This is a genomic window from Myxococcus hansupus (assembly GCF_000280925.3).
GTDB lineage: Bacteria > Myxococcota > Myxococcia > Myxococcales > Myxococcaceae > Myxococcus > Myxococcus hansupus.
On sequence record NZ_CP012109.1, the window covers coordinates 4,247,541 to 4,305,211 of the forward strand.

A 57,671-nucleotide genomic window follows, 5' to 3' on the forward strand; every position below is an offset into this window, starting at 1 on the left:
ATCTTCGAATGGAACAAGAGCGTGTGGGAGCACTCGCTCGACAAGGGATTGCGACTGCTCCGGCTGGGCGTGGAGACCCACCTCATCACCAGTCACTTCGCCCTGCCGCTGCTCATCCGTCGGCCGGGGGGACTCGTCATCGAAGTCACCGACGGCACCGCCGAGTACAACGCGGCGAAGTACCGCATCTCCGCGTTCTACGACCTCGCGAAGAACTCGCTCCTCCGTCTGGCTTGGAGTCAGGGCCAGGAGTTGAAACCCCATGGCGGCACCGCCGTCGCGCTGACGCCGGGCTGGATGCGCTCCGAAGGCATGCTGGAGCACTTCGGCGTCACCGAAGACAACTGGCGCGACGCCACGGCGAAGGAGCCCCACTTCGTCATCTCGGAGTCACCGGCCTACGTGGGCCGCGCTGTCGCCGCGCTCGCCGCGGACCCGGAGCGGGCACGGTGGAACGGGCAGTCCCTCTCCAGCGGACAACTGGCCCGCGTGTACGGCTTCACCGACGTGGACGGCAGTCAGCCCGATGCCTGGCGCTACGTGCCCGAGGTCCAGGACGCCGGGAAGCCCGCGGACGCGACTGGTTACCGGTAGACACTCCCCAAGTGGGTCTTTGATGACCGCACCTCAGGTGCTATGGGAATTCTCGCAATACATGTTTTAGCGGCGACCCTTGGCCGCATCACACCCCTGCGAGGAGACATCTTTGAGGCACCTGAGAACCGCAGTTCCCGTGGCACTGGTGGGTTGGCTGGCGGCGTGCGGCGGACCGGTGGAGGAGACCCGTGAGGTCGCCACCACCGAGTCCGCGCTCAACTGCGCATCGCTGAGCCGGGAGGTCCACCACCGCATCCGTCCCGCCAACGGTGACAGCCTCTACACGCTCAACGCGAACGAGGCCGCCAACGCCGCCACCACCTGGGGCTACACGGACAACCGGGGCGTGGCGTTTCGCGCCGCGGCCGCCACGGGGACGGGGCTGTCGCCCGTCTACCGCATCTACAGCCCCAGCCGCACGGAGCACTTCTGGACCATCGATGAGGCCGAGCGGAACGACCTCATGCAGAACGGCGGCTACACGACGGACGAGAACGTCGGCTTCTACGCGTCGAAGACGCCCGCGGCGTGTCTCGTCCCCGTGTACCGCTTCTCCAACACCGCGCTGCGCAAGCACCGCTTCGCCATCACCGAGGCCCAGCGCAACGAGCTCACCGCCGCGGGCTGGGTGAGCCAGGGCATCAAGTTCTACGCGGCGCCGGAGTCCACCCCACCAGTCGACACGAAGTTCACCTTCGCCGTCATCCCGGACACGCAGAACGAGGTCCTCACCACGCCCGCCACGCGGCTCAGCCACCGGTTGCAGTGGCTGGTGGACAACCGGAGCGCGCTGGACCTGCGCTTCGTGCTGCACACGGGTGACGTGGTGAACTGGGACACGCCGGACCACATCCAATACGTGCGCGCCAGCGTGTCCACGGAGATTCTGGACGCCGCCGGCATCCCCTACGTCTACGCCATTGGCAATCACGACACGGCGGCCGTGTGCCCCGGCGGCAGCGCGTGCCCCGGCAACGTCAACGCCAACCTGCGCGACACGAGCACCTTCAACGCGCACATCCCGCTCACGCGCTTCACCGCGCTGGCCGGGGTGTATGAGGCGGGGAAGATCGACAACTCCTACCACACGTTCTCCGAGGGCGGCCTGGAGTGGCTGGTGCTGAACCTGGAGCTGTGGGCGCGCACGGGCGCCGTCGACTGGGCCAAGACGGTGCTGGCGCAGCACCCCCGGCACAACGTCATCATCAACACCCACTCCCACCTGACGGGCGGCGGCACCATCGAGCCGCGCAACGGCGGCTACGGCAACAACAGCCCGCAGTACGTGTTCGACCAGCTCATCAAGCAGTACGCCAACGTCCGCTTCGTCTTCTCGGGCCACACGGGCAACGCCGCGTACCTGGCGAGCACCGGCGTCCACGGGAACACGATTCACCAGATCCTGACGGCGTACCACGAGAACACGTCGAACCTGACGCGCCTGGTGGAGGTGGACACCGCCGCCAACACCTTCTCCACCCGCGTCTATTCGCCCATGACGAACGCGGAGAAGCAGGACGGCTCCAAATTCACGATCAGTAACGTGAGCTGGGTCCGCTGATGCCGTAGGGTAGGCGGGCCGTGACGTCCACGCCCGCCTCCCCTCTTGTCATCTCCCGTGATCGCGTCCGCGCCATTGACTGGCTGCGGGGCATCGCGGTGCTGTTCATGGTCCAGACGCACACCCTGGCCTTGCTGACGCCGGAGCTGCGCCAGTCGGAATGGGTGGCGCGGCTGCTGCGCGTCGACGGGCTGGTGGCCCCCGCGTTCATCTTCTCCGCCGGCTTCGCCACCGCGTTGATGATGGTGCGCAGCGCCGCGAGCGGCACGGTGCGCACCCGCGTCCACCGCAACCTCCGCCGCGCCGGCGAGGTGCTCGCGGTGGCCACGCTGGTCAACTGGGCCTGGTTCCCGCTGCTGCGTGAGCCGGTGTGGATCCTCCGCATGGACATCCTCCAGTGCGTGGGCCTCTGCCTGCTCATCGTCCTGCCCGTGGCGGCGCTCCTCTCCGCGCGCCCGCGCATCTTGAGCACCGGCGCGTTCATCCTGGCCATGCTCACCTTCGCCGTGTCGCCCCTTGGCGAGCAGGTGGACGGCCCCTGGGCGACGCTGACGGAGAAGTCCACCTTCGCCCCCTTCCCGCTCCTGCCCTGGCTGGGTTACGCGTGGCTCGGCGTCTTCGCGGGGACGGTGGCGGGCGCCTGGGGCCGCGCCGGACTCATCAAGGCGCTGCTGGTGCTCATGGGCCTGGGCTTCACGGGCGCGGTGCTCGGAGACTTCCTCTACGGCCTCTATCCACCCCACCGCTTCTTCGTGGCCAACCCGTCCAACGCGGCGGCGCGCTTCGGCTGGGTGAGCACCGTGCTGCTCGCCCTGACGTGGCTGGAGGCCCGGATGCCCGCGGACGCGGCACCGTCCCGGCTGCGGCGCTTCGTGGAGGTGTTCGGCACCTCGTCGCTGTCCGCGTACTTCTTCCACGAGATGCTGCTGTTCTATCGGCTCGGCGGCGTCTTCTCGTTCCAACGCTTCTTCGGCGACCGCAGCGGCTGGCTCCAGTACTGGGTGCTGACCGCCGTCATCATCGGCCTCACCTTCGTCCTGTGCGTGGCCGTGGACCGGCTGGAGCGCGTGGTGCGGCCCGCGCTCCGAAGCCTCGCCGAACGCGTCTTCCGGCAGGGACAGCACGCCCCCGCCGGACCTTGACGCCCACGGGCTTCAGTGGCCCGCGGCGGCGAGCGTCTCGAAGGCGGCGATGACCTCCTTCGGCGCCTGCACCAGCTCGATGAGCACGCCTTCCCCGCCGTAGGGGAACTGCTCGCTGCCCTTGGGGTGGACGAAGCAGATGTCGTGGCCCGCGGCGCCCTTGCGGATGCCGCCCGGCGCGAAGCGGAGCCCCTGGGACTCCAGCCACTGGACGGCGGTGGGCAGGTCGTCCACCCAGAGGCCCACGTGGTTGAGCGGCGTCTCGTGGACGCGCGGCTTCTTCTCCGGATCCACCGGCTGCATCAGGTCCACCTCCACCTTGAAGGGACCCGCGCCCGCGGTGACGATGTCCTCGTCCACGTTCTCGCGTTCGCTGCGGTAGGTGCCGTGGGGCGTCAAGCCCAGCAGGTCAACCCAGAGCTTGCGGAGCGGCGCCTTGTCCGCGCCCCCAATGGCGATCTGCTGGATACCCAGAACTCGAAATGGCCTGGCGGTCTGCATGGGCCGGCACCCTGTCAGACGGCCCTGCGCCAGACAAGGACAGCCGGCGCGGGTGTTCGCCGGAAAATTCATCGCCGTAGACCCATTTTCCAAGGCCGTGCGTTTTCAAGCGGCGACCCACTCAATTCTCGACCTTGGAGACCGAATGTCCGCCTTCTCGCTGAAGCGCCAGTTGACCGCCTGGGGCAGTGCCCTGCTCGTCGTTGGAAGCATGCCCGCCTGCGTGAGCCGCAGCCCGACGCACGAGGAGCGCGCCGTCGCCGCCGCCCCGGCGCAACAGGCCACGCGCGACATGCCCAGCGGCAACGAGGGCAAGCCCGCGGAGGTGCCCGCCGCCGAGCCCCTCTCCGTTGAAGAAGACCGGAGCGCGCCCTCTTCCGGCGCCCCCGTGGCGACGGGAGCCCCGCCCCCGCCCCCCGCGCCGGCCATGGTCGCGGAGCGGTACAAGGCGCCCTCGGCGGCGAAGAAGTCCATGGCCGTGGGCAAGCTGGAGATGGAGCACGCCGCGCGCGGGCCCTCGCCCTCCAAGCCGATGCCCCGCGATGACAGCGCGTCGGTGGCGCGGAACGACACCGGCGGCAACTCCTTCACGACGTGGAAGGCCCACGGCTTCGTCGACACGGCGAAGGACGCGCTCTCCACCTTCGCCGCGGACGTGGACACGGCGTCGTACACCGTCTCGCGCCGCTACCTCAATCAGGGCCGCCTCCCGCCGACGTCCGCCGTCCGCGTGGAGGAGTTCGTCAACTACTTCAAGTTCCGCTACGCGCCTCCGGAGAAGGGGGCCTTCAGCGTGCACCTGGAGGGCGCGCCCTCGCCGTTCAGCGACAAGCGCCACTTCCTGCGCGTGGGCGTGCAGGGCAAGGTCGTCTCCCGCTCGGAGCGCAAGCCCGCGCACCTGGTGTTCCTCATCGACACCAGCGGCTCCATGCACTCGGAGGACAAGCTGCCGCTGGCGAAGGAGGCCATCAAGATCGCCGTCAAGAACCTCAACGAGAACGACACCGTCGCCATCGTCACCTACGCGGGCAGCACCCGGGACGTGCTGGCGCCCACGCCCGCCACCGACGTGAAGAGCATCCACGCCGCGCTCGACGCGCTCCAGGCGGGCGGCGGGACGGCGATGGGCTCCGGCATGGAGCTGGCCTACCGCCACGCGGTGAAGAAGGCGTCCGGAAGCGTGGTGTCCCGCGTGGTCGTCCTCACCGACGGAGATGCCAACATCGGCCAGAACATCAGCGCGGACTCCATGCTGGAGACCATCCGCAAGTACACGGCCGAAGGCGTGACGCTCACCTCCGTGGGCTTCGGCATGGGCAACTACCGCGATGACCTGATGGAGAAGCTGGCCGACAAGGGCAACGGCAACTGCTTCTACGTGGACAGCCTCCGCGAGGCGCGCAAGGTCTTCGAGACGCAGCTCACCGGCACGCTCGAGGTCATCGCCAAGGACGTGAAGTTCCAGGTCGAGTTCAACCCCGCCTCCGTCAAGCGCTACCGCCTGGTCGGCTACGAGAACCGCGACGTCGCGGATGCGGATTTCCGCAACGACAAGGTGGACGCGGGTGAGATTGGCGCGGGCCACAACGTCACCGCGCTGTACGAGGTGGACCTGACGGACTCCGCCACCGAGCCCCTGGCCACCGTGCGCGTGCGCGCCAAGGCCCCCAACGGCACCGAGGCCTCCGAGCAGGCCTTCCCCTTCCAGCGCGACATGATGCGCGCGTCGCTGGAGAAGGCGTCGCCGGACTTCCGCTTCGCCCTCGCCGTGGCCGCCACCGCGGACATCCTGCGCGAGAGCCCCGCTTCGGAAGGCTGGAGCCTCGCCACGGCGGAGAAGCTGGCCCAGGGCGCCACGGACGGCAACGCGGACCGCGTCGAGTTCGTGAACCTGGTCGGCCAGGCCCGCGCGCTCAAGGGCGCCTCCGCCCGGGGCCGCTGAACACCTGCCCTCCAGGGCCCGGCCTCGCGCCGGGCCAACCGGGTATGCTGAGCGGCCATGCACCCTCTCCGCTCGCAGTCCCGACGTTTCCTCCTCCCGGCCGCCGCGGTCATCCTCGCCTGCGGCGCTTGCAGTGAAGACCCGTCCGGCGGCGGTGTTCCGCTGGGCGAGGAGCAGCGCGGCATCGCCACCTTCTACGATGCCAACGGCTCCGGGAATTGCAGCTACGCCCCCACCGGGGACTTGATGGTGGCCGCCATGAACACGCCGCAGTACGCCAACAGCGCGGCGTGTGGGCAGTGCGTGGACATCACCGGCCCCCAGGGTTCCGTCCGCGTGCGAATCGTCGACCGCTGCCCCGAATGCGCGGCCGGTCACCTGGACCTGAGCCGCGAAGCCTTCGCCCGTATCGCGGAGATGCGGCTCGGCCGGGTGGACATCACCTGGACGCCCGTGTCCTGCGACGTGGCCGGCAACATCGAGTACCACTTCAAGGACGGCAGCAACCCCTGGTGGACCGCCATCCAGGTGCGCAACCACCGCCTGCCCATCCAGAAGCTGGAGTGGCGCCGGGGCACCGGGGGTTGGCAGGAGGTGCGCCGCGAGAGCTACAACTACTTCGTCAACGACAGCGGCATGGGCGACGGGCCCTTCGACATCCGCGTCACCGCCCCCGACGGCCAGCAGTTGGAGGACACGCTGACCCGAGTCCTCGACGACGGCAGCGTCGAGGGCTCAGGCCAGTTCCGCTGACACGCGGCGCTGCTCAGCGCCGCAGCATGGAGCGCAGCAGCTCCAGGGCCTCGGTGACGTTCTGCCAGACCTGGAGCGACTTCACGCCCTCGCCCTCGCCCTGAATGGCGCGGCGCGAGGCGCGCTCCAGCGGGAGCAGCACACCCTCCACCAGCTCGATCTGCCGGCTCAGCTCCGCCGGAGACGGGCCGTTGACGGCGGTCCGCTGAAGCGCCTCGGCCGGGACGCTGGCCGACACGTTCACCGGCCGCTCCGCCAGCGCGGTGATGGCGCGGGAGAGCTGCTCCATGTACGGGCCGAAGTCCTGGGGCGGCGTGGGCGTGGGCGCCGCCATCCGCACCGTGGGCGCATCGGGCTGCTCCGCCTGCGCCGCCGCCTGGGCCGCCACCCGCTCCGTGAGGGCCTTGAGCAGGTGCGCCAGGTGCTTGAGGTACGGCGTGAAGTCCGGCCCCGCGGGGGCGGGCGCGGGCGCCACCACAGGCGCCGGCCTGGACTTCGCGGCGTCGCGACCCGCCTGCGCCACCTCCAGCACGGCCTCGCGCAGGGACTCCAGGCGGGGCAGCACCTCCACCACCACGCCCGGCGCCTCCTCGCGGGTGTTGCTGGCGGAGACGTGCGTGGCGGCCTGCACCACCGCGTCGCGGACGGCGCCGAGCTGCTCCTCGATGCCGCTGAGCTGACCGGTGACGCGCGCCACCGGGTCGTCGTCCTTGCCGCCCATGCGCTTCACGCGCGCGAAGCCCTGCTTGATCTCCTCCCAGCGCTTCGCCTTCTCCGGCGACAGCCGGCCGCGCATCTCCGCCAGCTTGAGCAGGTTCTGCTCGGCCGCCGTCGTCAGCGTCTGCGACTCGCCCTGGTAGTGGTCGTCGATGAGCCGCTCGAGCTCGTCGTCCGTCATGGCCGCGACGATCTTCTCCGTGAGCTTGCTCATGTTGCGGTAGCTGCCCTGCAACTTGAACGCGGGCTCGGTCCGGAAGCGCTCGTCCTGCGCCGCCGAGGCGATGTACTGGAGGTTGACCTTCAGCAGCACCGACTGCGCGCGGAACATGCGCTGGAACACGGCGATGATTTCCTGGAGCTCCGCCGCCGCGTAGCCGTGCTTCAGCTCGCCCGTCTGGATCTCCTCCCCCTGCGCCATGCGGATGAGGCGGTGCGTGTCCGCCGGATCCCGCGTGGCCAGCGGCGCCGTCACCGGGTTCGACGTGAGCGCGTTCTCCAAGTAGCTGAGCGCGAACAGGTGCTCCTTGCCGTCGAGGATGTCACCCAGGTTGTAGGTGTCCGCGCGGTTGGCGAGCATGTCCGGGATGCGGAAGCGGTCACCCGTCTCTGTGTACGGGTTGCCGGCCATGACCACGCAGAACTTCTTGCCGCGCAAATCATAGGTGCGCGTGCGGCCATTCCACACGCCCTCGACGCGGCGCTGACCGTCGCACAACGAGATGAACTTCTGGAGCAGCTCCGGGTCCGTGTGCTGGATGTCGTCGAGGTAGAGCATCACGTTGTTGCCCATCTCGAAGGACAGGTTGATGCGCTCCACCTCCTGCCGCGCCGTGGCGTTGGGCGCCTCGGCCGGGTCCAACGACTTCACGGAGTGACCCAACGCGGGGCCATTCACCTTCACGAAGGTGAGCCCGAGCCGGCTGGCGACGTACTCCATCAACGTCGTCTTGCCGTAGCCCGGAGGCGACATGAGCAGCAGCATGCCCATGCGATCCGTCCGCTTGCCCTCACCCGCCGCGCCGAGCTGCTTCGCCAGGTTCGCGCCGATGAGCGGCAGGTACACCTCGTCGATGAGCCGGTTGCGCACGAACGAGGACAGGACCTTCGGCGTCAGCTCGTCCAGGCGCAGCTTGCGGCGCTCACGCTCCAGCAAATCCCGCTGCATCGCGCGGTAGGCCTGGTACCGCGGCACGCGCACCTGCCGGAACTCACCCAGGCGCGCCAGGAACTCGTCCAGGCGCAGCGACAGCTTCCGGTCGTGGATGCGCGAGTGATTGCCCAGGAGCCCCGACACCTCGGTGGCCGTCAGCGCGCCCGCGGACTCGCGGTCCAGCTTGGTGCCGGTAAGCAGCAGGACGGAGGTCTCCAGCGCCACGTGGGCGGCCTCGCCCGGCCCGCCCTCGCGCTGCGCCAGGTAGCCGTCCAGCCACACCCGGGCGAGCTCCAGCCGCGCGCCCAGGTCCTTCTCCAGGCCCCGCAGGTCGTCCTCGAACGCGGAGCGCGTCCCATGGCGGTCGAGCTCGTGGAGGAACGCTTCCTTCAGCGACATCGCCTCGCCGCTGGTGGTGAAGCGCGGGTGCTCCGCGCCCAGCTCCTCGACGAGGTACCGGCCCGCCTGCCGCGCCTCCGCGGGAGAGTGCGCCAGGCCATGCGCGGTGAGGAACGCGCCCACGCGGTCCCCCAGCGCCTCGCCCACCTCGGCCAGGCTCCCGCCCGAGGCGAACGTCGTGCGCAGCCGCGCGAGGCTGCGCGCCCGGCGCTGGAACACCGTCTTGCTGGCCTCGTCGGCGTCGAAGGCCCAGAACAGCGCGGCCCAGGCACGCGGCACCGGCGCGAAGCGCAGCAGGCCCGCGCCCTGGTGCAGCCCGAGCAGCTTCTCCAGGATGGAGGCGGTGTCCGAGTCGTGGACGCCGCGCTCGTAGCCCTCATCGAAGCGGTCCGCCGCGTAGGCGCGCACCGTCTCCAGCAGCGCGCCGCCCAGCAGCGCCTCGTGGAGCGAGTCCAGGGACTGCCCCTGCTTGCCATCCTCGGCGTCCGCCAGGAGGCACCCCGCCAGGTACTCGGAGCGGTAGACGCCGGGCGACTCGGAGACGAGGTGCTGCTCCCAGAGCTCGCGGAACTTCAGCAGCTCCGGGTCATCCACCTTCTGCGCGTAGTCGGACCCAGTGAGCTGGAGGTACAGCTCGCCCTCGCGAGGCAGCAGCGTGAGGTCCAGCGGCTGCGTGCTGACGTTGAACCGGTACGCGCCCAGCTTGATGAGGTTTTCGCCGTCCGCGAAGAGGTCCTGCCGGTCTCGCAGGGCACGCAGCGCGTCCTGCTTCGCGGACTTCACGCGCGACTGCACCTCGTCCGCGCGGACGCTGTCCTGCAGCTCCATCAACTGGTCAGCGAGCTGACGCAGCTTGAGGATCATCGCGTCGGAGGCGAAGTAGCCGTTGAGCTCGTCGTCCGTCTTGAAGGCCTTCGCCCGGCGCTGCACGCCCTGGAGGATGCGCTCGGCGGCGCCGAACAGGCTCAGCGCGCGGCGCTGCCGCTCGTCCACCAGCGACTGCTTGCGCGCACCGAAGGCCTCCAGCAGCTCTTCGCGTTTCTGGGTGATCTGCTCCAGGAACTCGTCGAACTCGCCGAAGCGGCCTTCCAGCTCCTCCAACTGGACGGTGAGGCGGGACATCGCCTCGTCGCAGCGCTCCGGGCTGTCCGCCTGGGACAGCGAGCTTTCGATGCTCTGCCCCAGCAGCTTGAACTGGGCGCCGAACTCCGCGCGCTTCTCGCGGCCGGACAGCTCCTTGCGCTTGGCCGCGAGGCTGGCGCGCACCCGGTTGAGCCGGCTGAACAGCTCGGAGATGCCCTCCAGGATTTTGGCCCGGGCCAGCGGGTCACCCACCTGGAGTCCGCCGACGACCTCGCCCAGGACCTCCAGGCCGTGGGCCGTCTTGTCCACGTCCTCGCCCAGGGGCGCCAGCTCCATGGTGGTCTGCACCGGCTCCAGCGTCGCCAGCAGCTCATCCAGGCGCCCGGCCAGCGGCGCCAGCGCCTCGCCCGTCTGGAGGAACTCCACACAGGCCGTGCTGACCCGGTCGGACGCCTCCACCACGGCGGACTCCAGGGCGTCCACGCGCCCCAGGTCCATGTACCGGATGTCCTTCAACGTAATCAGGTGCCCGCGCTGCTTGCGGAGGTCCGCCAGCGCCTGCATGAAGGCTTCCGCGTGGGACAGGTTCTCCGGCTGGACGCGCACCAGCAGCGTCCCCTGCTCCGCCTCCGCCGCCGCGAGCGCCTCGGTGGCGCGCTTGCGCATCGCGACCACCTTCTCGAACTCATCGATGATGAGCTCGGCGGTGCGCCGCAAGGTCTCCACCGGTTCCTGGAGACCCGTCTCCTCGTGGCTCAGCCAGTAGTACGCATCCAGCGCGCGGGTGGACGCGCCCACGAGGTCCTCGTAGGTGCGCCGCGTGGGCTTGTCCGACTTCGCGATGCGCTGAATCGTGAGCGCGTCCGAGATGCCGCGCACCAGCTCCGCGTTGCCCACCTTGCCCAGGTAGCCCGGGGCTGGCGGCGTGGCCGCCGCGTGCTCGGCGGAGACGAAGGGCGTCTGCCACACCTGCATCGGGTGGACGCGCGTGGGTTCGTCCGACGTGGAGCGGAAGATGACCAACTGGCCGTCGGCGAACAGGCTCATACCGTGGGCGACCAGGGGGTTCTGCACCTCCTTGCGCACCAGGTTGTAGGGGAACAGGACGTAGCAGCCGTCCGTCCGCCGGTGGAAGATGTAGAGCACGTCCTCGCCGTTGGGCGAACGGATGGCGCGCTTGAACTCCATGCCCTCCGAGGCCGCGGCGCCGTCGAAGACCTTGAAGTCCCCCGTCTGGAGGTAATAGCCGCCCGGGAAGACGATGCCCTGGTCCTCGGGCAGCCGCACGCAGGCCTGGCCAATGGCGTCGATGCGCACCACGTGCTGCGTGCGCGAGTTGAAGACGAGGTAGCGGTGCGCCCGCTCGCGGAACGGAAGCACCCGCAGCAGGATGAGCGTGCCCACCTGGGACCAGGCGAACTCGGCGTCGTCCAGCGACTGGTCCGGGTCGTCCACGGGCTCGTTGTAGATGCCCATGCCGGTGGAGGTGTTGTCCTCCACCTTGATGGTGAGGTCGCCCTTCACCGTCTCCACGAACACCTGGTCCAACACGTTGACGTGCGGGTGCTGACCGGTGACGTAGTTGTCCCGCGTGGCCACCGTCCACTCGAAGTCGTGCGACGGCGGGAAGACGTGGTCGCGCTCACCCTGGCTGTCCAGGTAGGTGGCGCGGCCCTCCAGGTCCAGGCTGAACCGGAAGACCTTGATGTCGCGCATCGTCTGGCCCGTCTGGAAGATGGCCAGCAAGCGCGAATCCAGCTTGCGGATTTGAAGGAGCTTCGCGTCCTTGTAGTACTTGTACAGCTCCCCGAAGTCCTTCACGAAGCGCGGGTCCGCCAGGAACCCGCCGGCCTCGGACTCAGGCACGGTGGAGAAGTCGTACCCGTCGGCCGTCTTCTCGAACTTGTGCAGGGAGAAGACGTCGGCCACCGACGTCTCCCGCTTCAAGCCGATGAAGACGTTGTAGCCGAAGAGCAGGTACTTGCCGACGCTGGCGATGTCGCACGGGACGCAGTTGTTCTCGGTGCGCACCCGCTCGTTGCCGATGACGGACAGCTCCGTCCCGCCGAAGAGCGCCTTGCGCCGCCCGTTGAGGTCATTCGCCTTCGCGCCCAGCGCGTCCGCCTGCGCCATGAGCCGCGCGCGGATGACCTCGTAGCTGCCGCCTTCCAGCGCCGCCTCGCCCACGGGCGCCGCGCCCTTGCCACCGTCAGTTGCCATGAGTGTTCACCGGAAAAGCGAAGACCCCCACCCCCGCACCCTCCCGACAGGAGGGGCGCCACCCCGGAGGGGGCCCGGAGTGAGGGTCGTCTTACGGCCGTGCCACCGCCGCCAGTTCACGGCGGTGGCCCTTTGGGACTGTCAGCCCTGCGTGCTGTCCGTCGAGCCGGGCTTCAGCTCGTTCACCAGCGCCTTGAGGCCCGCGCCGGTCGCGGCGACGGGGCTGGCCGCCATCTTGTGCAGCAGCGCGGCCACCGCCAGGTTCTGCGCGTCGTTGCTCAGGCCCGGCTTGGAGAGGATCTCCTTCAGGTCGGCCGGCAGGTCCTTCTCGCCGTTGATGTAGCCGCCCAGCGCCTTCTGCAGCGCCTCGCCGTGGTCCAGCGCGCCGTCCACCGCGGTGCCGAACGACACCGCCTTGACGAAGCGCTCGAAGAACTGGCCGTCGCCGCCCACGATGTTGAACTTCGCGTTGGCGAACGCCTTGGACAGCACCTCGGCCTGCGCGTGCGCGATGTCCTTCTTCGCGCGGATGGCCTCCAGCTCCACGTCGCGCTCCTTGTTGAGCTTGAGGCGGAACTCCTCGTGCTCGCGGCCAACGCCGTCCATCAGCTTCATGGACGCGGCCTTCTCGGCCAGACCGCGGGCCTCGGCCAGCAGCTTCTCCTGGATGGCAGCGGCCTCGGCGAGCTGCTTCTCGCGCGTGGCAATGGCCTCCGCCTCGCCGCGCTTCTGGATGGCGCTGGCTTCCGCCTCCAGGACGCGCGCGTGGGCCAGACCCTTCTCCTGCTCACCCGCCGCCTCGGCCAGCAGCTTCTCGCGGACGATGTTCGCCTGCGCCGCGCCCTGCTTCTCGATGGCGCCCGCCTCGGCCTCCTTCACGCGGACGTTGACCATGCCGAGCTTCTCCTGCGCCTGCGCGTCGGCCTCCTTCACGCGGACCTCGGCCAGACCCTCGGCGGCGGCCTCGGCCTGGATGCCCTCGGCCAGACGGACCTTCGCCTTCGCCGTCTTGTCCGCGGCCTCCAGCTCGGCCTCGGCCAGTGTCAGCTTCTCCTTCGCGGTGAACTTGGCCACCTCGTTGGAGGCCTCGGCCGCCTTGATGTCCTTGACCAGCTTCTCCTGCGCCTGCGCCTCGGCGGTGATGAGCAGCGCGTCCTTGCGGCGGGTGGCCTCGGCCTTCACGCGCAGGTCCTTGATGCGCTCCTCCTCCTCCGCCACCGTCTTCTCCACGGCGATGCGGGCGCGGACCACGTCGGCGATGAGCTTCTTCTCGCCCTCGAGCGCCTTCTCCTTGGCGATGCGCTGCAGCTCCGTCTCACGCTCGCGGTTGATGGCTTCCAGGGCGCGGTCCTTCTCCACGCGCTCGGTCTCCACGCCCACCACGCGCTCGCGGTTCTTCTGCGCGACCTCGATCTGCCGGGACTTGTTCTGCTCGTTGATGTTGATTTCTTCCTCGGCCTTGATGCGCGCCAACTGGGCCTTGGCGTACTCCTCCTGCTTCACGCGCTCGGCCTCGGCCGTCTCGCGGGCCTGGATGCTGTCGATCTCCCGCTTCTGCTTGGCGGCGGCCTCTTCACGCTGGCGCTCGAGGGCGAAGATGGCCTCATCCGCCTCGACGTTGCGCTTGGTGACGGCCATGCGCTCGTCCTGGCGCAGCTCGTTGGTGAAGACGTTCTGCTTCGTCGTCAGCTCGGTGATCTTCCGGATGCCCTGGGCGTCCAGGATGTTGTCCTTGTCGAGCATCTCGACCGGGGTCTGCTCCAGGAAGTCGATGGCGCAGTCCTCCAGCATGTACCCGCTGAGGTCCCGACCGATGACGTTGACGACCTGGTCCTTGATCTCCTCGCGCTTGGTGTAGAGCTCCTCGAAGTCGAAGCTCTTGCCCACCGTCTTGAGGGCCTCGGAGAACTTGGCCTCGAAGAGGTTCTCCAGCGTCTCCTGGTCGGAGGCGCGCGCGCAGCCGATGGTCTGCGCCACCTTCAGCACGTCCTCGCGCGTCTTGTTCACGCGGACGAAGAAGGTGACCTTGATGTCACCCCGGATGTTGTCCTTGCAGATGAGGCCTTCCTTGCCACGGCGGTCGATTTCCACCGTCTTCAAGGAGATGTCCATCACCTCGGCGCGGTTGATGATGGGGAACACCACCGCGCCGGTGAAGGTAACGACCGGTTCGTTCTTCAGCGTGTTGACGATGAGCACCTTCCCCTGGTCCACCTGCCGGTACAGCCGGACGATGGTGAGGAGGATGCCGCCAAGAAGGATGATGCCACCGATGCCGGCAGCGACCGCGGTAATGGGGTCCATGGCCATTTCCTGATTGATGATGACAGCGGGCCTTGTATCAGGCGCCGGAGGTCCCCCGCAAAAGCCCACCGGCGTCGAATGTGACGGCCGCCCCCTCGGCGCGACCGGGAAAAAATCAGCCTCGTGCCTTCACGCGAGCCAAGGCCGCGGCGCGGGCCGGATCCTGGAGCTGTGCCTGCTCCTCCGGCAGCAGCCAGTCGACTGGCTCCACTTCATACACACGCCGTTCGGCGTCGTACGCGAGGATCAGCGCTGGCTGGCCCCGCTTGAGTTCGTTGGGCTTCGCGCAGACGACGTTGAGGATGACACCCGCGCCGCCGTCCTCGAAGGTCGCATGGCCCGTCCTGGCCGTCACGCTGCCACTGGAGATGGTACACACGCGGCCCATCAGCGAGTCACGCCCCGGCGCGCGCTTGGCCACGAACACCGGCCGCAGCGGCCGCACCGCGAAGCCCGCTGTCACCGTGCCCGCCGCGAAGCACGCGAGCCCCAGCCCGCTGTTCAGCAACCACGAGGGGAGCACCCCGCCCAGGGCCTCATTCAGCGGCTGCGCGCTCATGACCGACAGGAACCAGGCGATGAACACCACGAAGCTCACGGAGACGGTGATGGGGATTCCCGCGAAGCCCATGGCCGCGAGGATGCCTCCACCGTCGACGTCGAAGTCCGCATCCGAACCCGCCAGCGCCTTCGCACTGCCCAAGGCCTTGCCGGCGCCCTCGACGCTGATGTCGCCGTCGAGGCTCACGTCGGCATCGAACACGTCGATGCCCACCGCGCCCACGATGACGAACAGCCAGTACGTCATCACCACGCCCAGGACGATGGTGAAGATGGCGGTCGGGAAGGCCAGGATGGTGTCGAGAAAGGCGTTCATGCGGCTCGGCTCGCACTCTAAGCGATTGTCATTCCCATCGAAAACGCGGCCGGGCGCTTTTTCGCTCGAAACAGGGGCAGGCGGCCAGACGGCACCTGCCTTGCCGCTCGCCCCGTCCCTGCCCACAACAGGAGGACCCGCTCACATGAGGTGCGCGGGGTTTCCCGTACCGGGCCCATGACCGTGCTCGCCGAGCCTTCCGCGCGACCCCCTCACCAGCAAGCCACCGCCCGCCGCCCCGCCCGCGGAGAGACACAGCGCGAGCGGCTCCAGCGAGAAGGCATCCGCCGCAGGGGCACCCCGGTGAGAGGCTTTCGGTACGTCCACGCGAACGGCAAGTCAGTGCCCCGGGCGGAGCGCGAGCGAATCAGCGCACTGCGCCTTCCTCCGGCCTGGGCCCACGTGGCCATTGCCCCCTCCTCCAAGGCGAAGCTTCAGGCAGTGGGCCAGGACGCAGCAGGGCGATGGCAGTACCGCTATCACCCGGACCACACCGTCGAGCGCGACGTGGAGAAGTTCCAGCGAATCGTCGGCTTCGCCCGCGCCCTGCCCCGGATGCGCCACCGAGTGAATGCGGACCTCCGCAAGCAGGGCCTCGGGCGCGACAAGGTGATGGCGGCCATGCTCCGCATCCTCGGCACGTGCTTCATCCGTCCGGGCAGCCAGCGGTACGCGGACACCAACGGCAGCTTTGGACTCGCCACCCTTCGGCGGCGCCATGTCCGCGTGGCCGGTGACACGGTGTACTTCGACTTCCCGGGCAAGAGTGGCAAACAGCAACGCCGACAGCTCAGGGACCGGCGGGTGGCGAACGTCATCCGCCGCCTGCTGACCGTCCCAGGTCGTGACGTCTTCAAGTTCGTCCTGGATGACGGCGCCGTGGTGGACGTGCGGCGCCGCCACATCAACGCGTACATCCAGGAGGTGATGGGCGAGAAGTACAGCGCCAAGGACTTCCGCACCTGGGCCGGCACGCTCATCTGCGCATGCGCCCTGGCCCGTGCGCGAAAGCGTGTCCACGCGACGGGAGGCACGGACGGGCGCGTGAAGCCCACGGTGCTCAAGAAGACGATGGTGGCCGCGGTGAAGGAGGCCGCCGAACACCTGGGCAACACACCCGCGGTGGCCCGGTCCTCGTACATCTACCCGTCGGTCCTGGCCCTGTTCGAACGGGGCCAGGTCGTGGACACCTGGTTCGAATCCGTGGACGAGCTGGCGGAGGCGAAGTGCGGGAGCCTGCACTGCTCGGAGAAGGCCCTGCTCGACCTGCTCGACACCACCCGGAAGCGTCGCCGGAAGCGGGCGCGCACGCACTGACGCGCGCCCGTTCCCTGGCGGCGCGAGACTCAGGCCACCACGGCCTCGACGACGCTGGGCGGCATCGTCGTCGGATGGACGTTGGCCAGCTTCATGCCCGCCTTCTCCAGCAGCTCGGCATACTCCGCGTGCGTGCGCTCGCGCCCACCGACGACGACGAGCATGGCCATGTCATACAGGTTGCCGAAGTGATTGACGTTGTCGCCCGGGAGCACCGTCTCCACGATGAGCAGCCGCGAATCGGGGCGCATGGAGGCGCGGATGTTCTGGAGGATGCGCAGGCTGCGCTCGTCATCCCAGTCGTGGAGGATCTGCGAGAGGATATAGGTGTCGTAGCCTTCGGGGATGCGGACGAAGAAGTCTCCCTCGAGGACCTCGCAGCGCTCCGCCAATGACTGCTCAGCCAACCGCTGACGCGTCTCGATTGCGACGTGAGGCATTTCGAAGACAGCGCCGCGAACACCCGGGTTCGCCTGGAGGATGTGCGCCAGCAACATGCCCGTGCCGCCGCCCACGTCGCAGATACTCCGCGTCCTGGAGAAGTCGTATGCATTCACCACGGCGGGGGCGTTGAGCGTCTGGTACGCAGCCATGCTGTTGTTGAAGATGGCGGCGACATCCGCGTGCGTGCGCATGTAGTCGAAGAACGACGTCCCCATGAACTTCTCGAGCGACGGCTGCCCCGTCTTCAGCGAGTTGGCCAGGTCCCCCCAGGCCTGCCACGACAGGAGGAGGCCGTGCGCGCGGAGCGAGCCGTACACGGACCCGGGGTTGTCCTCGCGCAGCATCTCGCCCATCTCCGTGAGCCCCCAGCGCTGGTTGGACTCGTCCTTCACCAGGACGCCCAGCCCGCTGAGCAGGCGCAACATCCGGCGCAGCGACGGAGCATGCGTCCCACTGGCCTCGGCCAGCTCCTCGGCCGTCTTGGGCACATCACCAATGATGTCCGCAATCCCCAGCTCCGCCATGATTTGGAGGCATCGGGAGACCCAGAAGCCATAGACCATCTGTGTCATTTGGATGGCCGCGGGCGGAGGCGCGTGAGAGTCTCGAGGTTGCTGGCTCATGTGTCCGTCTCCAAGGTGTTGGGATGCTACGGCAAGGCTACAACCCGTAAGGTAGGCTGTAAAACTAATACGAGTTTCTCAGTTATTCTTGAGTCCGAGTCTCCGACACGTGCGCGCCTACGTCACCTGCCGAGAAGCACTGCCCCGCAGCGCGGTCCATGAATTGAGGACCGCCCTGCTCGGCTCGCGGTTCGTGGCCCGAAGCCCGTTGATGGGAACCTTCCAGGCCAGCCGGGGGTTCGCCATCATCTTCACGCACGAGGGCCGTACCACCCTGGAGGCTCGCTTCCCGTTCCTGGTGCCCTACCTGACTCGCGTGCTGGCTCCCGCCAGCGCCAGGGGCCTCCTTCCCTGGCACGAGCGACTCTGGGGCGCACGGAAGCAGCGGCCCGTCCCCAACGCATTCTATCTCAACTTGCTGCTGCTGGATGCGGGACGTGGCGTGGGCCGTCACATCGACGCAACGCTCCAGGACCCCAGCGGCGTTCCGGATGCGACGCCCCAGCACGTCAGCGTGCTCTACCTCCGGGTCCCCGAACACGTGCGGGGTGGCGAGCTGTGCCTGCATCACCAGGACACCCCCGTGGGTGAAGTTCGCCCCCGTGAGGGGTTGCTCGTGCACTTCCGTGGCGATTTGCAACACGAGGTGCGGCCCTTCGTTGGCGGCGCCGAAGGTGCGAGCCGCGTGAGCCTGGTGTGTGAGCAGTACGTGTTCGCGCCGGAGGCGCTCGCGCGCATCCCCTCGTTTCGCATCCAATCGAAGGCGGGCTTCGCCGCCTACCTGGATGACCAGCGCAACCGCCCGGATGGAGGCTCCGCCGGGACATTGGAATAGGCTTCATTCCCGAACACAGGAGGCCCCGTGGCCGTCGATCCCCGAAGCACCGACGTCGAGCGCTTCATCCAGGAGGACCCGGGAGGTCCGGTGGTCATCCTGAACCTGGTGCGTTTCAAGGAAGGTGGCCGCGCCTCGTATGAGGCCTACGCCAACGCCGTCATGCCCTTCATCCTCAAGGTCGGCGCCCAGCCGCTCTATGCCGGTGATGGCTCGACGGCCCTCGTCGCCGAACCGGGCCAGACATGGGACGCGGTGCTGCTGGTCCGCTACCCCAGCCGCGCGGCCTTCCTGCAGATGGTGGCGGACCCGGAGTACCAGCACATCTCGCACCTGCGCACGGAGGCCCTGCAGGAGGCGGTGCTCCAAGCCACCACCCCCTGGGCCAGCTCCCCGGAGTCTTGAGTCACCGCGCCCCGAGGTCCGCCGTCGCCGCGAACGTGGGGGGACGGCGGTGCTTCGAGGCCTGCTCGTAGGCATAGGCCAGCTTCAGCAGCACGGGCTCGCTCCAGGCCCGGCCGATGAAGGACAGCCCCACCGGGAGCCCGCGCACATAGCCCGCGGGCACGGTGATGGAGGGGTAGCCGGCCACCGCCGCGGGGGTGGAGCTGCTGCCCAGCCAGTGGTCGCCGTTGATCAGGTCGACGAGCCCCGGGGGCGCCTCGGTCGGCGCCACGAGCGCATCCAGGCGGTGCTTCTTCATCACCGCGTCCAGCCCCTGCGCGCGCGACAAGCGGCGGCAATCCTGGAGCGCCTTCACGTAGGTCTTGTCGGTGAGCGGCCCCTTGGCTTGCGCCTGGTGGAGCAGCTCCTGTCCGAAGAACGGCAGCTCGTCCGCGGCGTGCTCTTCGTTGAAGCGGATGAGCTCCGCGATCGTCCGTGGCGCCCTCCCCTCGCCCAGGGACGCGAGGTAGGCCTCCAGGCCCGCCTTGAACTCGTAGAGGAGCACCTCGAACTCGGGGGCCTGCAGCTTGTCGGCCTGGGGGATGGGCGCGGGGTCCACGAGGATGGCGCCTCGCGACTTCATCAGCGCCAGCGCCTCCTCCATCCGCGCATCCGTCGCCGCGTGGTAGCCATAGAAGCGCTCCCGGGGCACGCCGATGCGCGCGCCCTTCAACCCGTCCACGTCCAGGGCGCGGGTGTAGTCCGCGTGGGCCTTGCCGCGGCTGGCCGCCGTCGCCGGGTCCGCGGGGTCCACGCCCGCGAGCACGCTCAGCAGCACCGCCGCGTCCGCCACGGTGCGAGCCATGGGACCGGCGGTGTCCTGGCTGTGGGCAATTGGAATGATGCCGGAGCGGCTCACCAGCCCCACCGTGGGCTTGAGCCCGACGAGCGACGCGGCCGCCGAGGGCGAAATGATGGAGCCATCCGTCTCCGTGCCCACCGACACCGCGCAGAAATTGGCGGCGGTCGCGGTCCCCGCGCCCGAGCTGGAGCCCGAGGGCGTCCGATCCCTCGCATACGGGTTGCGCGTCTGTCCGCCGCGCGCGCTCCAGCCACTGGTGGAGCGCGTGGAGCGGAAGTTGGCCCACTCGCTCAGGTTCGTCTTGCCCAGGATGACAGCGCCCGCGGCCCGCAGCCGCTCCACGAGGAAGGCGTCCCGCGCGGGCTTCGCGCCCACCAGCGCGAGTGAGCCCGCCGTCGTCTCCATCTTGTCCGCGGTCCCGATGTTGTCCTTGAGCAGCACGGGGATGCCGTGCAACGGGCCCCGCGCCCCCTTCTCACGGCGCTCCTGGTCCAGCGCGGCGGCCAGCGCCAACGCGTCCGGATTCAGCTCGATGACGGAGCGCAGCGGCAGGGGCCCCACGGTGTCCAGCGCGGCGATGCGCGCGAGATAACGCTCGGTGAGGCCCTGCGCGGTGTACTCGCCCGACGCCAGGGCGGCCTGGAGCTCGGCGACCGTCTTCTCCTCCATCTCGAAGGGCTTCGCGGCCGGTGGCGCCTCCTTCCCCGGAGCGCCGGCGGCGAAGGCACGGCCACGGGCGTCCAGGGAGACGAGCGCCGTGGCGACGGCGGTACCACCTAGAAGCGCGCGGCGGCTGAGGCCCGCGGGGGAGTCAGGAGGGGAATCGGGTTTCTTCATGGTCGCCGTGCACTACAGCAGCCGCGCACGAAGGGTCGCAACCCCAACGGGGCTTCGTTAGCGTGACGACCCGCTATGGCTTCCCACATCACCCTCCTGGCCGGTCCCGATGCGCTCCAACTCCTTCGCGAACGGGGCCTGCGCGGCGAGGACGTCGACGTCGTGCCCGGTGCCTCTGGTGGCCCCAAATGGCTGGTGCTGGCGGGGCTCGACCGGGCCCTCTTCGGCGGCCTGTTCCAGAACCGGACGCGCCCCCTGCACCTGATTGGCAGCTCCATTGGCAGTTGGCGGCTGGCCTGCCTGTCCCAGAAGGACCCGGTGCTCGCGCTGCGCCGCTTCGAGGCGGCCTACATCGACCAGCGTTATCCGCCCAAGCCGTCACCGGCGCAGGTCACCGAGCAGTGCGAGCGCATCCTGGACGCGCTCCTGGGCGACGAGGGCGAAGCGGACATCCTTCAACACCCCTGGGCCCGGCTCCACGTCATCACCGCCCTGTGCCGCGGCATGGCGGGCCTGGAGGACACGCGAGCGCAGTTGCTGGGGTTCCTGCTGTGCGGACTGGGCAACCTGGTGAGCCGCCGGACGCTGGGGCTCCACCTGGAGCGCGTCGTCTTCCACGCGGCCGGAGAAACCAGCCCCTTCGCCGGCCTGAAAGACCTGCCCTCCACCCACGTGCCGCTGACGCGGGAGAATCTCCGGCTGGCGCTGCTCGCGTCCGGCTCCATTCCCATGGTGCTCAGGGGCGTGAGAATCCCCGGCGCGCCCGCGGGCGTCTTCCGTGACGGCGGCATCGTCGACTACCACCTGGACCTGGACTTCGGCTCCGGGAGCGGCCTGGTGCTGTACCCGCACTTCTATCCGTATGTGGTGCCGGGCTGGTTCGACAAGGCGCTGCGCTGGCGGCACACCCGGCCCGGCAACTTCCGCAGGGCGCTGCTCATCGCCCCGTCCCCGGAGCTGGTGGCCCGGCTCCCGGGAGGACGGATTCCGGACCAGGGCGACTTCGAACAGTTGAAGGACGTGGAGCGCATGCGCGCCTGGAACCAGGTGGTCGCCGAGAGCGAGCGCATGGGCGACGAGTTCCTGGAGTTGATGGCCACCGGCCGCATCGCCGACCACGTCCGGCCGCTCTGACGCCGCCTCGCGGCCCGCTCTAAAAAGACAGCGGCCGGCCCCTGAATCCAGGAGCCGGCCGCCAGGAACTTCCTTCAGTCAGCTTCCCGAGACGCCCGAACCTTCACCGCATCCGGGCCCCACGGTGCCCTCCCCCCACCCGATGGCAGGAGGAGGACCCGCCCGTCTTAGTTCTGACGACGGCGGCGCAGCAGGCCGAGCAGCGCCAGGCCGATCATGCCGGCCGGAGCGCCCGCGCCCGTCGCGGAGCAGCCGCCACCCTCGTCCTCGCCGTTGCGGGCGGAGAACTGAACGGTGGTGGTGTGCTCGGCGCCGTGCGCGTCCGTGACCGTCAGGCGGAAGGAGAAGTTCTCCGTCTTGCCCTTCAGGTCAGGCAGGTTGGCAACCGCAACGGCCTGGTCGGCGCCGCTGATGGTGGCCGTCGGACCGGCGGTCTGCGTCCAGCGGTAGGTCAGCGCGTCGCCGTTGGCGTCGCTGGAAGCCGAGCCGTCGAGCGTGGCCGACGTCTGGTTGCCAGAGACCACCGCGCGAGCCGCCGCCACGGGGGCGACGTTCTCCTCGGTGACGATGACGGTGGTCACGGCCTGAACCGTGGCCGTGCCGTCGGTGACCAGCAGCAGGAAGGACAGCGCCTCGGTGGTGGCCGGCGCCGTGAACGTCGGCGTCAGCGAGGAGGCGTCAGACAGCTCAACGGCGGGGCCGCCGATCTGCGTCCAGGTGCTGATGAGTGCATCGCCATCCGCGTCGGTCGCCGTGCCGTTGAGGGTCACGGTGGAGCCGGCGGTAACGGTGGCAGGAGCACCCGCGCTCACGACCGGAGCGGTGTTGCCCGGAGCCGTGCCCGGGTCCGCCGCCACGATGATGCGCACGACGTCGCTGACCGTCGAGTTGCCGTCGCTGACCGTCAGGAGGAAGGCCAGCGTGTCGCCGTTGGCCGTACCCGGCGCGACGAACGTGGTGGACAGCGAGGAAGCATCAGACAGCGACACCGGGGTGCCACCAATCTGCTGCCACGAGTAGGTGAGCGGGTCACCCTCGGCATCGCTCGCCGAGCCGCTGAGCGTGACAATGTCGCCGGCGCTCGCCGTGCCATCCACACCCGCGTTCACGGTCGGAGGCGTGTTGGTCGGATCACCACCGCCACCGCCGGAGATGATGGTCACCGCGACCGCCTTGGAGGCAGAGGCCGTGCCGTCAGACGCCGTCACGGTGAACTCGTACGAGCCCGCGGCAGGCGTGGCGAAGGTGATGGAGGCCGTGTCCGCACCGTTGATGCTGACCGGCGCGCCAGCCGACTGCGCCCAGCTATAGGTCAGCGCGTCACCGTCCGGGTCCAGGGCGGACGCGGACACCGTGACAACACCCGCCGCGAAGGCCACGGAGGTATCCGTGACAACGGGCGCGCGGTTCACGTTGGTGATCGTCACCGTGACGGTGTCGTTCGCGCTGGCAACGCCATCGCTGACCGTCAGACGGAAGACGAGCTGCTCATCCAGGGTGACCTCGGGCGCGACGAACGTGGCCGTCGGCGAGGTGTAGTCCTTCAGCGCCACCGGCGTACCGGAGACCTGCGTCCAGAGGTACGTGAGGGCGTCGCCGTCCTCGTCGCTGGCGGAGCCGCTCAGCGTGACCTCGGAACGCTCCGCGGCCGTGGCGTCGATGCCCGCGTTCACGGTCGGCGCACGGTTGGCCGGCGACACCGTCACGTTCACCGAGTCGGTGGACGAGTTGGTGCCATCGGAGGCGGTCAGGGTGAACGTCAGGGTGGTGGACTCGGTGACCTGCGGCGCCGTGAAGGACAGCGTCAGGGTGTCGGCACCCGTCAGCGAAACCGCGGGGCCCGCCGTCTGCGCCCAGGCGTAGGTCAGGGCGTCGCCATCCGGGTCGGTGGCCGTACCGGTCAGGCTGACCTGGCTACGGGCCGCCGCCGACACGTCCGCGCCAGCGTTGACCGCGGGAGCGCGGTTCACGCAGATGCCGTCCTCGGGGACGATCGCGGCGAACGGGGTGTTGGTGATGCCGGTGAACTCGAGGTCATCCAGCAGCCAGCCCGTGGCGCCGAAGCTCTCGTCGGTACCGATGCGGAAGCGGATCTGCACCGTCTTGCCGGCGTACGCCGTGCCCAGGTTGATGGACGCGGGGATGAGGCCCGGGAACTCCTCGTTGTAGCCGGACAGCGCGGGGCGGCCCGCCAGGGGGTTCCGGTTGCCGGTGTAGTTCTCCAGCGTGGCGTTGTGGATCGGACCACCGATGTCCACCCACGTGTTGCCGCCGTCCTCGGTGATTTCGACGGTGGCACCGTCGTAGTAACCGAAGACCGGGTCACCTTCGAGGTCGTACGCGTGCAGGAAGTTCAGCACGAAGGGCTCAGTCGCGCTGACGTTCAGCTCCGGCGTGATGAGCCGGATGTCAGAGTAGGAGCCCAGGTCCTCGGCGTAGAACGTGCGGTTGGTCTCGGTCAACTGGACCACGCCCCAGACGTCCGGGGTCAGCGCCTCGTCGTAGTCCGTCGTCCAAGGCAGCTTGGACGGGGTCACCTCGACGTCCTCGATGTTCGTGACCTGCTCGGCCTCGTCGAAGTTCGTGATGAGCGTCAGGGCGTTGATGATGTCGCCCGGGATCGCCTGACCGTCGTCACGCACCGCGATGGAGAAGTTGGCCTCGGAGAACGGGGCCGCTCCATGGATGGACACGGGGACGGAGATCTTCGCCTCGGAGAACACGGGGATGGACGGGAAGACTCCACCACCACCGTTGCCCAACTGGATGCCGGGGGTCGTCGAGAACAGCGTCGCGCTGGCGCCGTTCGCCGTGGTGGCGCCGACGTTGCGAACGGTGATCTCGATGCGGCCCGTCTCGCCGTTGTCCAGGACGCCGTCGCGGTCACACGTGGTGCCCTCGATGTCGTCGAAGAACTCGGCAGACACGAACTGGATGGCGGAGCCGTAGCCGTAGCTCTCGACCACGCCCGCGTGGTTCGTGGAGTAACGGTCCGGAGCCTGAGCGCCGACGCCCGCGCCGCGCTTGGCGAAGGCCGCCCAGAAACGCTCGGCGTCCGCCGGATCGTTGGCGTAGGCCGCCGCGATGACGGCGTCACGCGCCTCCAGGAACGTCGGAGCCGACGGGGTCAGCTTGTACGCGTTGACCAGGTAGTTCTTCATCCGGTCCTGCGCATCCTGGAACGGGTGCGCGCGGAGCAGCGACGTGTAGCACTCCCACAGCATCGTCGCCCACACCTCGCCGGAGTTGTGGACCTGGGAGTTGACCGCGCCGTTGCTGAAGAACGGAACGCCCGTGGGCAGCGCCACGCCGTCCATGATGTGACGGTAGAACAGGCCGTTCTTGCTCGTGTCCGACGAGTACGTCGTGCGGCGGATACCGAACCACTCGGAGTCCGCGTCCGCGCGCGTGGCGTAGGCAGCGGCGGCGTAGGCGCCGTTCCAGTTCGCGTTGGTCGGGACGTTGATGTCCTCGGCGCGAACCATCATCAGCAGGGCGGTGAAGTCACCCCAGCCCTCGCCCATGCCACGGCCCTGGTTGTTGACCAGACCGGAGGAGTTACCGATGAGGCGGTTGCTGATGTAGTGACCCCACTCGTGCGCCACGATGGCGTTGTCGAGGGTGCCGTCGATCCACTGCGTCGCGCCACGGTACAGCGTGACGTTCAGGCCCGGGATGGCCGAACGCAGCCGGTTGCCGTCGTCCAGGTTCACGCGGAGCGCCGGGATGTTGATCGGCGAGGCAGGCGTGCCGCCCATGTCGATCGTCGGACCCGCGACGTTGTCGTGGATGATGACGCCGATGGCGCCCGCGTTCTGCGCGTTGAGCACCTTGATGGTGAAGTCGCAGCTACCACGGTCGATGACCGCGATGTTGCCAGCGACCTCGGCCGCGTTGGTCAGCGCGGTGCAGCCGTCGCGGTCCGTCGGGCCGTTGGTGTTGGCCGCGTCGATCGCCGCCACCACGTTACCGGTCGCGTTGAAGGTCTGGGGACCGAACGTGGTGGAGATACCACCCTGGTAGTCACCCGCGACTTCCGCCGGAGCGTTCGCCGTCACGCGCGAGTTGCGCGTACCGGAGAACAGGAACATCTGCATGCGGGGCGAGGCACCGTCGGCCGGCGTCCGCATGTTGGCGTTGTCGGTACCCTCGTGGTCCTGCGCCTGCGCGAGGAGCACGTCGTTGCCGAGACCGCCACGACCGAAGTTGCTGGCCTGGGCGTTACCGGAGGCCTCGTCGAAGCCGGCGTCGTAGTACCAGTCGTGGAGCCAGTTGTTCAGGTAGAACAGGCTCGTCGTCGCCGCGTCGATCTGGTCAGCATTCGCGTTCGGCTGGATGCCGAAGTCGATGCTCCGATCGAACACGCCCGGGGCCGTCACGGCGGGGCGGCGGTCGCCCGGCCCGAAGCCATCCGGAGCCACGAGGTCCGCGTAGGCGTCCACGTTGTTACCGCGGGTCACCGTCGCGCCATCCGGCAGCCAGGGGTCATTCTGGCTGAACGGAACGTTCTGGAGGGTGATCAGCGTGGACGGGATGTACGGCGACACGTAGCCGTTGGGGGCGTTGGCCGGGTACGGCGTACCAACGTTGCCGTGGGGGCCGTCGTGCGGCGTGTACGGAGGCGTGGTGTCCGCCCAGACGCGGTAGCCGAACTCCGCGTGCGCCGTCAGGTCGTTGCGCATCAGCAACTGACCGTCCGTGGCGGAGATGACGTACGCGAAGTAGTCCGAGTTCCGGCTGTCCGCGCGGCCCGTGTAGAGTTCCACGTAGTACGCGGGGACCAGCTTCGACGGCAGGGGGAAGTACACCTGCTTCACGCGCGCGGGAATGCGCAGCTCCTCACCGAGAGGACGCGCATAGCTCGCCAGCGTGTAGTGCGAGTACGTATCGCTCTTCGAGGACGCGCTCACGCGGCTGAGCAGGCTGCCGTCGATCGCGGTGCCGGTCAGGTCCTTGTACGCCGCGGCGATCGCCTCGGTCGCGGGAACCTGGAAGCGCGCCTTCGACTTCGGCATCTCGGCGGACGCGTGCTTCGAGAGGTTACCGGAGATGGCAACGATCTCGTTGTGCTTGTTGAGCAGGACGTTGAGCGACTGGCGGAAGACCTCGATACCGGAGGTCTTCTGCGACAGCGTCACGATCTTGACGCCCTGCTTGTTGGCGCTGACGTTGGTGACCGTCGCGCCAGCGGTCTCGAAGGAGCGCAGGCCGTAGAGAGGCGCGTGTGCGGACAACTGCGCCATCGCCGCCTTGGCGGGCGCCATCTTCGCGTATTCGGCGCGAAGCTTCGTCTGTTCCGCCGTCCGGTGAGTCCAGACGAACGTCGGAGAATCGGTCAGAGCGTCCTTGTGGGCGATCCGCGCCCCCTTGAGGCTGCTGTTGACCGGCTTGAATCCCGCAGCGGCACGACCCGCGGGCTTCGCGTCCTGGAGTGCATCGTAGTTCGGCAAAGTCCGAGCGACGGCACTGGTACCCGACAATACCAGGGCAAGCCCGGACAGAGTGGCAACCAACCTTCTCACGTGGGGAAACTCCATCTTTACGACAACGGGGGTGGCCGCCCCACTTACAGCCTGAGTAGAAGATTCCGGCCCCATCGCCAGAACACCCAGTCACGAAGAGGAAGCGACCAAGTGACAGATTGTCACCTGGTCGAGAGATTAGTGCCCGAACGGATGTAAGTTAAAAGGCGACATGAGATTTTTTTCCAACGGAGCGCAGAATTCCGTAGTTACGGCAGGTTGCGTTAGTGCGAATGGAGCCATGCTCACGGGTTTTCGCCGCGCGTTGGCCTTGGGGATGGCAGCAGCAGGGCTGATGGCCGGCGCCCTGGGGTGCCGGAGCACCGAAATCCGCCCATCCACCCCACCCCAGGCCGTCATCGACTCGGGTGAAGCCTCACCCGGGTCCGCGCAACACACGCATGGTGGTGCTGGAGACTCGGAGAGTCCTCAGCCTCCCAGGCCTGCCGCGAACCAGCCCGCGTCCGAGGGAAAAGCGTGCCCGTGGGGCCACTTGCGCTGCTGCGATGGACACTGCGCGCCCGCGACGGAGTGCGCGCTCCTCGCGTGCGATCCGCCGCGCCGCACCGCCGCCGAGACTCGCTGAACCCGCGCGCGTGAAGCGCACCGCCGCGAAATCTACGGCAAGCGCTCGACGGAGAACTCCCCGCGCGTGGGCGCGCGAGGCATCCAACCCGCCTGGAGGAACGCGCGCACGGACATGGGGCGATGCCGTGGATATTGGCTGTTGGAAGGCTCGTGCAACCTTCCCTTCCCCGCGAGTTGCGCGAGCAGACTCAGCGCGGAAGAGGACGTGTCCACGGGAGTGCCCGCCGGACGTGGACGCGCGAGGTGACAGCGCAGCGCCTCGACGCTCCCCCTGCGCACGCGCCGCAGGCGTTGCCCGGTGAGTTCCTCGTAGAGCGAGGCCACTTCGTTCACCGTCACCACGTCACCGACGAACTCGAGTCTCCGCCCCACCGCACGAGGATCCACCACCACGTCCGCGACCCAGCGCGCGGCGTCGCCCATGGCCGTCACGTCGAAGGGCTCATCCCCCGTGCCCCAGAAGGAAACCAGCCCCCGCTCGAAGTCGAACACCTGCGACTGCGGTGACAAGGCCGCTTCCATGAACGCACCACACAGCACGAAGCTGTACGGCACGCCGCTGCGAACCACCGCGTCCGCGACGCGTCGATGCGCGGCCATGAAGGCGCTCCCCGCCTCCGGGTCGGTGGAGTCCAGCGCGTAGTCGGACGGGATGAAGCGCAGCACGCCGTGTCGGCGCGCCGAGTCCAGCAACCGAAGCTGGCCGTCCACGAACACGTCGGGAGGCCCCCGCACAGCGGAGACCACCGCGTCCACCCCTTCCAACGCCGAGTCCAGCGAACGCATGTCATCCAGCGTTCCACTCACCAGCGTCACGCCGTGTTCCGCGAGCCTCGCCAGCGATTCGCCGCGTGTTCCCGGACGCACCAGCACGTGGAGGTGGATGCCGGGCCGGGACAACAGCGCCGACGCCAGCTTTCCTCCGAAACGTCCCGTGCCTCCCACCAGCAAGACATGCACGATGTCGGTGTCCATGGCCGCCTCCGATGGGGGTAATCCCCTACGGGGAAGATGGACCGTGGTGCCGGGTACGCCTTCACTTGCCAACATTCGCCGCTTGGCTGGACGCTGACCCGCCGTGAGGCGAAGCGCACCGAACGCCAGGACGCCCAAAAGCAATCGGCCCGGCCATCCAAGTGGATGACCGGGCCGATCCGAGTTGCGGGGGCAGGATTTGAACCTGCGACCTTCGGGTTATGAGCCCGACGAGCTACCAGGCTGCTCCACCCCGCGTCATGTTTCCAGCTCAACGTCTCGAAGCTTGACTGTGATTCCAATCAACCTTCGAGGTGCAACAAGTTGCGGGGGCAGGATTTGAACCTGCGACCTTCGGGTTATGAGCCCGACGAGCTACCAGGCTGCTCCACCCCGCGTCATGTTTCCAGCTCAACGTCTCGAAGCTTGACTGTGATTCCAATCAACCTTCGAGGTGCAACAAGTTGCGGGGGCAGGATTTGAACCTGCGACCTTCGGGTTATGAGCCCGACGAGCTACCAGGCTGCTCCACCCCGCGGCAGAGAGAGGCGGGGCGGTAAGTACCGCCCGCTGCCTGTACCGTCAACACCTTTCTCCAGCGCTGCTCGCTTCAACGAAGTCAGCGCTGGAGAAAGAGAATTACTTCCGCGCCTTGCTGAGCAGATCCGCGAAGGTGCCGAAGCCCTTCTTGCCAGCGCCCTGCGGCTGCTGCGTCTTCTGCCAGGCCTCCACCTCCGCGCGCTCCTCGGCGCGGATGGCGGCGGTGACGGACAGACGGATCTTGCCCGACGCGTCGATGTCCAGGATGGCCACCTTCACCTCCTGGCCCAGCGAGTAGTGCTTGCGCAGGTCGGTGCCACGCTCGGTGCCCGTCTCGCTCGCGGGGAGCAGACCCTTGCCGCCCGGGAACGCGAGGAACACGCCGTAGGGCTCGATGCGGTCCACCTTGCCCATGACGACCTGCCCCACCTTGGGACGGGGCGCGGCCGGCTGGGCCGGCGCGGCGGCGGCGGACGCGCGCTCCTCGGGAGGACGCTGCGCCTCTTCCTCGGAGATGCGGCGCAGACCGATGCGCTTCTCCTGCGTGTCGATCTTCTCCACCGACACCCAGATGACCTCGCCCTCCTGCACCACGTCGCGCGGGTGTGCGATGCGGCGGTCGCTCAGCGCGGAGATGTGCACGAGGCCATCCACGCCCGGACGCAGCTCCACGAAGGCGCCGAACTGCTGCAGGCGGACCACCTTGCCCTGGAGCCGGTCGCCTTCGTTGATCTCGGAGAGCGCCTTCTGGAACGGATCCTCCTGGCGCGAGCGCATGGACAGCGTGATGCGCTCCTTCTGCTTGGACTTGTCCGGCGAGTTGGGCTGGCCGGCCTCCATGCGGAGGATCTCGACCTCGACCTCGTCACCGACCTTCACCACGTCGCTGGGGTGCCCCACGCGCGTGTACGAAAGCTCGGAGACGGGGATCATTCCCTCCACGCCTCCCAGGTCCACGAACACGCCGAAGTCGCGCACGCCGGTGACCTTGCCCTTGACGATCTTGCCCTGGGCCAGGTTCTTGCGCGTCTCCGCGGCGAGCTGACGCTGCTCGTCCTCCAGCAGCGCGCGGCGCGACAGCACCACGTTGCGCTCACGGACCTCGCTGACGCGGAACTGGAGCTTCTCGCCGATGAACTGGTCCGGCTTCTCCACGTAGCGCAGGTCGAGCTGGCTGATGGGGCAGAACGCGCGGATGTCGCCGATGGCGACCTCCACACCGCCCTTGTTCACACTCAGCACCAGGCCCTCGACGGGCATGCCGGAGGCGCGAGCCTCGGCCAGCAGGGCCAGGTTGGCGCTGCCCTTGGCGAGCGCGCGGCTGAGCAGGATGCCCTTGGCGCCCACCTCCACCACGTGCGCGTCGATGGTGTCACCCACGCCGAAGCGCAGGATGCCCTCGTCGTCCTTCAGCTCGCGAAGCTCGATCATCGCCTCGCTCTTGGCCGCGCCTTCCACGGACACGAACGCGGTGTCCGCGCCGAGCTGGAAGATGGTGCCGCGGACCTTCTCGCCCACGCGCAGGCCCTTGCGGCTGGGCGTGCCCCCCTCCTTGGCCTGCGCCTCGAACATCTCGGCGAAGGACTGGGACTCGGGGACCTCTTCGTACAGCGCGCTGGTCGGCGCGGGCGTCGGCGTCACCGGGCGCGGCGAGGGCGCCGGCGTCGCGGCGGAAGCCTCAGCGGCGGCGGAGGTCTCCTCGGACGTCGCGGTCGCATCGGCGGGCGCGTCACCCACCGGGCCCCGCGTCTCGATGGCGCCCGTCGCCCGCTTCACGACGACCATGGGGCCCTGGCCGCGGCGCTCGCCGCCACCGCGACGATCGCCCCCGCCACGGGGACCGCGATCCTCGCGCGGCGCGCTGCCCGAGGGACGTGGCTGAGCATCACGCTCGCCACGGCCACCGCCGCGCTCGCCGCCCCGGCCGCCGCCACCCCGTTGCTCGCCTCGACCTCCCTCGCTGCGGCTCCCCCCTGAGGGGATACCGAGCATCACGTCCCCGAAGGTGGCCTTCGGCTTCTTGGGACCCATCCCGCCAGAATTGGAACCGTTCTTCTCGTCGCTCACTGCCGAGACCTTCCTGAAGCGAATTCGACCCTGGCTTCCCGAGAAGCCGGGCCCCGGTGAAAAAGGCGGCGGACTTTACACGCGCGCCTTGTCCGGAGGAAGCCAGATGACGCACGCGCCGTTCACGCCGACGGTCCGTTCATAACGGAGGCAGCGCGTCAACCCATCCCCGGCCGATACTTGCTGCGCCAAGGAGTCCCTGTCAGCCCGGCAAGGAGCCGAGCAATCCCACGGGGTTAGCGGACCAAACGAAGCTTCCGCCCCACCTTGCGCAACATCGTGCCGGCCTCCGGGATGCCCAGCGCCGCCGTCAGTCCAAAATAAACGACGCCGAACGGAAGGGCCACCGCGACGAACCCCAGGACGGGGTGCAGACGCGGCGGCACCAGGAATTGCCCCCCCCACTCCGCCGCCACCCCGGGCATGGGCCCCAGTACGGACGTCAGCCCCAACTTGATGCCCAACGCCACCCCGCCGGCCACGACCGCCGCGCCCCACAGCCGGGGCAGCAAGCCGCTCGGAACGCCCACCGGGCCCAACTGCTTCACCAGCTTGCGGCGCAGCAAGCCCGCCTCCAGCCATGCCACCAGGCCGCTGGCCAGCGTGAGCCCTAGGGCGCCCAGATGCTCCGGCAGCCCGAGCCAGCCCGGCAGCCGAAGGCCCAGCACCCACGCCCCCGCGGTGCCCACCAGGACCCGCACCACCGCGAAGCGCAGCGGCGTCTTCGGGTCCTTGAGCGCGTAGAACGCGGAGGCGTAGAGCCGCCCCACCGTGGAGGCCACGAGCCCCAACGCCGCGCCCATCAGCAGGTACCAGAGATAGCGCGAGTCCGCCGCGTCGAAGCGCCCTGTTTGCAGCAGCGCCGCCGCCACCATGTCTCCGAGGAAGAGGAACGCCGCCGCCGAGGGCACCACCCAGAAGCAGATGCGACGCGCGCCCCCGTCGATGCGCTGGCGCAGCTTCGCGGCCACGTCGGCCCCCTCACCGGTGGCCCGCGACATCTCCGGCAGCTCCGCGGCCGACACCGCCATGCCGAAGAGGCTCACTGGGATGAGGTAGAGGGTCTGCGCGTACATCAGGGAGGACAGCGCGCGGTTGGAGATGAGGGACGCGAAGGCCGTGTCCACCCAGGCGCTGAACTGGACCACGCCGCGCCCCAACACCACGGGACCGAAGTTCTTGAGCACCTGGCGCACGGGCTCCGCCGCCAGGGACAGCGAGGGGCGGAAGCGCCCGAGCAGCTTCAGGACGGACGGCACCTGCACCGCGAACTGGAGGAAGCTGCCCAGCACCACGGCGTACGCCAACACCTCCACCAGGGGCTCTTCGGCGTAGCGCCCTCCGGCGGCCACCAGCGCGGCGATGATGACCAGGTTCCAGACGACCGGCGCCAGGTAGGAGAGCAGGAAGCGCCGGTGGCTGTTGAGGATGCCCAGGCACCAGGCGCTCAGCACGAGCATGCCCGTGCCGGGGAAGAGGATGCGCACCAGATGGATGGCCAGCTCGCGCTCGTGGCCCTGGAAGCCCGGCGCGATGGCATCCACCAGGAACGGCGTGAACAGCATCCCCAAAGCAACGACCACCGCCGTGGCCAGGGAGAGGATGCCGAAGACAGCGCCCGCGACGCGGTCCGCCGCCTCGTCGTCCTTGCGGCCCAAGAGCTGCGCGTAGACGGGGATGAACGAGCCGGAGAGGACGCCCTCTCCGAACAGGTTCTGCAGGAAGTTGGGAATGCGCAGCGCCGCCTTGAAGACGGCCGCGGCCTCCGCGTTGCCAAGGTAGTGGGCGAAGACGCGCTCGCGAACCAGGCCCATCAGGCGCGAGGCGAGAATTCCCGTGGCGACCAACGCCGCGCCGCCTGCTGAGCGCTCGGGTCGGGGGGGCGCAACCGGCGGGGGCGGAGACTCGGGCGAGGTCGTGGTCACGAGAGGCGCGGACAATACGCGGGCCGTTCGGTGTCATGAAGCCCGAAACCCGGACCCGCTGTTTCGCTTGACGGCGAACCCTCCAGATTGCAAGGGTCCGATCCAATGGCCAGCCCTTCCGACAGCGACCTGGACGACGTGGCGCGCATCCGCCTCGTGCTGGCACGCGAGCTGGAAACCATCAATGAGTACGAGGCCTATGCCCGCGCCTCGTCTCATCCCGAGGTCCGCGCGTTCTTCCAGCACCTGGCCGCCGAGGAGAAGGAGCACGTCTCCGAAGCCGTCCACATGCTGCGCATGTTGGACAGTGGTCAGAACGACCACTTCGCCAAGCCCTTCGTCCCCGGACACTTCGAGACGTCCTCGGCCAGCAGCGTGCCCGCGCCCGCCGCGGTCCACGTGCCCGGCCCCGACGCGCCGTCCTTCTCCGTCAACGGCCGCCACGGCCGCCTCCCCTCCGAGCCGCCCACCTCCCTGCCGCCGCAGCGGCTGGTGTACGGGCTCCCCGCGCCGCCCCCTTCCGCGGAATCCCATCCGCTCACGGTCGGGTCGCTCCGCCGGGGCGGCGGTGGTTCTGGTAGCGGTCGCTGAAGTCCCCTTCCCTTTCCTTGTCGATGCCTCTGGAGCCCCATTTCATGCCTGACTTCCTTGGACATGCCGAGAACCCGCTCCGCGAGGAGGAGTGGGCGCGTCTGAACGAGACCGTCATCCAGGTGGCCCGGCGCTCGCTGGTGGGCCGCCGCATCCTGGACATCTACGGTCCGCTGGGCGCCGGGGTGCAGACGGTGCCTTACGACGAGTTCCAGGGCGTGTCGCCCGGCGCGGTGGACATCGTCGGCGAGCAGGAGACCGCGATGGTCTTCACCGATGCTCGCAAGTTCAAGACCATCCCCATCATCTACAAGGACTTCCTCCTCCACTGGCGCGACATCGAGGCGGCCCGCACGCACAACATGCCGCTGGACGTGTCCGCCGCGGCCGGCGCCGCGGCCCTGTGCGCGCAGCAGGAAGACGAGCTCATCTTCTACGGCGACGTGCGCCTGGGCTACGAGGGCCTGATGACGGCCAACGGCCGGCTCACCGTGCCGCTGGGTGAGTGGACGTCGCCGGGTGGCGGATTCCAGGCCATCGTCGAGGCCACGCGCAAGCTCAACGAGCAGGGCCACTTCGGTCCCTACGCCGTCGTGCTGTCGCCCCGCCTGTACTCGCAGCTTCACCGCATCTACGAGAAGACGGGCGTGCTCGAAATCGAGACCATCCGCCAGCTCGCGTCGGACGGCGTCTACCAGTCCAACCGCCTGCGCGGTGACTCCGGCGTGGTGGTGTCCACCGGCCGGGAGAACATGGACCTCGCCGTGTCCATGGACATGGTCGCCGCGTACCTGGGCGCCTCGCGGATGAACCACCCGTTCCGCGTGCTGGAGGCGCTGCTGCTGCGCATCAAGCACCCGGACGCCATCTGCACGCTGGAGGGCGCGGGCGCCGCGAACCCCCGTTAGTCCCTCACGGGACTCGGACGCGACGGACATCATGGCCAAGGTCCTGGTCATCGACGACGAGGCGAACCTCCGCAAGGTGCTCGCCGCGATGCTGCGCCGGGACGGTTTTGACGTCACCGTGGCGGAGAACGGCGAGCAAGGGCTCGCCGAGTTCCACAAGAACGGCGCGGACATCGTGGTGACGGACCTGGTGATGCCCAAGGTGGGCGGCATGGAGGTGCTCGGCACCATCCGGGCCGCCAACCCGGACGTCCCCGTCATCATCATCACCGCGCACGGCACGGTGGATTCGGCCGTGGACGCCATCAAGGCGGGCGCGTTCGACTACATCACCAAGCCCTTCGACCAGGCGGAGCTGTCCTCCGTCGTCGCCAAGGCCGCGAAGACGAACGAGAGCGCCCGCCGCTCCGTGCGCCCGGACGTGAAGGCGCGCGCCGCCATCATCGGCGACTCCGCGTCGATTCAAGACGTCTACAAAATCATCGACAAGGTGGCGGACACGCCGTCCACGGTGCTCATCACCGGCGAGAGCGGCACCGGCAAGGAGCTCATCGCCACCGCGCTGCACGGCGCCTCCAGCCGCCGCGACAAGCCGTTCATCAAGATCAACTGCGCCGCCATTCCAGACACGCTGCTGGAGAGCGAGCTCTTCGGCTACGAGCGCGGCGCCTTCACCGGCGCCGTCACGTCCAAGCCGGGCCGCTTCGAGCTCGCCGACGAGGGCACCCTCTTCCTCGACGAGATTGGCGAGATTCCCGTCGAGATGCAGGTGAAGCTGCTGCGCGCGCTCCAGGAAGGTGAGTTCGAGCGCGTGGGCGGCATCAAGACGACCCGCGTGGACGTGCGCCTGGTGGCCGCCACCAACCGGGACCTGCAGGCGGAGATCGAAGCCGGCCGCTTCCGCAAGGACCTGTACTACCGGCTGGCGGTGGTGCCCATCTCCCTGCCCGCCCTACGCGAGCGCCGCAGCGACATCCCGATGCTCGCCCGGCACTTCGTGGAGAAGTACAACCGGCGCCTCAACAAGAAGATCGAAGGCATCGCCGACGACGCCATGGTCCTGCTCCAGGGCTACGCGTGGCCCGGGAACATCCGCGAGCTGGAGAACCTCATCGAGCGCGTGCTCCTGTTCGCGGACGGCCCGCTCATCACCGCCAAGGACCTGCCAGAGCCGGTCCGCCAAGGAGCGAGCGTTCAGGCGAGCGCCAATCTGGCCACCGCGGTGGCGTCCTTGGAGGTTCCTGCGGGCGAGGTGGGCCTCAAGGACATCGTCCGGATGAAGGCCGCGGAGCTCGAGCGGGACCTCATCGTGAAGAAGCTCGAGGAGACCGGCGGCAATGTCACCCGCGCCGCCCGGCTCCTTCAAATCAGCCGCAAGTCGCTCCAGACGAAGATGAAGGAGTTTGGCTTGCGTGACACCACCCCCGACGGGCAGGAAGACGGCCCGGACGAGTAGACCGGCGAAGAGGCGGAATTCCGTCTCGCGCACGTCGGTTTCGGGCCCGCCCACCCAATCCAATTCAGGGAGCTTGCATGCGGCCGAACCTTCCCACCCTCGGTGCCCCTCCGAAACGCAGTCCTATCGGAGCCGTGGCCGCCGTGTCGCTCATCCTCGGCGGTGCCGCGGGAGGCGTCTGGTGGTGGAAGCAGCGGATGGCCCAGGCCACGGAAGAGGCCGCGGCCCAGGCGCCCGCCACCGCGCCGGACGCCACCGCCGTCGTCACCGCGCCCACGCCGGCCCCCGTCCCCACCGACCCGGTGAAGGCCGCGGGCATGGAGCGCGTGTCCGTGAGCATCAACGGCCCCCTGGAGACGGCGCTCGTCAACTCCGCGGGCGCGGACGTGGGCCCGGCCCTGGCGCAGGTGGTGACGCGCACGCTGGTGTGGTGGGTGTCCGTCCCCGGCGAAATCCTCCGCGGAGACACGCTGGAGGTGCTCTTCCAGCGCCGCGTCAACGAGGAGCCCCTGGTGCACGCGGTGCGCTTCACCAGCGCGAAGCTGGGCAAGACGCTGGCCGCGTACCGCTACCAGGCCGACGGTGAGCCCAACGCCCGCTACTACCTCGCCAGCGGCGACGAGCTGGAGCTGCGCCTGGAGCGCTCGCCCATCGACAATTACGAGCAGGTGACGTCCCTGCTCCGCGATGGCCGGAAGCACAAGGGCGTGGACTTCCGCACCCCGGTGGGGACGCCCATCAAGGCGCCCTTCAGCGGCGTGGTGAAGCGCAAGAACTGGAACTTCAGCGGCAACGGCAACTGCATCGAGCTGGTCGAAACGGGCGGCAAGGGGCGCCGCGCCCTGTTCCTCCATCTGGACGAGGTGGACAAGAACGTGAAGGCGGGCTCGCGATTCACGGTGGGCCAGGTGATTGCGAAGAGCGGCAACACCGGCCGCAGCTTCGCTCCCCACCTGCACTACCAGCTCATGACGCACGATGACCGGGTGCTGGACCCCTATGAGCAGCACAAGACCTACCGCCGCTCCCTGGCCACGCAGCAGCGGTCCGGCTTCGAGGCGGAGATGCGCCGCATGGACGGCCTGCTGAGCACCTCCGTGGTGGCCGGTAAGTAAAAGCCACCCGATTCTTGACACTCCTTCGACGGCGCGGCTAGCTGGAAGCCCCCCGGGCTTGCCGGAAGGCCCGGGTGATTCGCCGTCGGAGGTCGGATGCACAGGCTTCGCGCCGTACTTGCCGCGCTGACGCTGGGCGCGCCGCTCGCCGCCAGCGCGGCGGACATCACCCGCATCGCGTCGTCGCTCGAGGAGAACGATCCGTTCGATCTCTTCATCGACGTCGGCTTCGAGCGCACGCAGAACCGCGCGAAGATCGTCCGCGAACAACTGGCCCCCGCGGGGAGCGGTAGCTCGGGCCGCGTGGACGCCGCGGAGCTCTGGTACAAGGGCGTGGACGCCCGGCTCAACCTGGAGCTCTCCGTCGGCCTCTACCGGGACCTGGAGTTCTCCTTCGCCCTGCCCCTGGTCTTCTCCCAGAACGAGCGTTGGGACTTCACGTCCAACTCGTCGCCGGAGACGTCCACCATCACCAACAACTGCATGAACGCCAACGGCTCCGTCATTCCGGGCTGTCTGAGCGGCTCCGCGCCGCCCACCGCCCTGTTCGACGTCCCGCAGGAGAGCTTCCGCGGCGGCCTGGGCAACATGCGCTTCGGCTTGGCCTACGCCTTCTTCAACCAGGAGAAGGACGAGACGAAGCCCACCTGGATTGTCGGCCTGGAGTACGAGGCCCCCACCGCGAAGCTGCGCGACGCGGCCGCGGACACGACGAACTCGGACAGCCGCGGCAACATCGGTGACCGCGTCCACAAGTACCAGCTCTACACGGCCTTCTCGCGGCGCATGGGGGCGGCGGAGCCGTACTTCAAGGCGCACTACACCATCCCCGTGCGAGGCCCCGGCGCCTACTCCAACTGCGCGCAGGCCGCGGACAACCCAGACAACCTGGGCGCCCCCGCCAACTGCTTCACGGGCCCGTGGGACCGCAAGGAGACGGGCATCAACGCCCCGCACCAGGCGGGCATGCTCTTCGGCGTGGAGCTGGTGCCCTTCAACCGCCCCGCCAAGTCCCAGCGCTTCGCCCTGGACGTGCGCGGCATCGGCAACTACGTGGGCAGCGGCCGGTACTACAACGAGCTCAGCGCGGCCCTCCGCAAGCTGCTCACCTCCGAGGACTACTTCCAGGTGGGTGGCATGCTGGGCGTCACCGCGAACGCTTCTCAGGCCTTCCAGATTCGCGCGTCGGGGACGTTCCTCTACAACACCAACCACGCCATCACCGCCGAGGAGCCCGGCCGTGACGTGAATGGTGACGGCGCCGTGGACCTGTCCCCGGGTTCCCCCGAGCTGAACCCCAACTTCGACTGGCGCTACGACCTGGTGTCCCGCCGCTTCCGCGCGGTGGAGAGCACCACGTTCCGCTTCGACCTCAGCGCCACGTTCAGCTTCTAGCGCGGCGAAAGGGGGGCGCCCGTCACGGCGCCCCCAGTCGAACGTCAGCGCTTCAGCGACAACCCGAGCCGGTAGACGTCCTGACCGGCCCACCCCGCACGGCGGGCCAGCTCGGTGCTCAGCGCCTTGAGCTTCTCGCCGCGCCCGAGTCCCTCCTCCAAGGCCCGGCGCAGCTCCTCTTCGGACCAGCGCGTTTCGCCGGTGCGGCCCTCCACCAGGAGCACCACCTCGCCGCGGGCCTCTTCGGTCGCGTAGCGCGCCGCGAGCTCGGACAAGGTGCCCCGGGCGAACTCCTCGTGCAGCTTCGTCAGCTCCCGGGCCACGCAGGCGCGACGGTCCCCCCACACCTCGAGCAGGTCCGGCAGCGTCTCCGCGAGCCGACGCGGCGACTCATAGAGCACCAGCGTGGCGGAAAGCTGCGCGACCTCCTCCAGCATGGCCCGGCGCTCGGCGCCTTTGCGCGGGACGAAGCCGAGGAAGTGGAAACGGCCCGTGGGCAAGCCCGAGGCGCTCAGCGCCGCCACCAGCGCGGTGGGCCCCGGGATGGGCACCACGTTCAGCCCCCGCTCCAACGCCTCGGCCACCAGCTTCTCGCCCGGGTCGCTGATGGCGGGACTGCCCGCGTCCGTGACGAGCGCGCAGTCGTCGCCTTCGGCGATGCGGTCGAGGATGCGCCCGGCGCGCTGCCCCTCCGCGAAGGCGGGCAGGCTCACCAGGTCCTTCCCACCAATGCCGAAGTGGTCGAGCAGCACCCGCGAGTGCCGGGTGTCCTCGCACGCGATGAAGCGCACGGCGCGCAGCGTCTCCAGCGCGCGCGTCGTGACGTCCCCCAGGTTCCCGATGGGCGTCGCCACCAGATAGAGCGTTCCAGCCATGGCATCGTCCTCTCACATCCCCGCGTCGAAGGCGCCAGGGATGTGCTCCACCGTGGCGTGCGCACCGCGCCCCACCACTGAAATCACGTCGAAGCGAAGCATCCGCCCCTGCAGCTCATGCGCGAACAGGTAGCGCAGCGCCGCCTTCACCACCCGGCGCTGCTTCGCGAAGGACACGCTGTGAGACGGATCTCCCCAGGTCGCCGTGGAGCGCATCCGGACCTCCACGAAACACACCAGGTCCTCACGCTCCACCACGACGTCCAGCTCTCCGTAGCGGCAAGTCCAGTTACGGTGCCGGACCCGCCACCCCTGCGCCTCCAGGAAGCGGACCGCCGCCTCCTCGCCCGCGTCCCCATACGCCCGCCGCTCCCGCGGCTCCGCCCCGCCCATCCACCCTCCCCGGCGCGCCTCCTGAACGGAGACAACCCGCCACGTTCACCTCTCAGACGTTAACGGGGCCGTCCGACATCTGCGCGAAGCCAGGGTGCGAGGTGACGTGCAGCACCTGAGTCAGCGTGCCCAAGTGCTTCAACATCCGGGCGATGAGGGGCAGCTTCACCTCCTCCATCCCAGAGAAGACATCCTCCAGGAGGAAGGGACGCTTCACCCGGGCGCTCGCCTTCTCCACGACCGTCATCCGCAGCGCCAGGTAGTAGAGGTCCAGGTCCTTCGCCGGCAGCTCGCCCACGGGCACCCGGCGGCCCGCGGTCAGCGCGAAGGCCCGGCCCTCGCGATCCCACTCGATGCCCTGGTAGCGCCGGTCCGTGAGCGCGGTGAGGTACTGGACGCACCGCTCCTTCAGCATCCCCTGCACCGACACCACGTCCGTGGTGAAGACATCCGCGGCCTGGGACAGCAGCGCGGGGGAGGGATCCTCCAGCGGCTCGGCAGGCGCGGCGGCGCCATCCGGACCGGGCGCGGCGGGAGCCGGCGGCGCCTTGGCCAGGACGATGGACTCCTTCACGCGCCCGATCTCACGCTCCACCTCGCGGATGTCACGCACGTAGCTGCCCTTCTGGGTCAGCTCCGCGTTGAGAGACTCCTGCTCCGCCTTGAGCGACTTCATCTGCGTGGCCGCCGCGATGTAGTCCGGATCCGCCTCGATGGCGTGCAGTTGCTCCTGCAGCTCCGTGACGCGGGCGGCGAGCAGCTCCTTGCGCTCCAACGCGGGCGCGATGGCATCCAACGCCTCCACCTCGAGCGCCTTCTGGGCCATTCGCAGCGGCGCGGCCTCGGCTTCGTACTCTTCCAGGATCTTCTTCTCCCGGCTCTCGAAGCGGCCTTCCTTGCTGCCGTGCTGCGTCGCCTTCTGGAGATCATCCACATAGCGAAGCGCGATGAAGGCGGCCACGCCGAAGGCCGGGATGTCGAGCAGCGCCAGGTAACGGAAAGCGCGGTCGACGCTGATGCCCAGGCCCACGGCCAGGCCCAAGAACAGCACGCCCGCGCCCAGGCCCGCCCAGAAGCCCGCGCTCTGCGTCAGCGGCGGCACGGACGCGGGACGAGACTCCTCCTCCAGCTCCCGGTCGGCGTTGAGCCGAGCCAGGGCATCGTCCCGGCGGGCAATGGCCTTTGGGTGGCGATTCACGCGGTTGACGATGTCCTGGGGGAGCCCCAGGGACTCGGGCGTGGGGGCGGCGCGCCACGCGGCCTCCGCCTCCTTGATGGCCACCTTCAACCCCTGGGTGCCCGTCAGCTTCTGTTCGGCGTCGAAGATCTGCGAGGCCACGCCGTCGGCCTTGAACTGGAGGCCGTCCACCTCCGTGGCGGCCACCAGCTCCTGCTCCAGGGCGCGCAGCTTCGCCTCCGCGGCGGGGATGTCCTCGGCGGGCTGCACCGTGGACGCCGACGCCAGCGAGGGAAACTTGCCGGAGGCCTTCGGGTCCAGCTTCCCCGCACCGGCCGCGGCGGCCTTCCGGGGACGCTTCGAGGGGAGCTGGCCCATCTGCAGGCAGTACACCTGCTCGAAGGTGGTCCGCGGCGGCAGGCCCACCTGCCCACGAAGGAACTGGCTGATCTCCGAGGCATCCGAGGACACGAGCTCGGGCTGCTGCGTGGACGCGTTCATCCGGTGCAACGTCCCGGAGCCGCCCAGCTCGCGCAGCACGCGGTACGTCACCCCGTCCACGCCCACCAGCGTCAGCGCGGCCTTGCCGGACTTGGCGCCTGGAGCGACGAAGGCGGCGTCACCACCGCGTCCATCCGCGAACAGCAGCGCGAGGGACAGCCCCGCCAGGGGGCTCATCTCCGCGGAGGGCGGCTTGAGGACGAGGTACCCGCTCTTGAGGGCAAAGCGCCCCGCGGGGGAGAAACCGCGGACGTTCTGGACGGCGACTTCGGCGAATTGCATGGCTCGCGCATGTTAGCGCGAATGAAAAAAGGAGCGTCCTGGATTGGACGCTCCTTTTCACTGCGAAAGCGCGGGAAGCGCTCAGGAGGCCGAGGCGGCCTTCTTGGAGGCCTTCGCGTTCGGCTCCTCGAGCACGTCGACGCGGGCGGCCTTGCCCTTCAGATCGCGGAGGTAGAACAGGCGCTTGCGGTTCACGTCACCGCGCGACAGGACCTCGATCTTCTCGTAGCGGGGGCTGTGCAGGGGGAACACGCGCTCCACGCCGACGCCGAAGGAGAGCTTGCGCACCGTGAAGGTGGCGCGGTGGCTGCCCTTCGTCTTCCGGATGACGATGCCCTCGAACGCCTGCACGCGCTCCTTCTCGCCCTCCTTGACCTTCCAGTGGACGCGCACGGAGTCACCGGTGCTGAACGTGGTGACATCCTGGCGAAGGAACTTGGCCTCGATGTGCTGAATGGCGGCGTGGCGCATGACGAACTCCGGAAAAACTTTGAACTGACGCGATGGTCGCGTGAAAGAGCGGGCCGTACTAACAGAGAGAGCGGTGTCGGACAAGCCCTGATGATCCAACCTGCTAGCAACGCTCAGGGTTACAGCTCTTCCTCCCGGCGGGCCAGAAGTTTCTGGTCGGCCTTGGACAACTCCACGCGGGCGTAGAGGTCCGGGCGGCGTGCCTGAGTAAGCACCAATGACTTCCAACGGCGCCACCGGGCAATCCGGGCGTGGTCGCCGGACTGGAGGGCGGCGGGCACCTCGACCCCTCGGAACACAGGCGGGCGCGTGTACTGCGGGTGCTCCAGCAGGCCTTCCTCGAAGCTCTCGGTGACGGACGAGTCCACGTTGCCGAGCACCCCGGGCACCAGCCGCGCCACCGCGTCCACCACCGTCATCGCGGCCAGCTCACCGCCGGTGAGGACGAAGTCTCCCAGGGACAGCTCACCATCGAGGTGGGCCATCACCCGCTCGTCGACACCCTCATAGCGGCCGCACACCAGGATGAGGCCCGCCTCGTGGCGCACCAGCTCCCGCGCGGTGGCCTGCGTGAAGGCCGGCCCCCGCGGACTCATGAGCAGCGCCCTGGCTCCCGGCAGCCGCCCCTTCGCCGCTTCGATCGCTGAAACCAGCGGCTCGGGCTTCATCACCATGCCGGCGCCACCACCGTAGGGCGCGTCGTCGGTGACGCGGTGCTTGCCCTCGGCGTACTCGCGGATGTCGGTGATGGTGGCGGAGAGGAGACCCTTCTCCTGGGCCTTCCCGAGGATGCTCGCCCCCAGGTAGCCGGACACCATGCCGGGGAACAGCGTGAGGATCTCCACCGGATACGGTGGGCTCATTCCGCGTCCTCCGGGCCTCCACCCGATTCGGCGCCCTTGCGGCCCGTGTCCACGTACTCGGGAGGCTGGATCACGATGCGCCCCGCGGCGATGTCCACCGAGGGCACGAACTCGTCCGCGAAGGGCACCACCAGCTCGTCACGGCCCTGCGCCCGGATGACCAGGTTGGGGACCTCGCCGGTGGCCCAGATCTCCTCCACGCGGCCCAGCGCGTTGCCCGCGGCATCCACCGCCTCGAGCCCCACCAGGTCCCCCTGGAAGAACTCTCCCTCGGCGGGAGGCTCCAGGTCCTCGCGGAAGACGAACACCTTGGCGCCCACGAGCGCCTCCGCGTCGTTGCGCGACGCCACGCCTTCGAGGACCACGATGTCCTCCTTCGGCGTGGGCCGCAGCCCTTCCAGGCGCAGCAACTTCTCCTCGCCCGCGCGCGTCCGCACGAAGATGCGCTCGACGGTGTCGAGCGTCTCGGAGGACGGGTCCAACGCGCGGATGGCCACCTCACCGCGCAAACCATGCGCACGCGCGACGTAGCCCAGTTCGAGGTAGGGGCTGGCCTTCACTGCGTGGAGTCCGGAACGGCCGCCGGTGCGCCTGCCGCATTGCGCCGGTCGTCGAGGATCTCCAGTCGCACCTTCTGCCCGGACTTCTGGGCGGCGGCGTTGAGCAGCGTCCGGAGGGCATTCACGGTGCGCCCATCACGTCCGATGACCTTGCCGACGTCCTCGGCGGAGACCTTCAGCTCATAGAGCCGGGCCCCTTCCGCCTCGGACAAACGCAGGCTGACCTGGTCAGGATGATCGACCAGGGCCCGCGCCAGATAGGTAAGAAGCTGCTCCACGTCCACTATGGCGTGGCTCAGACCGCGGGAGCGGGCTTGGCCTTACCGGCGACCTTGATGAGGTCCGCGACCGTCTCGGACGGCGTCGCGCCAGTCTTCAGCCAGTAGTTGAGGCGCTCCTCGTTGAACTCCACCTTGGGCGGCTCCAGGTTCGGGTCGTACGCACCCACGGCCTCGATGAACTTGCCGTCCCGGGGATTGCGGGAATCGGTGGCGACCACGTGGTAGTACGGCTTCTTCTTGGCGCCCGCGCGGGCAAGACGGAGGACAACGGCCATTGAATGCTCTCCAACGAACAGGAAACGTCTTAGGAAAGGGGTGGCGCTCTTAACGCCGCTCCCGCTGGATTGTCAAGGAAGCTCGGGACCTTATGTCTGAGTCTCGGCCCCGGCTTGCGTCTCGCCGCGATTGGCGAGCTGCCCGCAGGCGCCGGCGATGTCCCGGCCCCGATTCCTGCGGATGTATGCGGCGACATGGCCGTCCGCGAGGATGGCGCGAAACTCCTCCGCGCGCTCCTCGCCAGTGGTGTGGAACCCCAAGCCGGGATTCTCGTTGTAGGGGATCAGGTTCACCTTCACCGGGATGCCCTTGAGCAGTTCGATGAGCCGGTGCGCGTCCTCGTCCGCGTCGTTGAAGCCCTTGATGAGGACGTACTCGAAGGTGATGCGGCGGCCCTGACGCAGCGGGAACGTGCGGCAGGCGTCCAGCAGGGCCGCGATGTTCCACTTGCGGTTGACGGGCATCGTCTTGCTGCGCTGCTCGTCGGTGCTGGCGTTGAGGGAGATGGCCAGCTTGACGTCCGTCTCCTTGCCGAAGCGCTCGATCATCGGCACCAGGCCCACGGTGGAGACCGTGATGTGCCGGTGGCTGAAGTTGGGGCCATCCTGGGACTGGAGGATGGCGAGCGCCGTCTTGAGGTTCTCGAAGTTGTGGAGCGGCTCGCCCATCCCCATGAAGACCAGGTTGGAGAGCGGGCGGAGCGTCTCGTGGCCTTCGTTCTTGCGGACCTCGCGGTTCACCGCGTGGACCTGGGCGACGATCTCGCTGGCGGTGAGGTTGCGCTTGAGCCCCATGGTGCCCGTCATGCAGAAGCTGCAGGCCATGGCGCAACCCACCTGGGTGGACACGCACAGCGTCCGGCGGTCCTCGGCGGGCATGTAGACGGACTCGATGAAGCGCCCGTCCCGCGTCTTCCACCGGTACTTGATGGTGCCGTCGATGCTGCGCTGCTCGAGGTCCTTCACCAGGGGGATGATCTCCGCCCGGGCCCGCAGCTTCTCCCGCAGGGCCTTGGAGAGGTCCGTCATCTCGTCGAACGAGGTGGCACCGCGCTGGTGCAGCCAGCGGTAGAGCTGCGGGGCACGGAAGGCGCGCTCCCCCAGCTCCTCGGTGACGAAGCGCGACAGCGCCTCCAGGGACAGGCTGGCCACGTCCACCAGCTTGGGAGGCGCGGGAGCCGGCAGCGGCTCGGTAACTGGCAGGGAGGTGGCGGAGAGAGTCTCTGACATCGTCGTTGCGCTTAACGGAGGGCCCAGGGGCGTCCCTTCCCACACATGGGCACGGCAAGTCAAAGGAGCCCCTGCTCCCCTGCCCGCCTCGTGGACATTTCCGGGCCCGTCTCCTGGAAGAACAGCGGCCCGGGCCCGCGCCTTCTGATGCGCGGACACCGGGCCTGGAACGGCGGCCCCTTCGAGGGGGCCGGCCGGCTACTTCTGGTACGGGTAGGCGTGGATCTCCGTCTCCCGGAAGAAGTACGCGATCTCGATCTTCGCGTTCTCCAGGCTGTCGGAGCCGTGCACCGTGTTCTTGTCGATGCTGGTCGCGAAGTCCTTGCGGATGGTGCCTTCGGCGGCCTGCGCCGGGTTGGTGGCGCCCATGATGTCCCGGTTGCCCAGGACCGCGTTCTCGCCTTCCAGCACCATCAGGACGACCGGGCCGGAGATCATGAACTGCACCAGGTCCTTGAAGAAGGGCCGGGCCTTGTGGACCGCGTAGAAGCCCTCGGCCTGCTCCTGGGAGAGCTGCTGCAGGCGGATGGCGACCGGCTTCAGCCCCTTCTCCTCGAAGCGGCTGATGATCTTCCCGATGACGCCCTTCTCCAGGCCGTCCGGCTTGATGATGGACAGCGTACGCTCGATGGCCATGTGACTGGCTCCTTCTCGTGTTTGCGTTGGGGTTTAGCGCTTCTTCGGAGCGCCCCGCTTGAGGGCCTCCTGAAGGGTGGTGCCCAGCTCGGCGGGGCTGGCGGCCATCAGGATGCCCGCGGCCTCCATGGCCTTGATCTTCTCGGTCGCCGTGCCCTTGCCACCGGAGATGATGGCGCCGGCGTGGCCCATGCGCTTGCCCGGGGGCGCGGACTGGCCCGCGATGAACCCGGCGATGGGCTTGGTGAACTCGGCGGCCACGTAGGCGGCGCCCTGCTCCTCGGCGTCACCGCCGATTTCGCCAATCATGATGACGGCGTCGGTGTCCGGGTCCGCGTTGAAGAGCTTGAGCACGTCCACGAAGTCCGTGCCGTTGACCGGGTCACCACCGATGCCCACGGCGGTGGACTGGCCCAGGCCCAACTGGGTGAGCTGGTGCACGGCCTCGTAGGTCAGCGTGCCGGAGCGGGACACCACGCCGATGCGGCCCGGCTTGTGGATGTGGCCCGGCATGATGCCGATCTTGCACAGCGCGCCCGGGGTGATGACGCCCGGACAGTTGGGGCCCACCAGCCGGACGCCCGGCTTGCCCTGCAGGTAGCGCTTGGCGCGCACCATGTCGTTGACGGGGATGCCCTCGGTGATGGTGATGATGAGGGACACGCCCGCGTCCGCGGCCTCCATGATGGAGTCAGCGGCGAAGGGGGGCGGCACGAAGACCACGGACGTGTTCGCGCCCGTCGCCTTCACCGCCTCGGCCACCGTGTTGAACACGGGGACCTTGCCCTCGAACGTGGTGCCGCCCTTGCCCGGAGTCACACCGGCGACGAGCTTCGTGCCGTACTCGAGCATCTGCTTCGCGTGGAACGAACCCGCCGAGCCCGTGATGCCCTGGCAGAGGACCTTCGTGTTTTCGTTGACGAGAATGGCCATGGCGTTCTTTCCGGAAAAGAGTGCGCGGGATTACTTCACCGCGGCGACGGCCTTCTCCGCCGCCTGACGCAGGTTGTCCGCCGGGGTGATGGCGAGGCCGGAGTTGCTCAGCAGCTCCTTGCCCTTCTCCACGTTGGTGCCTTCCAGCCGCACCACGAGCGGAACCTTGAGCTGGACCTCCTTCGCCGCGGCGATGATGCCCTCGGCGATGACGTCACACTTCATGATGCCGCCGAAGATGTTGACCAGCACCGCCTTCACGGCCGGGTCCGCCAGGATGAGCTTGAAGGCCGCGGTGACCTTCTCCTTGTTGGCGCCGCCGCCCACGTCCAGGAAGTTGGCCGGGCTGCCGCCCACCAGCTTGATGGTGTCCATGGTGGCCATGGCCAGGCCCGCGCCGTTCACCATGCAGCCGATGTTGCCGTCCAGCGCGATGTAGGCCAGGTCCCACTCCTTGGCCTGGATCTCACGGGGCTCCTCTTCGGCCAGGTCGCGGTACTCCAGCAGGTCCTTGTGCCGGTAGAGCGCGTTCTCGTCGAAGGTCACCTTCGCGTCGAGCGCCACCACGCCGCCATCCTTCAGGATGACCAGCGGGTTGATCTCCACGAGCGAGGCGTCCGTGTCGATGAACATCCGGTACAGCGCCGAGCAGAACTGGGCGAACTTGTTCACCGTGGGGCCCGACAGGCCCAGCCCGAAGGCCAGCTTGCGGCCCTGGAAGTCCTGGAAGCCCACGGCCGGGTCCACCGACTCGCGGAGGATCTTCTCCGGGTGCTTCTCCGCCACTTCCTCAATCTCCACGCCACCCTCGCGGGAGGCCATGAAGGTGATGCGGCTGGAGGCGCGGTCCAGCGTCACGCCCAGGTACAGCTCCTGGCCAATGGCGAGACCTTCTTCGATGTAGACCTTGTGGACCGTCTGGCCTTCCGGCCCGGTCTGGATGGTCTTCAGCTTCATGCCCAGCATCTGCGAGGCGATTTCCTTGGCCTCGGCGGGGCTCTTGGCGAGCTTCACGCCGCCGCCCTTGCCGCGGCCACCCGCGTGAATCTGGGACTTCACGACGACCACGGGAGTGCCGAGCTCCTTCGCCGCGGCCTCCGCTTCGTTGGCGGAAAGAGCAAGGATGCCCTTCGGCGTGGGCACGCCGTACTTCCGGAAGATTTCCTTGCCCTGGTACTCGTGGATCTTCATCGAGGCTCCGGTGGAGACGAGGGGAGACAGCCTGAGAGAGGCGTCAGCGCCGGGCCCTCATTGCGCAGAAAGCGACGGAGTGCAAGACCGTTTGACCCCGGTACACCTGCACCGTCCGACAGGGTGCATGGCAGATAATCAGGAATGTCCGCCAAGATGAGGCCGCCTTCACCTTGGGCCGGCCCGTCTGACGCAAGAACGGGCACGGCCCCGCCCGGCGCCTCGAAAGGACGCCGGCACGGGGCCGCGTGAAACGAGGAAGTCGTGTACCGCCCTACCCCGGACCGCTGCCGTGGGCCTTGGGGGCCTCGTCCTGGAAGAAGATGTCCTTGATGGTGAGCTTGGTCACCTCGCGGTTCATCACCGCGATGGACGTGACGAGCGGAATCTCCTTCGGGCAGACCTTCACGCAGTTCTGCGCCTTGCCGCAGTCCTGCACGCCGCCGGGCCCCATGAGCGAGCGCGTGCGCTCCTCGGAGTTCATCTTGCCCGTGGGGTTCATGTTGAACAGGCGGGCCTGGCTGATGGCCGCGGCGCCCACGAAGTCGTTGTCCTGCGTCACCTGGGGGCACGCCTCCAGGCAGCTTCCGCAGGTGATGCACGTGGAGAGCACGTACATCACCGACTGGTCCACGGGCGCCTGACGCGGGCCGGGGCCCAGGTTGTGCGTCCCGTCGATGGGCACCCAGCCCTTGATGCGCTTGAGCGCGTCGAACATGCGGTCGCGGTTCACCGTGAGGTCACGCACCACGGGGAACTTGCTCATGGGCTCCAGCGTGATCGGCTGCTCCAGCTTGTCGATCAGCGCCGAGCACGCCATGCGCACGCGGCCATTGATGTTCATGGCGCAGCTACCGCAGATCTCCTCGAGACAAGCGGCGTCCCAGATCACCGGGGCCACCTTCTTGCCCTCCACCGTGACGGGGTTGCGCTGGATCTCCATCAGGCACGAGATGACGTTGGCGCCCTTCACATAGGGAACCTTGAACTCATCGAAGTGACCTGGCTTCGCGGGATCATCCTGCCGCCAGATGCGGAAGGTGATGGTCTTGTTGGTGACAGCGGATGCCTGTGCAGTGTCCATGTGGCTCGACCCTTCACTTCCAAATCAGTTGAGTGGTTCCCGTCTCAGGCGTACCAGCGCGGCTCGGGGTCCAGCACGGGCGTGGGGATGTCCTGGTAGTGGATCTGCGGGCCGGCCTCGGCGTACGTCGCGACGGTCGTCTTGGCCCACTTCTCGTGGCGCGCGCGCCACAACTGCATCCACTCCGGATCCTGCCGGGGGTCCTTCGTCTTCGGCTCGGGCAGCGTGAAGTCCGGCTTGTAGTGGGCGCCGCGGCTCTCGTCGCGGAGCAGCGCGCTGGTGGCGATGACCTCGCCCAGCTCGAACATGTTCCAGAGCTGGTTGGTGTACGACAGCGCGCGGTTGGCCACGTTGCCCGTGTCCAGCACGTTGACGTTCTTCCACCGGTCCTTGAGCTCGCGGATCTTCTCGACCGTCTTCTTCAGCCGGTCGTTGTAGCGCACGACGGTGCAGTTCTCCGTCATGGTGTCGCCCAGCTCCTTGGCCAGACCGTACGGGTTCTCCGAGCCACTCATCTTGATCATGGTGGCGAACCGGTCCTGCCAGTACTGCTTCGCGGACTGGAAGTGCTTCTCCGGCATCTCCGCGGCGCGCGTCTTCTGCTCCTTGGAGAAGGACGCCATGGCCGGGCCGCCGATCATGCCCGAGTAGATGCAGGACAGCAGCGAGTTGGCGCCCAGGCGGTTCGCGCCGTGGAAGGCGTAATCCGCCTCGCCCGCGGCGTACAGGCCGGGAATCGTGGTGGACTGGTTCTTGGAGCTGCCCTCGGCCGGCGTCAGCGTCTTCGGGTCGGCCTCGAAGTTCACGTACAGGCCGCCCATGGAGTAGTGCATGCCCGGGAAGATGACCATGGGCACCTTGCGCGGGTCGTCACCGACGAACTTCTCGTAGATCTCCATGACGCCCTTGCTCTTGGCGTCCAGCACCGGCGCGGGGATGTGCGTCACGTCCAGGTACACGCCGTCCCGGCCGTTGATGCCCATGCCCAGCTCGCGGCAGACCATGAAGATCTCGCGGGTGGCCACGTCGCGCGGCACCAGGTTCTTGTACTTGGGGTACTTCTCTTCCAGGAAGTACCAGCGCTCGGCTTCCGGGATCTGCTGCGGCGCGCGCGTGTCACCCTTCTTGCGCGGCACCCAGACGCGGCCACCCTCGCCGCGGACCGACTCGCTCATCAGGCGCAGCTTGTCCTCGCCCGGGATGGACGTGGGGTGCACCTGGATGAACTCACCGTTGGCGTAGTGCGCGCCCTCCATGTAGGCGCGGCCCGCGGCCGTACCGGTGTTGATGATGGAGTTGGTGGAGCGGCCGAAGACGATGCCCGGGCCACCCGTGGCGAGGCACACGGCCTCGGCCGGGAAGGTGCGGATCTCCATGGTGCGCAGGTCGACGGCCACGCTGCCGATGCAGCGCCCGCTGTCGTCCTTCACCGTGCCGAGCCACTCCCAGTACTCGTACTTGGTGACCTTGCCCTCGGCCTCGTAGCGGCGGACCTGCTCGTCCAGCGCGTAGAGGAGCTGCTGGCCGGTGGTCGCGCCAGCGAACGCCGTGCGGTGGTGCAGCGTGCCGCCGAAGCGGCGGAAGTCCAAGAGGCCTTCCGGCGTGCGGTTGAAGGTCACGCCCATGCGGTCCAGCAGGTAGATGACGCCGGGCGCGGCATGACACATGCCCTTCACGGACACCTGCTCCGCGAGGAAGTCGCCGCCGCGCAAGGTGTCCATCACGTGGATGTCCGGGTGGTCACCCTCGCCCTTGGTGTTCACCGCGCCGTTGATGCCGCCCTGGGCACAGACGGAGTGGGAACGCTTCACCGGGACGAGCGAGAGCACATCCACCTGGTGACCCGCCTCCGCGAGCTTGATCGTCGTCATCAGCCCGGCGAGACCGCCGCCCACCACCGTGAACCGCGCTGCTGCTGCCATCTTCGTCTCCTTGACTGCCGGACGCTGGATACCGCTCCCGTGAGCCGGCCCGCCAATTGGCGCGCCAGGGCCCGGACGTCCCGTGCGAGTTCTACAGGGTAGTTAACTTGGTGAAAACGCGCTGCAACGATGGCGGCCGGGGCAATAAGCCCGCGTCATCCACAGCATCAGGCACAGGGCCCGCCGGGTCTCCCCAGCGGGCCGCACGTGACTGCCTGGCAACTACAGCTTGACGGAGTCAACCGTCTTCTTGACCGACTGGAAGGACTTCTCCAGCTCGGCCTTCTCACCGTCGTTCAGCTCGACGGTGATGATCTTCTCCACGCCGCCCGCGCCGATCTGCACGGGGACGCCGAAGAAGTAGTCCTTGATGCCGTACTGGCCCTCCAGCAGGGCGGCGGCCGGCAGGACGCGCTTGCGGTCCTGCAGGAAGCTCTCCGCCATGGCGATGGAGGAGGCCGCGGGGCCGAAGTAGGCGCTGCCCGTCTTGTACAGGCCGACCAGCTCCGCGCCGCCGTTCCGGGTGCGCTGGATGATGGCGTCCAGCTTGTCCTTGGCGATCAGCTCCGTGAGGGGCACGCCGCCCACCGTGCTGTGACGCACGAGGGGAACCATGTCGTCGCCGTGGCCGCCCAGCACCAGGGCCTCCACGTCGCGGATGGAGGAGCCGAGCGCCTCGGCGACGAAGCACTTGAAGCGGCTGGTGTCCAGCACGCCCGCCATGCCGACCACCATGTGCTTGGGCAGGCCCGCGATCTTGTGGAGCGCGAACACCATCGCGTCCAGCGGGTTGGCCACGTTGATCACGAAGGCGTTCGGGGCGTGCTGCTTGATGTTGTTCGCCACGTCCGTCATGATCTTCAGGTTGATCTCGAGCAGATCCTCACGCGACATGCCCGGCTTCCGCGGCACGCCGGCGGTGATGATGATCACGTCCGAGCCGGCCACGTCCTTCCAGTCCGTGGAGCCCGTCACGCGACAGTCATAACCGTCGACCGCGGAAAGCTGGTTGATGTCCAGCGCCTTGCCCTTGACCAGACCTTCGGCCGCCGGGATGTCGAAGAGCACCACGTCACCGAGCGACTTCTGCACGGCCAGCAGCGCCAGGTTGCCGCCGATCTGTCCGCCGCCGATGAGGCTGATCTTCTTCTTGCCATTCTGAGCCATGGATTCGTCCCTTCTTGGGTCCCCGTCGGGGGACTACATGTTCTTGATGATGGCCTGCCCGAACTCGGAGCACTTCACCTCGGTCACCCCACTCTGCCCCTCCTGCTTCATCAGGCGGGCGAAGTCGTAGGTCACCGTCTTGCTGGCGATCGCGCGGTCCATTCCCTGGATCATCAGGTCCGCCGCCTCGTGCCAGCCCAGGTGCCGGAACATCATCTCGCCAGAGAGGATGACCGAACCCGGATTCACCTTGTCCTGATCCGCGTACTTGGGCGCGGTGCCGTGCGTGGCCTCGAACACGGCATGACCGGTGACGTAGTTGATGTTGCCGCCCGGCGCGATGCCGATGCCGCCCACCTGCGCCGCCAGCGCGTCCGACAGGTAGTCGCCGTTGAGGTTCAGCGTGGCGATGACGTCGAACTCGTCCGGACGGGTGAGGACCTGCTGCAGGGTGATGTCCGCGATGGAGTCCTTGACCAGGATCTTCCCGGAGGCCAGCGCGGCCTTCTGCTCCGCGTTGGCGGCCTCCTCGCCCTTGGCGGCCTTGGTGGCCTCCCACTGGTCCCAGGTGTAGACCTTGTCACCGAACTCCCGGGCGGCCAGCTCGTAGCCCCACTTGCGGAAGGCGCCCTCGGTGAACTTCATGATGTTGCCCTTGTGGACCAGCGTGACGCTCTTGCGCTTGTGGTCCACGGCGTACTGGATGGCCGCGCGGATCAGCCGGTCGCTGCCCTCGTGGGACACCGGCTTGACGCCCAGGCCCACGTCGGAGGGGAAGCGGATCTTCCCGAACTCCTTCGGGAACTCCTGCTTCAGGATGCCCAGGAACTTCTCCGCGGCGGCCGAGCCGGCCTCGAACTCGATGCCCGCGTAGATGTCTTCCGTGTTCTCACGGAAGATGGTCATGTCGACCTTGTCCGGCGTCTTCACCGGGCTGGGCACGCCCTTGAAGTAGCGCACGGGGCGCAGGCAGACGTACAGGTCCAGCATCTGGCGCAGCGCCACGTTCAGGGAACGGATGCCGCCGCCCACCGGCGTCGTCAGGGGGCCCTTGATGCCCACCAGGTACGTGCGGAAGGCCTCCACCGTCTCGTCGGGAAGCCAGCTATTGACGGCCTTGAAGGACTTCTCGCCGGCCAGCACTTCGTACCAGGCGATCTTCTTCTTGCCCTTGTAGGCCTTCTCCACCGCGGCATCGAACACCGCCTGGGAGGCGCGCCAGATGTCACGGCCGGTGCCATCGCCCTCGATGAAGGGGATGATCGGGCTGTCCGGAACGGACAGCTTGCCGCTCTGCAGGGTGATCTTTTCTCCGGATGACGGGGGCGCCATGGATGTGCTCCTGAGAAGGTGTGACCGTGTAAGAATCGGCGCGGGATAGTCGAGAACCCGCCCGGCGACGTCAAGGAGTTTGGCCACGCGCTCCGAAGGAACGGCTTATCGGAGCCAGCGGCCGGGCGCGGAATAACAACGCCCCCTCTGAACACGCACGGCACACGTGACGGCATTCCCCCACGCCCAAAGAAAAAGGAGGGCCGGCCACCGGTGGGGCCGCCCTCCTCTTCACTGCTTCCGTGGATCAGCGGCCCGCCATGGCGGGCACGCCGGAATGGCTACCAGCTCGTCATTCCAGGCGCGGGCAGTTCCACCGTCACGGTGAGGCCCTCGCGCGCGTCACTGGCCACCGCCAGGGTGCCGCCCATGGATTCCGTCAGCTCACGCGCGCGCGCCAGCTTGCGGTGCAGCGGGCCCACCAACATGGGCGACAAGAAGACGGCCTGGAGCTCCCGCGGGGACAACTGCGCGCCCGCCACGTGGAACTGGAACCGCGGGGGCAGGTCACCAAAGTCGTCCGGGGAATCCACTACGACACGGACGCCCTGCCCGCCTGCCGCATCCGCCGCGTGCGCCAGCAACAACAACAGCACCTGCTGCAGTCGCCGGTGGCTCACGTTGGCCGGCACCGGGTCCTCTGGCAGCTCCAGAGAGAACTGGATTCCGTGCAAGCGGCGCGTGGCCAGGAGGAGCTCCACCGCCCCTTGAATGACATCCGCGACATCCACTCGCAGTACGTCTGGTCCATCCACCAATGACAGGCCCGCCGACCGCGCATGGAACGGCGCGCGATGCGGCGCGGCGGCCTCCACTCCTCCTAAAGCGTTCACCATAGCGCTCATCCCTCACACCCTCCGCTGGCTGGACAGGTGGAACTGTAACGCTCCCCTCTGACGATCTCCATTTCACTACGAGAAAGTCCGCACACGCTGGCGGACTTATGACATTACAGCCGAGCGACATTCTGGCCGTGCGGTTGTGCCGTCGCCGCACCAGTTCGTGAGAGTTGGAAGTGGGCTGCTGTCATCTACGACCCACGGACACCAATTCCGCCAGCCAGAAAACAGCCCGACTGCATAAATCCGATTTGACTGTTCCTCCGGAATCCGTATGATGCGGACCTATAGCGATTCGCCGCCTAACGCAGGCCCGCTGGAGCAGGGAGGAACTACTGTGCTTGCCATCTCGACGACTGCATCAAGCGTTCCTCAGCACCGGAGAAGGGGGCGCCTTGTCATGGAAGGGGGAAACCCGTTCACCGACCGCCGGTCGGTGGAGTTCCGCAGTCCGGACGCGCTGTTCAATGTGATTCCGCTCCCGCCCGCGGAGGCCGCGCTGGATGACTCCGGCTACTCCCTGCACGGGACGGGCGCGGACGCCATCACCTGCGCCGTGGGCACGCCGGAAGGCGTCATTGGCGTGGTGACGCGCCTGAGCCCCACCGTGGTGTGGGTGATGCCGCAGGGCAAGGTGGAGCACTCCGAGCACCGCACCCTGCCCGTCTATCTGTCGGGCTGTGGCGTGACGCTGGGGCCCATCCACGGCGCCTTCATCCGCACGGACATGGAGACGGCCGGCGCGCCCGTGGGGCTGCAGTTGGTGAGCGTCTCCCTGGACCAGGGCCGGCAGATCCTGTCGCTCCTGGCGGACGCGCTGAAGCGCGGCGTGGCGGAGCCGGCGGCGTCGGCCCTGCCGGTGCAGGACACCATCGATGAGGCCGAGCGCATCCGCGCCATCCTCATGGCCATCAGCACGGGCGGCAACAAGGGCGTGCTGCGCCGCATGGGCCGCACCGTCCGCGTGGTCCTCCAGAAGCTGTCGCCGGATGCGCGCCAGTTGGAGTGGCACGCCGAGGACCCGGACGTGGACTGGGGCGAGGCGCCCTACGACATCGACGTCATCGGGCACAACAGCGCGCACCGCATGAAGCTGGAGGCGGGCACCACGGACGGCCACCGGCTCATCACGCGCATGCCGGACGTGCTCTTCCGCATCCGCCACCGCTGGCACCGCCGCATCACCGCCCCCGAGGGCGTGCGCGTCACCTTCCACCACCCGCTGTGGCGGGAGCTGGGCGAGATGGAGCGCTCGGTGGTGGACCTGTCCTTCTCCGGCCTGTGCATCCGCTGCCGCCCCGAGGACCTGCTGTTCCCGGGCCTGCTGCCGCCCCTGCTCGAGATCCACACGTCCGACGGTCAGGCCATCAGCCTGCGCGGCGAAATCCGCTACGTCACCAGTGTGCGCGCGGATGGCACGGTGCTGTGTGGCCTGAGCGTCGCGCCCTACTCCTCCGACGAGGCGCGCTGGGTCCGCTACATCTCCGAGACGGCCAACCCCAACACCTGCACCACGGACCAGCAGCTCGAGGGCCTGTGGGATGTCTTCACGCTCTCCGGCTTCTTCAGCCTGGCTGGCAAGGGCAGCGAGGCGTTCGATCAGCTCAAGCAGGACTTTGCCCACATGGCGAAGAGGGCCGTGGAGATACCCCAGCTCTTCTGCCAGGCCGTCTGGCCCTCCGAGCGCGGCCCCGAGGCGACGCTGTCCTCGATGAAGTCGTACCAGCACACCTGGCTCATCCACCAGGTGGCGAAGCGCCCGGGCAAGCCCGCGGTGAAGGGCCTGGAGCCGGGCCGCATCATGCACGACCTGTACGTGCGCTGCTTCGAGCACCCGCAGAGCGACGCGGACTTCCGCTGGTTCGTCGCCTACGCGGAGGGGCTCAACCCCTGGATTTCGCGCGCGCACGTCCGCTACGCCGAGCGGTACATGGCGCTCAACCCGGACCTCGCGTACTCGCGGCAGGTCCACATGATGGACGTGTACACGTCCGAGATGACGGGCCGGCTGCACGAGGGCATCTCCATTGGCCCGGCCACCTCCGCCGAGCTGACGCTGCTCACCACGCACATCGCCCGCAGCCGCCCCGGCTGCTACGTGGAAGCGCTGGACTTCTCGCGCGACCGCATCGACATGCGCGCCGTCCACAACCAGTGGAGCGGCTTTGGCCTGGAGCGTGAGCGCGAGATTCTCGTCGCGCGCCGCAACGGTGTCGCCGTGGCCGCCGCGGTCCTGGAGATGGGCCAGCAGGGCATCAACCTCTACAGCCTGCTCGACATGGCACGGCTGTTCCCCCTGAGCGACGCGGGTCCTTCGACCTATGTCGCCTTGGTGGATGCGGCTCGCCGTTGGTACGCCGCCCGCCGCCGCCGTTCGTTCCACTTCCTCTGTGAGGACGAGGGCGGGCAGTACGTACAGGAAGCTGGCATCCACAAGGGGCCGGACCCGTACCTGTGGATCATCTCCGCGAAGCTGATCCCTGACTATCTCGAACACATCAGTGAAGTCTCCATCGGGCGCCGCAGCGCCCCCAACACTCGCCAGGGGTAACGAACATGAGCAAGCAACTCGTGGAGGAGCTGTACACCCATCACGTGACCGAGGTCCGTGAGCGCATCAAGACGGACCCCAAGCTGAAGGCGCTGCTGGACGAGAAGGCGGACCCCAAGCTCTTCGAGGCGTTCCTCATCACCTGGAACTCCCTGGGCGTCTACATGACGGAGCCGGTGGACGGCTGGATTCGCCGCGCGGGTGAGGCCACCGTCAAGGCGGGCCTGAGCGACGTGGGCCAGAAGCTCATCTCGCACGCGAAGCACGAGGCCGGCCACCACCTGATGATGGTCGAGGACACCAAGCACCTGGTGGCCCGGTGGAACGAGCGTCACAGCCCC

General features: G+C 68.3%; 42 protein-coding genes, 3 tRNA genes and 1 pseudogene (2 of these 46 cut by a window edge). 16 read left to right on the top strand and 30 right to left on the bottom strand.

Annotation, left to right across the window (positions count from 1 at the left end; genetic code table 11):
• The 3 genes and pseudogenes from A176_RS16055 to A176_RS16065 all read left to right on the top strand — a co-directional run.
• A pseudogene (locus A176_RS16055) lies at window positions 1–594 on the top strand (SDR family oxidoreductase) (it extends 320 nt beyond the left edge of the window).
• Between the two features lie 112 nt (window positions 595–706).
• Window positions 707–2,158: a metallophosphoesterase gene (locus A176_RS16060; protein ID WP_044890422.1), complete on the top strand. Its 1,452-nt coding sequence runs from the start codon at window positions 707–709 to the stop codon at window positions 2,156–2,158.
• Window positions 2,159–2,178: 20 nt separating this feature from the next.
• Window positions 2,179–3,300 (top strand): heparan-alpha-glucosaminide N-acetyltransferase domain-containing protein, encoded by a 1,122-nt coding sequence (locus A176_RS16065; RefSeq protein ID WP_002639646.1) that lies wholly within the window; start codon window positions 2,179–2,181, stop codon window positions 3,298–3,300.
• Window positions 3,301–3,312: 12 nt separating this feature from the next.
• Here A176_RS16065 and A176_RS16070 read toward each other — a convergent pair whose 3' ends face one another.
• Window positions 3,313–3,801 (bottom strand): VOC family protein, encoded by a 489-nt coding sequence (locus A176_RS16070; RefSeq protein WP_002639645.1) that lies wholly within the window; start codon window positions 3,799–3,801, stop codon window positions 3,313–3,315.
• 145 nt (window positions 3,802–3,946) lie between these two features.
• Between A176_RS16070 and A176_RS16075 the strand changes: the two genes are divergently transcribed.
• Complete coding sequence (locus A176_RS16075; protein ID WP_002639644.1) at window positions 3,947–5,743, top strand: vWA domain-containing protein; 1,797 nt, start codon at window positions 3,947–3,949, stop codon at window positions 5,741–5,743.
• 57 nt (window positions 5,744–5,800) lie between these two features.
• Window positions 5,801–6,496, top strand: a complete 696-nt coding sequence (locus A176_RS16080; protein ID WP_002639643.1) for an expansin EXLX1 family cellulose-binding protein — start codon at window positions 5,801–5,803, stop codon at window positions 6,494–6,496.
• Between the two features lie 13 nt (window positions 6,497–6,509).
• On the opposite strand, the gene A176_RS16085 is transcribed toward A176_RS16080, so the two are convergent.
• From A176_RS16085 to A176_RS16095, 3 genes are all read right to left on the bottom strand, one after another.
• Window positions 6,510–12,068 (bottom strand): DNA repair ATPase, encoded by a 5,559-nt coding sequence (locus tag A176_RS16085; RefSeq protein ID WP_002639642.1) that lies wholly within the window; start codon window positions 12,066–12,068, stop codon window positions 6,510–6,512.
• 141 nt (window positions 12,069–12,209) lie between these two features.
• Complete coding sequence (locus A176_RS16090; protein ID WP_002639641.1) at window positions 12,210–14,372, bottom strand: SPFH domain-containing protein; 2,163 nt, start codon at window positions 14,370–14,372, stop codon at window positions 12,210–12,212.
• Between the two features lie 115 nt (window positions 14,373–14,487).
• On the bottom strand, window positions 14,488–15,249 hold the full coding sequence (locus tag A176_RS16095) for a hypothetical protein (RefSeq protein ID WP_002639640.1): 762 nt from the start codon (window positions 15,247–15,249) through the stop codon (window positions 14,488–14,490).
• Window positions 15,250–15,552: 303 nt separating this feature from the next.
• Here A176_RS16095 and A176_RS16100 point away from each other — a divergent pair, with 303 nt between their 5' ends.
• Window positions 15,553–16,566 (top strand): DNA topoisomerase IB, encoded by a 1,014-nt coding sequence (locus A176_RS16100; RefSeq protein WP_226994335.1) that lies wholly within the window; start codon window positions 15,553–15,555, stop codon window positions 16,564–16,566.
• 29 nt (window positions 16,567–16,595) lie between these two features.
• Here A176_RS16100 and A176_RS16105 read toward each other — a convergent pair whose 3' ends face one another.
• On the bottom strand, window positions 16,596–17,633 hold the full coding sequence (locus A176_RS16105) for an acetylserotonin O-methyltransferase (protein WP_226994336.1): 1,038 nt from the start codon (window positions 17,631–17,633) through the stop codon (window positions 16,596–16,598).
• Window positions 17,634–17,742: 109 nt separating this feature from the next.
• On the opposite strand from A176_RS16105, the gene A176_RS16110 reads away from it, so the two are divergent.
• Entirely contained in the window at window positions 17,743–18,468 is a 726-nt protein-coding gene (locus tag A176_RS16110) for a 2OG-Fe(II) oxygenase (RefSeq protein ID WP_044890425.1), read from the top strand.
• A gap of 27 nt (window positions 18,469–18,495) precedes the next feature.
• The gene (locus A176_RS16115) at window positions 18,496–18,873 is read left to right on the top strand and encodes a DUF1330 domain-containing protein (RefSeq protein ID WP_002639636.1); all 378 of its coding nucleotides are present in this window, start codon (window positions 18,496–18,498) and stop codon (window positions 18,871–18,873) included.
• 1 nt (window position 18,874) lies between these two features.
• Here the strand turns inward: A176_RS16115 and A176_RS16120 are convergent, their stop codons facing one another.
• Complete coding sequence (locus A176_RS16120; RefSeq protein ID WP_002639635.1) at window positions 18,875–20,551, bottom strand: amidase; 1,677 nt, start codon at window positions 20,549–20,551, stop codon at window positions 18,875–18,877.
• A 75-nt stretch (window positions 20,552–20,626) separates the two neighbouring features.
• On the opposite strand from A176_RS16120, the gene A176_RS16125 reads away from it, so the two are divergent.
• Complete coding sequence (locus tag A176_RS16125; RefSeq protein ID WP_002639634.1) at window positions 20,627–21,685, top strand: patatin-like phospholipase family protein; 1,059 nt, start codon at window positions 20,627–20,629, stop codon at window positions 21,683–21,685.
• Between the two features lie 167 nt (window positions 21,686–21,852).
• Here the strand turns inward: A176_RS16125 and A176_RS16130 are convergent, their stop codons facing one another.
• The 7 genes from A176_RS16130 to murJ form a co-directional block, all read right to left on the bottom strand.
• Window positions 21,853–27,282, bottom strand: a complete 5,430-nt coding sequence (locus A176_RS16130) for a myxosortase-dependent M36 family metallopeptidase (RefSeq protein ID WP_476704359.1) — start codon at window positions 27,280–27,282, stop codon at window positions 21,853–21,855.
• A 543-nt stretch (window positions 27,283–27,825) separates the two neighbouring features.
• Window positions 27,826–28,770: an aromatic alcohol reductase gene (locus tag A176_RS16135; protein ID WP_002639632.1), complete on the bottom strand. Its 945-nt coding sequence runs from the start codon at window positions 28,768–28,770 to the stop codon at window positions 27,826–27,828.
• A 184-nt stretch (window positions 28,771–28,954) separates the two neighbouring features.
• Window positions 28,955–29,028 (bottom strand) — tRNA-Met (locus tag A176_RS16140).
• A gap of 66 nt (window positions 29,029–29,094) precedes the next feature.
• Window positions 29,095–29,168 (bottom strand) — tRNA-Met (locus tag A176_RS16145).
• A 66-nt stretch (window positions 29,169–29,234) separates the two neighbouring features.
• Window positions 29,235–29,308, bottom strand: a tRNA-Met gene (locus A176_RS16150).
• Window positions 29,309–29,409: 101 nt separating this feature from the next.
• On the bottom strand, window positions 29,410–31,341 hold the full coding sequence (locus A176_RS16155) for a S1 RNA-binding domain-containing protein (protein WP_044890480.1): 1,932 nt from the start codon (window positions 31,339–31,341) through the stop codon (window positions 29,410–29,412).
• Window positions 31,342–31,613: 272 nt separating this feature from the next.
• Window positions 31,614–33,302 (bottom strand): murein biosynthesis integral membrane protein MurJ, encoded by a 1,689-nt coding sequence (murJ, locus tag A176_RS16160; RefSeq protein WP_044890427.1) that lies wholly within the window; start codon window positions 33,300–33,302, stop codon window positions 31,614–31,616.
• A 105-nt stretch (window positions 33,303–33,407) separates the two neighbouring features.
• Between murJ and A176_RS16165 the strand changes: the two genes are divergently transcribed.
• The 5 genes from A176_RS16165 to A176_RS16185 all read left to right on the top strand — a co-directional run bounded on the left by A176_RS16165 (window position 33,408) and on the right by A176_RS16185 (window position 38,767).
• Window positions 33,408–33,893: a ferritin family protein gene (locus tag A176_RS16165; protein WP_002640635.1), complete on the top strand. Its 486-nt coding sequence runs from the start codon at window positions 33,408–33,410 to the stop codon at window positions 33,891–33,893.
• A 44-nt stretch (window positions 33,894–33,937) separates the two neighbouring features.
• Window positions 33,938–34,801, top strand: coding sequence for an encapsulin nanocompartment shell protein EncA (encA, locus tag A176_RS16170; RefSeq protein ID WP_002640634.1), 864 nt, complete (start codon window positions 33,938–33,940; stop codon window positions 34,799–34,801).
• Window positions 34,802–34,832: 31 nt separating this feature from the next.
• Complete coding sequence (locus A176_RS16175) at window positions 34,833–36,257, top strand: sigma-54-dependent transcriptional regulator (RefSeq protein ID WP_002640633.1); 1,425 nt, start codon at window positions 34,833–34,835, stop codon at window positions 36,255–36,257.
• 143 nt (window positions 36,258–36,400) lie between these two features.
• Window positions 36,401–37,372, top strand: a complete 972-nt coding sequence (locus tag A176_RS16180) for a peptidoglycan DD-metalloendopeptidase family protein (protein WP_002640632.1) — start codon at window positions 36,401–36,403, stop codon at window positions 37,370–37,372.
• A 96-nt stretch (window positions 37,373–37,468) separates the two neighbouring features.
• Window positions 37,469–38,767, top strand: coding sequence for a hypothetical protein (locus tag A176_RS16185; protein ID WP_002640631.1), 1,299 nt, complete (start codon window positions 37,469–37,471; stop codon window positions 38,765–38,767).
• Between the two features lie 44 nt (window positions 38,768–38,811).
• Here the strand turns inward: A176_RS16185 and rsmI are convergent, their stop codons facing one another.
• From rsmI to A176_RS16270, 17 genes are all read right to left on the bottom strand, one after another.
• Window positions 38,812–39,642, bottom strand: coding sequence for a 16S rRNA (cytidine(1402)-2'-O)-methyltransferase (gene rsmI, locus A176_RS16190; protein WP_002640630.1), 831 nt, complete (start codon window positions 39,640–39,642; stop codon window positions 38,812–38,814).
• 12 nt (window positions 39,643–39,654) lie between these two features.
• Window positions 39,655–40,035 carry a YraN family protein gene (locus A176_RS16195; RefSeq protein WP_002640629.1) on the bottom strand — a complete coding sequence of 127 codons (381 nt, stop codon included), beginning with the start codon at window positions 40,033–40,035 and terminating at the stop codon, window positions 39,655–39,657.
• Between the two features lie 52 nt (window positions 40,036–40,087).
• Window positions 40,088–41,995, bottom strand: a complete 1,908-nt coding sequence (locus tag A176_RS16200; protein ID WP_002640628.1) for an ATP-binding protein — start codon at window positions 41,993–41,995, stop codon at window positions 40,088–40,090.
• Window positions 41,996–42,076: 81 nt separating this feature from the next.
• Window positions 42,077–42,466, bottom strand: a complete 390-nt coding sequence (gene rplS / locus A176_RS16205; protein WP_002640627.1) for a 50S ribosomal protein L19 — start codon at window positions 42,464–42,466, stop codon at window positions 42,077–42,079.
• Between the two features lie 119 nt (window positions 42,467–42,585).
• On the bottom strand, window positions 42,586–43,329 hold the full coding sequence (trmD, locus tag A176_RS16210; RefSeq protein ID WP_002640626.1) for a tRNA (guanosine(37)-N1)-methyltransferase TrmD: 744 nt from the start codon (window positions 43,327–43,329) through the stop codon (window positions 42,586–42,588).
• On the bottom strand, window positions 43,326–43,889 hold the full coding sequence (gene rimM / locus A176_RS16215) for a ribosome maturation factor RimM (protein ID WP_002640625.1): 564 nt from the start codon (window positions 43,887–43,889) through the stop codon (window positions 43,326–43,328). Before rimM ends, trmD begins: the two co-directional genes overlap by 4 nt.
• Window positions 43,886–44,173: a KH domain-containing protein gene (locus A176_RS16220; RefSeq protein ID WP_002640624.1), complete on the bottom strand. Its 288-nt coding sequence runs from the start codon at window positions 44,171–44,173 to the stop codon at window positions 43,886–43,888. Before A176_RS16220 ends, rimM begins: the two co-directional genes overlap by 4 nt.
• Window positions 44,174–44,184: 11 nt before the next feature.
• Window positions 44,185–44,445, bottom strand: a complete 261-nt coding sequence (gene rpsP / locus A176_RS16225) for a 30S ribosomal protein S16 (protein WP_002640623.1) — start codon at window positions 44,443–44,445, stop codon at window positions 44,185–44,187.
• Between the two features lie 90 nt (window positions 44,446–44,535).
• Window positions 44,536–45,675 (bottom strand): dual-specificity RNA methyltransferase RlmN, encoded by a 1,140-nt coding sequence (gene rlmN / locus A176_RS16230; RefSeq protein ID WP_021781383.1) that lies wholly within the window; start codon window positions 45,673–45,675, stop codon window positions 44,536–44,538.
• A 198-nt stretch (window positions 45,676–45,873) separates the two neighbouring features.
• Window positions 45,874–46,311, bottom strand: a complete 438-nt coding sequence (ndk, locus tag A176_RS16235; protein ID WP_002640621.1) for a nucleoside-diphosphate kinase — start codon at window positions 46,309–46,311, stop codon at window positions 45,874–45,876.
• A 33-nt stretch (window positions 46,312–46,344) separates the two neighbouring features.
• On the bottom strand, window positions 46,345–47,244 hold the full coding sequence (gene sucD, locus A176_RS16240) for a succinate--CoA ligase subunit alpha (RefSeq protein ID WP_002640620.1): 900 nt from the start codon (window positions 47,242–47,244) through the stop codon (window positions 46,345–46,347).
• Window positions 47,245–47,274: 30 nt separating this feature from the next.
• Window positions 47,275–48,435 carry an ADP-forming succinate--CoA ligase subunit beta gene (sucC, locus tag A176_RS16245; RefSeq protein WP_002640619.1) on the bottom strand — a complete coding sequence of 387 codons (1,161 nt, stop codon included), beginning with the start codon at window positions 48,433–48,435 and terminating at the stop codon, window positions 47,275–47,277.
• 274 nt (window positions 48,436–48,709) lie between these two features.
• A complete protein-coding gene (sdhB, locus tag A176_RS16250; protein ID WP_002640617.1) occupies window positions 48,710–49,519 on the bottom strand; it encodes a succinate dehydrogenase iron-sulfur subunit in 810 nt (269 codons plus the stop codon).
• Between the two features lie 44 nt (window positions 49,520–49,563).
• Window positions 49,564–51,441, bottom strand: a complete 1,878-nt coding sequence (gene sdhA, locus A176_RS16255) for a succinate dehydrogenase flavoprotein subunit (RefSeq protein ID WP_002640616.1) — start codon at window positions 51,439–51,441, stop codon at window positions 49,564–49,566.
• Window positions 51,442–51,663: 222 nt separating this feature from the next.
• Window positions 51,664–52,608 (bottom strand): malate dehydrogenase, encoded by a 945-nt coding sequence (gene mdh / locus A176_RS16260; protein WP_002640615.1) that lies wholly within the window; start codon window positions 52,606–52,608, stop codon window positions 51,664–51,666.
• 33 nt (window positions 52,609–52,641) lie between these two features.
• On the bottom strand, window positions 52,642–53,940 hold the full coding sequence (gene icd / locus A176_RS16265) for an NADP-dependent isocitrate dehydrogenase (RefSeq protein ID WP_002640614.1): 1,299 nt from the start codon (window positions 53,938–53,940) through the stop codon (window positions 52,642–52,644).
• A gap of 281 nt (window positions 53,941–54,221) precedes the next feature.
• Window positions 54,222–54,785 carry an ATP-binding protein gene (locus A176_RS16270; protein WP_226994337.1) on the bottom strand — a complete coding sequence of 188 codons (564 nt, stop codon included), beginning with the start codon at window positions 54,783–54,785 and terminating at the stop codon, window positions 54,222–54,224.
• A 394-nt stretch (window positions 54,786–55,179) separates the two neighbouring features.
• Here A176_RS16270 and A176_RS16275 point away from each other — a divergent pair, with 394 nt between their 5' ends.
• Both A176_RS16275 and A176_RS16280 read left to right on the top strand, forming a co-directional pair.
• Window positions 55,180–57,330, top strand: coding sequence for a hypothetical protein (locus A176_RS16275; RefSeq protein ID WP_002640612.1), 2,151 nt, complete (start codon window positions 55,180–55,182; stop codon window positions 57,328–57,330).
• 5 nt (window positions 57,331–57,335) lie between these two features.
• A protein-coding gene (locus A176_RS16280) for a hypothetical protein (RefSeq protein WP_044890430.1) crosses the window boundary here: on the top strand, window positions 57,336–57,671 show its start. Its footprint extends 408 nt past the window's final position; the window shows 336 of its 744 coding nt (coding positions 1–336); the start codon lies at window positions 57,336–57,338; its stop codon lies off the right edge, out of view.

Excerpts from the sequence above, each read along its gene's own strand:
- trmD (WP_002640626.1), bottom strand. The coding sequence starts at position 43,329 with ATGAGCCCACCGTATCCGGTGGAGATCCTCACGCTGTTCCCCGGCATG.
- A176_RS16120 (WP_002639635.1), bottom strand. The coding sequence starts at position 20,551 with ATGAAGAAACCCGATTCCCCTCCTGACTCCCCCGCGGGCCTCAGCCGC.
- A176_RS16105 (WP_226994336.1), bottom strand. The coding sequence starts at position 17,633 with ATGAGCCAGCAACCTCGAGACTCTCACGCGCCTCCGCCCGCGGCCATC.
- sucD (WP_002640620.1), bottom strand. The coding sequence starts at position 47,244 with ATGGCCATTCTCGTCAACGAAAACACGAAGGTCCTCTGCCAGGGCATC.
- A176_RS16075 (WP_002639644.1), top strand. The coding sequence starts at position 3,947 with ATGTCCGCCTTCTCGCTGAAGCGCCAGTTGACCGCCTGGGGCAGTGCC.
- A176_RS16185 (WP_002640631.1), top strand. The coding sequence starts at position 37,469 with ATGCACAGGCTTCGCGCCGTACTTGCCGCGCTGACGCTGGGCGCGCCG.
- sdhB (WP_002640617.1), bottom strand. The coding sequence starts at position 49,519 with ATGGACACTGCACAGGCATCCGCTGTCACCAACAAGACCATCACCTTC.
- A176_RS16080 (WP_002639643.1), top strand. The coding sequence starts at position 5,801 with ATGCACCCTCTCCGCTCGCAGTCCCGACGTTTCCTCCTCCCGGCCGCC.
- sucC (WP_002640619.1), bottom strand. The coding sequence starts at position 48,435 with ATGAAGATCCACGAGTACCAGGGCAAGGAAATCTTCCGGAAGTACGGC.
- rplS (WP_002640627.1), bottom strand. The coding sequence starts at position 42,466 with ATGCGCCACGCCGCCATTCAGCACATCGAGGCCAAGTTCCTTCGCCAG.
- A176_RS16085 (WP_002639642.1), bottom strand. The coding sequence starts at position 12,068 with ATGGCAACTGACGGTGGCAAGGGCGCGGCGCCCGTGGGCGAGGCGGCG.
- A176_RS16095 (WP_002639640.1), bottom strand. The coding sequence starts at position 15,249 with ATGAACGCCTTTCTCGACACCATCCTGGCCTTCCCGACCGCCATCTTC.
- ndk (WP_002640621.1), bottom strand. The coding sequence starts at position 46,311 with ATGGCCATCGAGCGTACGCTGTCCATCATCAAGCCGGACGGCCTGGAG.
- rlmN (WP_021781383.1), bottom strand. The coding sequence starts at position 45,675 with ATGTCAGAGACTCTCTCCGCCACCTCCCTGCCAGTTACCGAGCCGCTG.
- rsmI (WP_002640630.1), bottom strand. The coding sequence starts at position 39,642 with ATGGCTGGAACGCTCTATCTGGTGGCGACGCCCATCGGGAACCTGGGG.
- sdhA (WP_002640616.1), bottom strand. The coding sequence starts at position 51,441 with ATGGCAGCAGCAGCGCGGTTCACGGTGGTGGGCGGCGGTCTCGCCGGG.
- icd (WP_002640614.1), bottom strand. The coding sequence starts at position 53,940 with ATGGCGCCCCCGTCATCCGGAGAAAAGATCACCCTGCAGAGCGGCAAG.
- A176_RS16070 (WP_002639645.1), bottom strand. The coding sequence starts at position 3,801 with ATGCAGACCGCCAGGCCATTTCGAGTTCTGGGTATCCAGCAGATCGCC.
- A176_RS16270 (WP_226994337.1), bottom strand. The coding sequence starts at position 54,785 with ATGAGCGCTATGGTGAACGCTTTAGGAGGAGTGGAGGCCGCCGCGCCG.
- A176_RS16130 (WP_476704359.1), bottom strand. The coding sequence starts at position 27,282 with ATGGGGCCGGAATCTTCTACTCAGGCTGTAAGTGGGGCGGCCACCCCC.
- A176_RS16165 (WP_002640635.1), top strand. The coding sequence starts at position 33,408 with ATGGCCAGCCCTTCCGACAGCGACCTGGACGACGTGGCGCGCATCCGC.
- A176_RS16275 (WP_002640612.1), top strand. The coding sequence starts at position 55,180 with ATGGAAGGGGGAAACCCGTTCACCGACCGCCGGTCGGTGGAGTTCCGC.
- encA (WP_002640634.1), top strand. The coding sequence starts at position 33,938 with ATGCCTGACTTCCTTGGACATGCCGAGAACCCGCTCCGCGAGGAGGAG.
- A176_RS16175 (WP_002640633.1), top strand. The coding sequence starts at position 34,833 with ATGGCCAAGGTCCTGGTCATCGACGACGAGGCGAACCTCCGCAAGGTG.
- A176_RS16155 (WP_044890480.1), bottom strand. The coding sequence starts at position 31,341 with ATGGGTCCCAAGAAGCCGAAGGCCACCTTCGGGGACGTGATGCTCGGT.
- A176_RS16135 (WP_002639632.1), bottom strand. The coding sequence starts at position 28,770 with ATGGACACCGACATCGTGCATGTCTTGCTGGTGGGAGGCACGGGACGT.
- rpsP (WP_002640623.1), bottom strand. The coding sequence starts at position 44,445 with ATGGCCGTTGTCCTCCGTCTTGCCCGCGCGGGCGCCAAGAAGAAGCCG.
- A176_RS16090 (WP_002639641.1), bottom strand. The coding sequence starts at position 14,372 with ATGGACCCCATTACCGCGGTCGCTGCCGGCATCGGTGGCATCATCCTT.
- A176_RS16195 (WP_002640629.1), bottom strand. The coding sequence starts at position 40,035 with ATGGGCGGGGCGGAGCCGCGGGAGCGGCGGGCGTATGGGGACGCGGGC.
- A176_RS16125 (WP_002639634.1), top strand. The coding sequence starts at position 20,627 with ATGGCTTCCCACATCACCCTCCTGGCCGGTCCCGATGCGCTCCAACTC.
- A176_RS16200 (WP_002640628.1), bottom strand. The coding sequence starts at position 41,995 with ATGCAATTCGCCGAAGTCGCCGTCCAGAACGTCCGCGGTTTCTCCCCC.
- mdh (WP_002640615.1), bottom strand. The coding sequence starts at position 52,608 with ATGGCTCAGAATGGCAAGAAGAAGATCAGCCTCATCGGCGGCGGACAG.